The following is a 54,695-nucleotide window of genomic DNA, read 5'->3' as shown; positions in this document are numbered from 1 at the left end:
TATGGCACGGCCCGCGGCGGACGGATCAGCTACGCCGCCGGGTTCACCGGTCTAGGCGTGGCCGCGACGCACTTCGCGGCGAAGGTCATGCTCGACCAACTGGCGGAGCGCAGGACCGAGCGCACGCAGCTGGAGATGGTGCGCGGGCGGCCACTCCCGTTCCCACCGGAGCCCCTCGCTTCGATGGGCATCCAGACCACGCGCTGGTCACTCGACCGCGCCGACCACAACCGAGGCCGCCGCAACATCATCCTGAAGACGCTCGACGCGCTGGGCCTCGGCTTCGACTCGTAGGGCTCGATAGCGCTCGGGGCGCTCAGCGCGCTCGGAACCCTGGCAGCGTCCGCGGCCCGAACGAATTCGACGGAGATTTGGCTCAAAACGGTTTAAACCACGTTGGGAGAGCGCTCCATCCTCAAAATCTCCGTCGAATTGGTTCGACGGGCGGGGTGGGTGAGCCACGGCATCCGTGGGTCCGAGGCAACGGATGCCGCGGCGCGGCTCAGGCCTCCCCGGTTCAGGTCGGGACGGCGCTGATCAGGAGATAGCGGTCGCCGATGACCTCAAAGGCCGTGCTGGTGGCCTCCTGCACGATGTCCATCTGATTCGACAGGTCGTTCAGGAGGTCCATGATCGGCCGGTATTCCAGCTGGCTGCGGATCTGACCCAGCACCCGTTGCGACCCTCGGTCACACCGACGCGGTCGGTGTGCGGTTCCATCTCGCGCAGGCATTGTTCCGCCCGCGAGATGAACAAGGCCACCGACCGCGGAAACAGCCGGCCTCGTAGGCCCCCGACGGAGCGCCGGATGGTCGTCCCCGAAGGCCCGCTGGCCTCGGTCAACGACCGGGTTGGCCAGCAACCGTGCGGTCATGTCTCCCTGCTCCAGGCTGCAGAAGTGCCGCGCCTCGCCGCGGCTGACGCCGGACTCGACCGTGGGCCGCTCCTCCTGCTCGATCACGCGGGGCACCGCGGCCAGCGGGACGGGCCGTGAGCGAGGTGAGCTCGGGGAACATCTCATCCCCGGCCCGGGGCGCGCCCCGTCCAGCGCGTCCAGCCACTCAGCCCGCAAGACGACGTGCGCGGTCTGCAGATTACCGAGAGCACCCAGACGGGTGCCCCGGTGCTGGCCACGGGCATCTCCCTCTCGGTGGCGCGGGGTGAGGTCATCGGCCTGGTCGGTGTCACCGGTTCCGGGGCACGCGAGATCGCTCTGGCCATCCTGGGCCGGCTGCCCGAACCGGCGGTGATCGCGGCCGGCTCCATCCTGATCGACGGTATCGAGCTCGTCGGGGCATCGCGGCGCGCCCTCAACCGGCTGCGCGACACGAGAATCTCTCTCATTTCCCCTGCCGCGCCCACGGGCCTGGCCCCGGACCAGGTCATCGGCCGCCAGCTCGCCCGAACCCTGCGCCGGACAGGGGGTCTGTCCCGAACGGATGCCGCCCGGCATGCGTTGGAACTCCTCGAGAAGGTCGGGCTGCCGGATCCGCAGGCGACGTCGCTGGTGGTTCCGACCCAGCTCGAACCGACCGCGCTGCTCCAGGTGACGATCGCGGCCGCGCTCTCACAGCCCCCGGACATCCTGATCCTGGACGAGCCGACGCGCGCCGTCGAGGCTGCGGGCGAGCCCTCCGCACTGGAGCTCTGCCGCGGGTTCGTCCAGGAGTTCGGACTGTCGATCATCGTGGTCTCCCGGAACCTCGGCCTGGCGGACGCCACCTGCGACCGAGTGGCGGTCGTGGAGGCGGGACGGGTCGTCGAGCAGGCTTCGGCGGCTGAGATCCTCGCTTCCCCGCGGCATCCGCACACCCACAGCCTGCTCGAGGCGGCCCGCTCCGCGCGCGGCTGACCGGTTCCGGTTAGGCCGGTTCCGTTCGCGATCCGGACCGACCCGACGACACCGCGTTGCGCGCTGCGAGAATGTGCGAGCGCATGGCGACCTCGGCCCAGAGTGCGTCTCCCGACCATAGCGCCGTGAGGATGTCGCGGTGGTGGTGGTTGCTGCCGGCCCGGAAGACGGCGGCGTCGCGGCGGAAGAGCGAGGCCATCATCGGGGCGCGGCCGACGGACGCGGCCAGGGCCATCAGCTGGGTGACGCCCGACGCGGCCACGATGATGCGGTGGAATTCGGCGTTGAGCACGCCCAGCCGGCCGATGCCCTCGGCGTCGGTTGCGCGCACGAACTCCTCCATGGCGTCAATCAGGATGGCCAGCCGGTCGAGGTCGGCCGGCTCGATCCGCGCCGCCGCGAGGCCCGCCGCCCTGCTCTCGAGAGCCGCGCGAAGAAAATACGTCTCGCAGATCTGCTCGGTGGTCCATTCCACGACCGTGGCACCCCGGTTCGGCACGAACTCCACCAGGCCGGCCTCGTCGAGCCGGCGCAGCGCCTCGCGCACGGGGGTGCGGCTGACGCCGAGTTCCTGGGCCAGCACCGTCTCCCGCAGCGTGGCCCTGGCGGGCAATTCCCCCGAGAGGATGCGCGCACGCAGGTTCGCGAACACGGTCTGTCCCCCCGTCACCCCCACTGCGCTCCTCCCCCGTCGATCGGCCCGACAGCCAATCTGCTTGCCACTATGTCACATCGCGGCCTCAGGAGAACGCGTTCAGGCCGGTCAGGGCCCGCCCGAGCACGAGCTGGTGGATTTCGTCGGTGCCCTCATAGGTGCGCACCGATTCCAGGTTCGCCAGGTGGCGCATCACCGGGAATTCGCTGGTAATGCCGTCGCCGCCGAGGATGACGCGGGCCTCGCGGGCGATCTGGATCGCCTCGCGCACGCTGTTGAGCTTGCCGATGCTGATCTGGGTGGGGGTCAGCGTGCCGCGCTCCTTGAGCCGACCGAGGTGCAGGGCCAGCAGCACCCCCTTCTCGTATTCCACGAGCATGTCGGCGAGCTTGGCCTGGATCAACTGGGTAGCCCCAATCGGTTTGCCGAACACCTCACGGGTCTTCGCGCGCAGGATGGCGGCGTCGAGGCAGCTGCGGGCGGCGCCCATGGCCCCCCAGACGATGCCGAAGCGCGCCTCGTTGAGGCAGCCGAACGGCCCGGACAGCCCAGCGGCACCGGGCAGGATCGCATCGAATGGCACCTGCACGGCGTCCAGGTGCACATCGCACTGGATCGACGCACGCATCGAAAGCTTCTTGCCGATGGGGATGGCGGTGAAACCGATACTGTCGGTCGGAACCAGGAAGCCGCGCACACCGGCATCCGTTTGGGCCCAGACGATCGCGACGTCGGCGATGCTGGCCAGGCCGATCCAGCGTTTGGCACCCTCGATCACCCAGCCGTCGGCGCCCCGGGTGGCGGTGGTCGCCATCGCGGCCGGGTCGCTGCCGCCGGTCGGTTCGGTCAACGCGAAGCAGCCCACGAGCTGGCCGGCGGCCATGCCCGGCAGCCAGTGCTGCTTCTGCTCCGCAGACCCGTACTTGTGGATGGCCGACATCGCCAGCGAGCCCTGCACCGAGACGAAAGTGCGCCAGCCGCTGTCAGCGGCCTCCAGCTCGAGGCAGACCAGCCCGTAGCTCACCGCCCCCGCGCCGGCGCAGCCGTACCCGGTGAGGTGCATGCCGAGGAACCCGGCCGCCCCGAGTTCAGGGATCAGCTCGGCCCGGAAGTGCTTCTCCTCGAAGTCGTCCTCGATGGTCGGCAGGATGCGGTTGGTCGCGAAAGCGCGCGCCGCGCGCGCCCAGACGATCTCCTCCGGCTCGAGCAGGGCATCGAGGTCGAAGACGGTGTCGACCAGCGGGCTGGGCACAAGCGGGGTGGGGCGGCCTGCGGCGGTCACGAGAGTCCTTTGGGGGTCGGCGGAACACGAGCGAGATCTGTGGCTGGTACGGGGGCTGGTACGGGGGCTCGCCCTGGGGCAGCGGTCGGGGACGGGGCGAGCCAGTCGGCGCCCTCGTGCTCGCCCAGCCGCGGCGGGCACAGGCGGTAGGCGGCCGGGCGGCCGGCGAGGTGGATGGGGTTGGCAACCTGGCGGCTGGTGCGGCCGGCCGCACCCAGTTCCACCACCGGGTCGAGCCCCAGCGCGGCGGCGAAGGCGAACGCCTCGTCGAGGGTGTTGACCTGGCCGGCCGGCACACCGGCATCGGTCAGAACGCCCACCCAGTGCGCCGCGGGCTCGGGCCGGAGCCGGTCCTCAATCAACTTTTTCAGCACCGTGCGGTGCCGCACCCGGTCGGCGTTACCGCGGAACCGGTCGTCGTCGGCCAGGGCGGGAGCCCCGAGCAGTCGCACCAGGGTGCGGAACTGGCGATCGTTGCCCACCGCGATCACCAGCGGCCGGTCGGCGGCGTCGAACAGCTCGTACGGCGCGATGCTCGGGTGCGCATTGCCCATCCGGGTCGGTGACTGCCCGGTCGCGAGGGTGCCCGCGGCCTGGTTGGTCAGTGCGGAGAGCAGGGTGGTCAGCAGGTCCACCTCCACCCGGTGGCCGGCGGTCCCGCCCGCGTCGGTCGCATCACGCGCACGCAGGGCGAGTAGGACGCCGCTGACCGCGTTGAGCCCGGAGAGCACGTCCACGAGGGCCACCCCCACTTTGCTCGGCTCTTCGTCTGGGCGACCGGTGACGCTCATCAGCCCGCCGACAGCCTGTACGAGCAGGTCGTAGCCGGGCAGGCGGGCGCCGGCCCCCGCGCCGAAGCCCGTGATCGAGCAGTAGACCAAGCTCGGATTGACGGCCCGCAGCTGCTCGAAGCCCAGAGCAAACCGGTCCATCACGCCGGGCCGGAAGTTCTCCACCACGACGTCGGCGGTCTCGGCGAGTCGCCGGGCCACGGCCAGTCCCGCATCGGTGCCGAGGTCGCAGACGACGCTGCGCTTGTTGCGGTTCACCGACCCGAAGTAGGTGGAGTCCCCCTGCGCGTCGACCGGCGGCAGCCACTGCCGGGTGTCGTCGCCGACCGGGCTCTCGATCTTGATCACATCAGCGCCGAAGTCGGCCAGCATCATGGTGGCGTAGGGGCCGGCCAGTACCCGGGAGAAATCCGCGACCCGAAGGCCCGCCAACGGCTGCCCGGTTGCGTCCTGCGGCACGACCCACCTCTGTCCCCGTCGACTCGGACCACAGGACTCCGCCAGTGGCCGCTCTGACTCCGATCCTACCGGGCGGGTCGTGACCCGGAGACAGGAACTGCGAACGGGAACTCTCGGTGAAAGTTGGATCCATCGGTTCCGTGCGTTTGCTCGCGCACAGCACTATGGTGAGCACATTCTCGCTCTCCGGCTCGATCGGAAAGGTTCCCATGTCATCACACGCGTCATCCCAGAGGAAAGGGCTCGGCGACGCCGAGCACCTCGAGGCCCTCGGCTACGAAGACACCTTCCATCGTTCGATGTCGCTCTGGGGCAATTTCGCCCTTGGCTTCACCTACCTCTCGCCGCTCGTCGGCGTCTACTCGCTGTTCGCCCTGGCCCTGAGCACGGGCGGGCCACCCTCGATCTTCTGGCTGGTGATCGTGGGCACCGGCCAGCTGCTGGTGGCACTGGTCTTCGGCGAGGTGGTGTCCCAATACCCGATCGCGGGCGGTATCTACCCGTGGACACGTCGTCTCTGGGGCAAGAGGTACGCATGGATGACCGCCTGGGTCTACGTCTGGGCGATGCTCGTCACAATCACCGCCGTCGCGGAATTCGGCAGCGGGTTCCTCGCCAGCCTGATCAACGCGCCCGTCACCAAAGAGGTCACGCTCGGGCTCTCGGTGCTCTTTCTCGTCGTGGCCTTCGCGTTCAACTTCTCCGGCACGAAGATGCTGGCCCGCGCGGCCCGGATCGGGCTCGCTGCCGAATTGATCGGCGTGATCGGTCTCGGCCTCTACCTACTCCTTTTCCAGCGCAAGCAGGAGTTCAGCGTCTTCTTCGACACCCTGGGCGTCGAGGGTGACGGCAGTTACGCCACCGCGTTCCTCGGGGCCGCGCTTGCCGGACTGTTCCTGTTCTACGGCTTCGAAGCCTGCGGCGACGTGGCCGAGGAGGTGCCCGACCCGGCCAGAGGTATCCCCCGGGCCATGATCCTCACCATCCTGGTCGGCGGCGTCTCCGCCCTGTTCTCGTTCGGCGGGTACGTCCTGGCCGCGCCGGACCTGCAGGCCGTGGTCGACGGGACAGACATCGACCCGATCCCCGCGATCCTGGACGCGACCCTCGGCACGGTCGGTGCCACGCTGTTCCTCATAGTGGCGATCACGGCCTTCCTGTCCTGCGTGCTCAGCCTGCAGGCCGCGGCCAGCCGCCTGATCTTCTCTTTCGCACGAGACGGGATGGTCCCCGGCAAGACCTGGCTGGGCCAGGTGTCCCCGCGCACGGCAGTGCCGGTCAACGCACTGATCGTCGCGTCCACGATCCCGCTGTTGCTCTGCGTTGTGATCTACCTGGGCGGCAGCACGATCCTGACCCAGATCACGGCCTTCGCGGTGCTCGGCATCTATGTCGCGTTCCAGGCCGTGGTTCTGGCCGCGCTCCGCCAGCGGTTCAAGGGGTGGCGTCCGGCCGGGCCGTTCAGCCTGGGACCTCTCGGGTTCATCGTGAACATCATCGCCCTGGCCTACGGGATCTCCGCCATGATCCTGCTGGCGCGCCCGGGCACGACCGGGGTGTTCCTCGACGACTGGATCGTGCTGATCGGTTTGGCTGTAGTGATGGGCAGCGGCCTGCTGTACCTCTTCATCGCGAAGCCGCACACCACCTCGCACCAGCCGGAGGGCGACGCGATCGCGGTCGCCGCGATGCTTCGCGCGCACCCGCAGAACACCGATCGGGACGACCCCGCACGCAGAGACGCACGCCCCACGATGGCCAGCGAGTGAGCATCCGTTAACGAGGGAAGGGCCCAGTCTTTTGACGGGCCCTTCCTGGTGCAGCCGGGCTGCGGTGGAACTGACTAGATGCTGTTCACATCGAGAGCGATGCCGGGGCCGAACGTGGTCGAAACGGCACCCTTCATGATGTAACGGCCCTTGGAGGAGCTGGGCTTGAGGCGAACGATCTCCTCGAGAGCGGCGCTGATGTTCTCATTCAGCTGCTCGGCGGTGAAGGACACCTTGCCGACGACGAACTGCACGTTGGCGTGCTTGTCGACGCGGAACGCGATCTTTCCGCCCTTGATGTCGGACACGGCGCGCGCGACGTCAGGCGTCACGGTTCCGGTCTTCGGGTTCGGCATGAGTCCGCGCGGGCCGAGAACCTTACCGAGACGACCGACCTTGCCCATGAGCTCCGGGGTCGAGACGGCGGAGTCGAACGACGTGTAGCCGGCGGCCACCTTCTCGATGAGCTCGTCGCCACCGACCTCGTCGGCACCAGCAGCGATTGCCGCTTCGGCCGCGGGGCCCGTTGCGAAGACGATGACGCGGGCGGTGCGACCGGTGCCGTGAGGAAGAATCACGGTACCGCGAACCATCTGGTCAGCCTTGCGAGGGTCGACGCCGAGCTTGAGCGCGACCTCGACGGTCGAGTTGAAGTTCGCGGAGCCGGTCTCCCGGGCCAGGGTGACGGCCTCGGTCGGGGTGTAGAGCTTGTCTGCGTCGATCTTCTCGGCCGCGGCCCGGTAGGCCTTTGACTTCTGTGCCATGTTGAATCTCCTGTAAAACGAAATTGAGAGTGTGGTGCGAGCCTGGCTGGCTCTTCCACGTACTGCTGGTGGCGGAATGCCTGGGGGAGGTGGTTAGGCCTCGACCGTGATGCCCATGGAGCGGGCGGTGCCGGCGATGATCTTCGACGCTGCGTCGAGGTCGTTCGCGTTGAGGTCGACCATCTTGGCCTCGGCGATCTCGCGGACCTGGGCCTGGGTGAGCTTCGCAACCTTGACGGTGTGCGGGGTTCCACTGCCCTTGGCGACGCCGGCCGCCTTCTTGATGAGCTCCGCCGCCGGCGGAGTCTTCAGGATGAAAGTGAATGAACGGTCGTCGTAGACGGTGATTTCTACCGGGATGACGTTGCCGCGCTGGGATTCCGTCTGAGCGTTGTACGCCTTGCAGAATTCCATGATGTTGACGCCGTGCTGACCCAGCGCCGGCCCGATGGGCGGTGCGGGGTTGGCGGCGCCGGCCTTGATCTGAAGCTTGATCAGACCGGTTACCTTCTTCTTCGGTGCCATTGTTCTTCCTTACTTTGTAATGACGAGCAGCCAGGGGCCGCTCTCCCGGTGGCCCGGACGGGCCCCGGTGAACTTGAATCCGTGGGGAGGGTGTTCAGTCCCTTTAGAGCTTGGTGACCTGGTCGAAGCTGAGCTCGACCGGGGTTTCGCGCTCGAAGAGGGAAACCAGCACGATGAGCTTGCCGCTTTCCGCCTTGATCTCGCTGATCGATCCGGGCAGGCCCGCGAACGAGCCTTCCTTGATCGTGATCGTCTCGCCGATCTCGTAGTCGATCTCGGCCGGGAGGGCGCGGGTAGGGACCTTGCCGCCGTGTCCGCCGGTCTTGGCGGTGGGGACGTCTTGGATCTCGACGAGGCTCTTCAGCATGCCGAAGGCTTCCTCGAAGCGAAGCGGCGTGGGGTTGTGCGCGTTGCCGACGAATCCGGTGACGCCGGGCGTGTGACGCACCACGGACCAGCTGTCTTCGTTGAGGTCCATGCGAACGAGCACGTAGCCGGGGATGCGCACCCGGGTGACCATCTTGCGCTGGCCGTTCTTGATCTCGACGACGTCTTCCATCGGAACCTCGACCTGGTAGATGAAATCTTCCATGGCCATCGACTGCTTGCGGTTCTCGATGTTCGACTTCACGCGGCGTTCGAAGCCGGCATAGGAATGAATGACGAACCACTTGCCGGGCTGGAAGCGCAGTTCCTTGCGGAATTCTTCGTAGGGGTCTTCGGGGGTCTCGTCCTCGGCGGGCTCGGCACCGACATCCGTTGCCTCTTCAGCCTCGACTGCCACTTCGTCTTCGTCTTCCACGGCCTCGACGGCGGCCTCGGCCTCGTCGTCGGAATCGATGTCGAGGGCCTCGTCGACGAGAGCGTCGGCGTCGGGGTCAGCGGGCTCGGCCAACGCGTCGAGCGCGGCGTCGAGGTTGACTTCGACGCCCATGCTCGGGTCGAACACGTGCACGGCGACCTGCTCGGCAGCCTCTACGGAGTCTTCTTCAGCGGCGAGGGTGTTGCCCTCCTGCGCCTCGTCCTCGGTGGAGGACTGCTCGGCGGCGGTGGCCCAGTCGACATCGTCGTGATTCGTGTCAGTCACTAAATTTCAATCCTTTTCTATTGCGTGGGCACGAAACCGTGACCCAAACAGCGTTTGCCCTGAATTCTGCAGTGACTCTTCTTCATTGATGCGTGGCTGCGACCGCTGGGAGCGGATGCGGCACCGGAAGTTGCCTACCCGCCCGGCGTTCCGAACACGTACGTGACGGCGAGCGCGAACATCCAGTCGAAGGCGGAAACGATGGCCATCATGATGACAACGAATACCAGCACCACACCCGTGTAGCTGAGGAGTTCTTTGCGGGTGGGGGTGACGACCTTGCGGAGCTCCGCCATGACCTGCTTGATGAACAGGGACATCCGAGCGAAAGGACCGCGCTTGGAATCGAGCGCAAGTTTCGCGTTTGCGACGATTTCCTCACTGGGTTCGTCGACAACTTTTCGGGCCACCTGATTACACCTTTCATGTGCCGACGGAATGCCACCGACTTGCAGGGCGGACAGGACTCGAACCTGCAACCTGCGGTTTTGGAGACCGCTGCTCTACCAATTGAGCCACCACCCTATGGAACGAAATTCAAACTACCTCGAGACACTCGGACCCCGGAACGAACCGACAAGCGGGCGCAAAAAAGCTTGGCAGAATTGAATTACCTCGTCGAGTCTAGGTCACCCGGGGGCCACTGTAAAGCCGAGACAGCCCCAGCAGAACGAGGCAGCCCCGTATGCTCGAAGCGTGGCCCACGAATCCAAGCGCATCTCTACCCGAATCGGCTCCATTGCGGAGTCCGCGACCCTCAAGGTGGACGGCAAGGCGAAGGCCCTGCAGGCCGCCGGCCGGCCGGTCATCAGTTTCGCCGCGGGCGAGCCTGATTTCCCCACCCCGGAGCACATCGTCGAAGCCGCCCTACTGGCGGTCCGCGACCCGAAGAACCACCGGTACACTCCGGCGGCCGGGCTGCCCGACCTGCGCGAGGCCATTGCGGCCAAAACGCTCCGTGACAGCGGCCTGGCGATCTCGCCCAGCCAGGTGGTCGTCACCAACGGCGGCAAGCAGGCCGTCTACCAGGCTTTCGCCACGCTGCTCGACCCGGGCGATGAGGTGCTCGTGCCCACGCCGTACTGGACCACCTACCCGGAGTCGATCCGGCTGGCCGGCGGCGTGCAGGTCGACGTCTTCGCCGGCAGTGACCAGAGCTACCTCGTCACCGTCGAGCAGCTCGAGGCGGCGCGCACGCCGCGCACCAAGGTGCTGCTGTTCGTGTCGCCGTCCAACCCCACCGGAGCCGTCTACTCCCCCGAGCAGACGAAGGCCATCGGCGAGTGGGCCGAGGAACACGGCCTCTGGATCGTCAGCGACGAGATCTACCAGAACCTCACGTATGACGGCGTGCGTGCGATCTCGATCGTCGAGGCCGTCCCCGCGCTGGCCGACCGCACCATCCTGGTCAACGGCGTCGCCAAGACCTACGCGATGACCGGCTGGCGGCTCGGCTGGATGGTCGGCCCGCAGGACGCGATTAAGGCCGCCGCCAACCTGCAGTCGCACCTGTCGTCGAACGTGTCGAACATCTCCCAGCGCGCCGGGATCGCCGCACTCAACGGCCCTCAGGATGCCGCGATCGCCATGCGGGATGCCTTCGACCGTCGCCGACAGGTCATCGTCGCCGAGCTGAACACGATCCCCGGCATCGTCACGCCGACGCCGCAGGGGGCGTTCTACGTCTACCCCGACGTCACCGGCCTGCTCGGACGCACCTGGGGCGGCGTCACCCCGACCACCTCCCTGGAGCTGGCCGATCTTATCCTGGACCAGGCCGAGGTGGCCGTCGTGCCCGGCGAGGCGTTCGGCCCCAGCGGCTACCTGCGCTTCTCCTACGCGCTCGGCGACGCGGCCCTGCTCGAGGGCGTGCAGCGCCTCCAGCGACTGTTCGCCTAGCGCAGCGCGCCAAACGGCTCGCCGGTGAACCGACAGCTTGGGGGGTCAGGGGCCCTTCTGCTCCCCCCTTCCTGTCGCTCGGCCGGGGCTGTGGACAATCTCCGGCACCCTGTCCACGCTCGAGCGCCGCACCGCTATCCTGCGACGGATACCACCCGGCGCCTTCCTCAGTCATCACACCGCCGCCCTGATCGTCGGCATTCCGCTGCCGCTGGTCATCCCCATCGTGCCGATCCTGCAGTTCATCTCCGGCGTCTATCTGCAGTTCTACCTGCTGCCCGACTGGATGCAGAACGCGGCCAGCGTATTCCCACTGAAGTGGATGGCGAAGGGCATGCGCGGAGTGTTCCTGCCCGACAGCTTCGCGAACCTTGAGCAGAGCGGTTCCCGGGACTTTCCGCTGATCGCGCTGAGCCTGCTCATCCGGCTGGTGGTGGGGCTGGTGCTCAGCCGGGTCACGTTTCGCTGGATCCGCAAGGACACCTAGGAGCGTGACTCCTGAACGGCTTGTTGTGTCGCTCACGGAAGGTCAGAGCTGACCGCACCGCGTGGACACTGTTCATCACAGGATGAGCACCGGGCCCGGCCTCGAACCAACTCGACGGAGATTTTGGGCCAAACACCCATTTTTGAGCCCAAACGCGCTGTTCAGAGTGAAATCTCCGTCGAATTCGTTCGGGACGAGTTGCGGCAGGGCCCAGACTCGACCGACATGGCGTTTGCAGCGCACGTCCATCCCGCGTCGCGGTCCACTGCACGCCTGCGTCGGCCTCCAGAACAACGACCTCGGAACCCCGAGCCGCGAACCCCCATCGCCCGCAGCCATCAGGGCTCACTCACCGAACGACACCCGGCATTGTCGGCTCGGGCCACCGCGAGCACACTGGCAGCATGACCGACGCACCCGAGAGCCAGACGACGCCGTCGGCCGCGGGGCCCGGCACTCCCCCCACCCCCTCCGACGGGAGCAACGACTTCTTCGCCGCAATCCGTTCCACGGGGATCGTGCGCGGGAGCGACCGTTGGCTGGCCGGCGTCTGCGGCGGAGTCGCACTGCGAGCTGGGCTGAACCCCACGCTGGTGCGAGTTGTGACCATCGCGCTGGGCGTCCTCGGCGGTCCGGTTCTGTTCACGTGCGCGGTCGGCTGGGCTCTCCTGCCCGGCCCGACCGGTCGCATCCATGCCGAACAGGCCGTTCGCGGCGTCTTTCCGCCCGTCATGATCGGGATCATCGCGCTGGTGGGCATCAGCTCTGCCTCCTACACGCGCAGCCTGTGGTGGCAGAGCCCGGCGGCCGTGCTGCCCGACTGGCTGGCGACCACACTCGCGGTGGGCTGGAGCGTCGGGGTGACGATCGGGCTCATCTGGCTGGTGTTCTTCCTGGCCCGACGCACCACGGCGCCGGCCGGCGGGTACCCGCACAGCACCGCCGCGGAAGGCATCGGGGCCGGTGTCGCTTTCGGGGCCATGCAGCCCGCCGAAGCAGCGGGCAGCTCCGGGACAGCCGGCACAGCCGGCGGCGCCGTCACCGTCGGCGGCCCTGCCGCGCCACCACCCGGACGCGGCTCCTGGCGCGACCTTCGCCCCGGGGCCGGCTTCAGCGCGATCGTGCTCGGGTCGGCATTGCTCTGCGGCGCGGTCGCCGCCGGTGTGTGGTCGGGCGGCAACTGGTCGGATGCCGCACTGGTGCTGGGCCTGGCCGTCACGCTGGGGGTGCTGGCCGTTGGCATCATCGTGTCGGGCATTCGCGGAAAGCAGAGCGGCGCCCTGGGTGGGTTCGCCTTCCTTGCGGCGGTGGCCCTGGTGCTGCTGGGCCTATTCCCGAGCGGCACCGCGTTCTTCCTGGTCGGCATCCCGGTCTGGACGGTCAGCGCCGATGCCGACGCTGCTCCCCCGGGGTATGCCGTGCTCTCCGGCCGGGCCACCATCGATCTCACGGCCCTCAACGCGGCGAGCGTGGAGGACCGCACGATCGATATCTGGATGGGCGTGGGCGTCACCGAGCTGATCCTGCCCCGCGGCCGGGCCGTGCTGGTGGAGACGAATGCGCTGGCCGGCAGGATCGACTACGTCGGCGGCTCGGTCGCCGTGCAGCAGGGCGGCGCCTTCTACTCTGACTCGCGTACCTTCAACGACGACGGCACCGGCACCGTGGCCCGCGTCCGCGTCTGGACGGCGCTCGGCCAGGTCACTGTCGTCGGCCCCTCGCGTCTGGAACCCTGATGACCACGACCCCCGACCCGAACCAGCCGCCGAACGAGCCGCCGAACCCGCCGTTCGCCCGGCCGCTCGACGATCAGCCCACGGATGCCGTCACGTCCGTGACGGCAGCACCTGACCCCGCGCCCGCCGAGCCCGAGGGCCATGGGGAGAGCGGTCACGAGGTGGAGGTTGAGACCACCCGTGCAGCCCCGGCTCACACGGTCGCCTGTCCGAGCCCCATCCCTGACTACGCGATGGAGCCCTCCGTCGAGCCGCCAGCGACGGCACAGGCGTTTCTCGCCTCGGACCCGCCGTTTCCGGTCGCGCCGGTGCCGACGGCCCGCGCCGCGGCCCCGACCGCCGCCGCCGCCGCCGAACCGGCGTACCCCGAGGCATCGATGCGACTTCTCCGCCGCCCGCTGTTCAGCACGATCGTCTGGGGAGTGATCCTGCTCGCCCTGGCCGGCTACGTGCTGCTCGGGGTGCTGGTACCTGCTCCCGCCGATCCCACGCTCTGGCTGCTCGGCGGCGTGATTGTGATCGGACTCCTGCTAATCGTGGTCGGCATCATCGCCGCGCTCCGCCGCGCCGGCTGACGCCCCCGCCCGCGCTCACACCCCGGTTTGACGGCTTCAGGCCCGCGAGAGCGGCGCGGGCCGCGCTAGGCGTCGAGGCCGACGAGCACGGGCTCGGGCTGCAGGATCACGCCGAACTCGGACTGCACGCGAGCCTCCACCAGCCGGGCGAGCTGCGCGATCTCGTCGGCGGTGGCCCCGCCAGTGTTGGTCAGCGCAAGGGTGTGCTTGCTGGAGATCGCGGCGCGGGAGCCCGGCAGCCGGAAGCCGCGCGAGATCCCGGAGTGCTCGATCAGCCAGGCGGCGCTCAGCTTCACGAGCGGCACGGACCGCTCCCCGGGGATCGGTCCGACGCCAGCATACTCGTCGAGCGGGATCACCCGGTCGGGCAGTTCCTGCTCGCCGAGCGGCCAGCGGGGCACGGCGTCCGGCAATGTGCGCGAAAACGCCAGCGACACGATCGGATTGGTGAAGAAGGAGCCGGCGCTGCGGGTATCAGCGTCATTCGGGTCGAGCACCATGCCCTTCCCCGCGCGCAGGGCCAGGACGGCGCCCCGCAGCTGCGCGAGCGGCACCCGATCGCCCAGCTGCACGCCGAGTGCGGTCGCAAGCTGCGGGTAGGACACCGGCCGGCTGAGCGCGCCGCCGAGAACGGATGCCTCGCTCTGCGTGTCGTGCAGGTTCAATTCGACCGCGATCACCAGACCGCGGAGCCCCTGTTTCAGAGCCGAGGTGCGGTAGCCCAGTTCGAGCTCGCCAGCCTCCATCCGTCGCCGTTCGCCACTGTCGTAGTCGAGGAAGTCGATGGCAGCCAGGCTGTTGCCGAGTTCCTGGCCGTAGGCGCCGATGTTCTGCACCGGGGAGGCCCCGGTCGAACCGGGGATGCCGGAGAGTGCCTCGATACCGGACCAGCCCTGCGCCACGGTGTAGGCCACCAGCTCGTCCCAGGGCTCGCCAGCCTGCACTCGCAGCACCAGCCGGTCCGGGTGATCAGACGGCGAAGGGGACGCGGGAGAGGAAGCCGAGACAACGTCCACCCCGCGGGTCAGCACCCGGATCACCGTACCGTCGAAGCCCTCGTCGGCCACGATCGTGTTCGATCCGCCGCCGAGCAGCAGCCACTCATCGCCCGAGGCCCACACGATCAGGGTCTGGTCGACAAGGTCCTGCTCGGTGGCGGGCGACACCATCCGGGCGGCAGGGCCGCCGACGCCCATGGTGGTCAGGTCGGCAAAGGTCGGCGCGGAGGCAGCGGGGCTCGTCATCGGGAACGACCACTCAGACCAGGCGCACGCGTGCCTGCGCCTTGCCCAGCACAGTCACCTCGCCCGACGACACGATGAGGTCGATGCGGGCGACGCCGGCATCCGTGTCGATGGCGCCGACCTTGGCGACCACGGTCACGACCGCCGCGCCGTCGGCCGGCACGAGCACGGGGCGGGTGAACCGCACCTGATAGTCCACGATGCGGCCGGGGTCGCCGACCCAGGCGACGACCGGCTGAACGGCGAAGCCCATGGTGAGCATGCCGTGCGCGAGCACGCCGGGCAGTCCCACGGACACGGCCACGTCGTCGCGGTAGTGGATGGGGTTGAAGTCTCCGGATGCCCCGGCGTAGTGCACGAGGGAGTCGCGCGTGAGCGGGAACGTGCCCTCGGCGACGACGTCTCCGACGGTCAGGTCAGCGAGGCGGGGCGTAGCGATGATGGTCATTCGTCTCCCCTGACGACAAGGGTGGAGGTCGCGGTCACGACGTGCGCGCCGGCGGCGTCGACGATGGTTGACACGGCCGTCACCATGGAGTGGCCGCCGAGGCTCTTTACGCCGGCCACGTGGAGCGTGGCGGTGAGTTCGTCACCGGCCACGATCGGGCGGCTGAACGTGAACCGCTGGTCTCCGTGCACGACGCGGGTGAAGTCGATGCCGGCATCCGGGACGGCCAGAAGCTGCGCCAGGGTGGCCTCCTGAACGACCACGGCGAATGTGGGCGGGGCGACGACGTCGGCGTAGCCCGCGGCGCGCGCGGCCTCCGGGTCGAGGTTGATCGGACTCGTGGCAAAGACCGCGCGGGAGAACTCGCGCACCTTCTCCCGGCCGACGAGATAGGGGGCGACGGGCGGGAAGACCCGGCCCTGCAGTTCGGGGTTGACAGACACAGGCCGAGTTTACCGGCCTCGGCCGGGGACGGCGCCATCGGGCAGACTGGCTGGTGTGAAGATCAAGCGCGTGCGTCTGGGTGACCCTGAGGTGGTCCCGCTCCTGGCCGACCTGGCGCGGGAGTATGACGAGCGCTACGGCGACGGCGACTCGGTGCACGACGTGCCGGCGGATGCCTTCGCCCCGCCGAGCGGCACCTTCCTCGTGCTGCTCGATGGGGGCGTGACGGTGGCGGGTGGCGGCATCCGTCGCCTGAGCGAGACGACCGGCGAGGTGAAACGGATGTGGACCAACCCGGCCTACCGCCGGCAGGGCCACGCCGTGGCCCTGCTCGCCGCCCTCGAGGAGGTGGCGCAGCAATTCGGCTACCGGCACCTGCGCCTGGAGACGGGCCACGCGCAGCCGGAGGCGCTCGCGCTGTACCGGCGCCTCGGCTACCGGGAGATCGGCAATTACGGGATCTACGAGAACGCGACCGGGTTCGAGCGCACGTTTGCCTCCCCGGAACGCCCCGCCTGACAGTCCGGCATTGGCCTGCGACACGCCCGCTTGCTAGCGTAGACACGTCATGCCTAACAAATTAGAGCCACACCCCGACCTTCCCATCGACCTGCCCACGGCCGAACGCATCCATGCGGCCGTCGCGCATTATGGCGAACAGGCCGTCATCGACAATTCCGTCGCGCTACTCCGCGCCAAGAACGCCGGCAAGGACTTCCTGCTCTACGCCGGCGGACGCCACGCCCTGGGCATCCTCGAAGGTGCCCCCGCCCTCTACTGGCCCGAGCTGTGGGGTGCCCGTGCGCTGCTCTACGTCTGGGGCGATTCGGCGGCACCGTACATCGTCGTCGGCATGAACAACCAGGCTTGGCGGGTGCGCGAGATGTGCGCCAAGGTCGTCCTGCTGCGCGGCCTCGAGGTGGCGCCCAAGCTGATGCGCCTGACCACCGACGAGGTTCCGCGCGTGCGCGCCGCGGCCCTGCATGCGCTGGCCGCCCAGGGCACCGCCGACCACCTCGCCACCATCGTGCAGCGTCTGCGCGACCCCGACAAAGAGGTGCGCCGCGCGGCCCAGCAGGCCCGCGACGTGCTCAACGCACGGTGGAACCTTACGGTCGAGCAGGGCCAGGGCACCGAGCAGACCCACGGAACCCGGCACACCCACCCGAGCGCGTAGCCGAGCCCGGAACCGGGACACACACGCAGTACCGAGACGGGGGGTCCGGATGTTCCATCGCTTTGTGGCCATGGGCGACAGTTTCACCGAAGGCGTCGGTGACGACCTGCCGGGCGGCCAGGTGCGCGGCTGGGCCGACCTGGTCGCGCTCGGGCTCGCCGCGGCATCCGCCCACCCCGTCTCCTACGCCAACCTCGCCGTGCGCGGTCGGCTGCTCGGCCCGATCGTGGCGGAGCAGCTGGAGTCCGCGCTCGCGCTCGGCCCCGACCTGCTCAGCATCTGCGGCGGCGGCAACGACGTGATGCGGCCGCGGGTCGAGATCCCCTATGTGGTCGACCTGATGCGGAAGGTCGTCGACCGGGCCGAGGCGCAGGGCGTGCACGTGCTGGTGCTCAGTGGCGGCAATCCCTCGCACCACCTGCCGCTCGGTAACCTGATGCGCCGGCGTGGCGATCAGCTGGCGGATGCCGCGCGCGCCGCCTTCGACCGGCCGGGCGTCACGCTCGTCGACAATTGGGCCGACTCCGAGCTGGAGCACAAGCGGTTCTGGTCGGTCGACAAACTGCACCTCAACGCGCTCGGGCACACCCGGGTGGCCACAAACGTGCTGGCCGAGCTGGGGGTGCCGGTTCCGGTGGAGTGGCTGGATGCGCCCGCCGCGGCCGACGAGCAGGTGCAGAGCACGACCGCGTATTACCGCGAGTTCGTGCTGCCGTGGATCGGACGCCGGCTCACCGGACGCTCCTCCGGAGACGGCCGCCCGCCCAAGCGGCCCACCCTGGAGCCGGTCGATGTCGGCTGATCTTTCCGGAAGGGGCGCCCGCGCCGCGACCAGGCTGCCGCGTCGGGCCCGCATCCGGCCCGGGAGAGTCGATTTGCGTCCCCTCACGCGCGCGGATTGACGGCGATCGATTTTCGGCGGTAGATTGCATCGATAGTCATCAATGTATGTAGGTCTCAGTCGAGGGAGAACACCATGAGCGAGAATAGTAACCCGGTGCGCGAAGAGGTGCGGGCCCGCTACGCGAGCGTGGCCGTCTCGGTTACGAATGAGGGGCGTCGGTCGCTGCTCACCGAGGCGCCTGCCGCCGGCTGCTGCGAACCGGCCGCCATCGACGAGAGCCTGGTTTTCGGCTCCGCGCTCTACGACGACGCGTCGACCGCTGACCTCCCGGGCGCGGCCCTGCTGGCGAGCCTCGGCTGCGGCAACCCCACGGCGGTCGCAGACCTGCAGGCCGGCGAAACCGTGCTCGACCTCGGCTCGGGCGGAGGCATCGACGTGCTCCTCTCCGCCCGCCGGGTCGGCCCCACCGGGTTCGCCTACGGCCTCGACATGACCGACGAGATGCTCGACCTTGCCCGGCACAATGCGGCCGCAGCCCAGGCGCAGAACGTCCAGTTCCTGAAAGGCACGATCGAGGAGATCCCACTGGGCTCCGGCAGCGTCGACGTCGTCATCTCCAACTGCGTGATCAACCTGTCGACGGACAAACCCGCCGTGATCGGCGAGATGTTTCGCGTGCTACGGCCCGGCGGCCGCGTCGGAGTGTCCGACGTCGTGGCCGAGAACCACCTTGCGCCCGCCCAGCGGGCCGAGCGCGGCTCCCACGTGGGCTGCATCGCCGGCGCGCTCTCGATCACTGAGTACGAGTCCCTGCTCGCCGCCGCGGGCTTCGAGCAGGTGGGCGTCACCCTGACCCACGAGGTGACCGACGGGATACACGGCGCCATTGTGCGGGCGGTCAAGCCGGCCGGCGCCGCCTAGACCGGCCAGCGACGCCTAACCCGCGGTGGGTACGCGCAGCAGGGCACCCTCCCGGCGGCAGGTGGCGGCCGCGATCAGCATGGCGTCGGCCAGCAGGGCCTGCCAGCCCGCGGCATCCGTGGGCACCCCCCTTGTCAGCATGGTCTGCACGGCCCCGGCGAGGGTGGCGTCGCCCGCGCCCATGGTGTCGACGACGGCGCCGGGAAGCACGGCGATCGGCTCGCTGACCCGCAGATCGGCGCCGCAGGCAACGGATGCCCCCGCGCGCCCGGCCGTGGCCAGCACCGTCTGCGTGCCGGCAGCCAGCAGCCGCTCCCGCAACTCTTCGAGGGTGCTGCGGTAGAGCAGCTCGGCGTCCTCGTCCCCCACCTTCGTGAGGAGGCTCCGGGCAGCGATTCGTTCGAAGTTCGCCACGAACAGGTCGCCGTCGGCGAGCATGCCCGAACGCGGATTCGGGTCGATCACGAGGCGGCGTTCCGGCTCCGCGACCGCGGCGATGAAGGCATCCGTCTGGGCCGTGTCATCGAAAGGGAAGCAGCTCACGACCACGAGGCGGGCGTTGTCCAGGGCCGCGCGCTCGGCCGGGCCGAACTCGATGCGGCGCTTCCGCGCGGCCTCATTGAAGGCGTAGGTGGGCTCGCCGTCGGTGCGGTCGGAGGTGGCGCGGGAGCTGCCAAACGGCCCGGGTGTGGCGACCAACGTCACGTCGTGCGCGGCGAGGAACTCGCGCAGCCGGGCACCGTCGGCGTCATCGCCGACCATGGCGATCAGGGTGGTCGGCACACCGAGCACGGCCAGGCCGACGGCCACGTTGAGGGCGGCGCCGCCGGGGAACTCCAGGCGGGACCCCGGGCTCAGCATCTCGTCGATGAGTGCGTCGCCGACCACGACCACCCGGTTCTGCTCAGTCAGGTTCTGCTCAGTCAGGTTCTGCTCAGTCAGGCTCTGCTCAGTCAGGCTCTGCTCAGTCAGGTTCTGCTCAGTCAGGTTCTGCTCAGTCATTCGCACTCTCCCTTGCCCCTGCCAACAACCCTGTCGCACCAAGCCTAGGTGAGTGAGTCCTCATCGATATTGAACCAATTCGACGGAGATTCTCGTGCAGAACTGCTTTTTAGGCGCGTTGAGGAGCAACTCTGGCAAAATCTCCGTCGAATTCGTTCGGGGCGCTAGCCCGAGCCGGCCTGTGTCACCCCGCGTCACCCCGAGTCAGCCCGCGAAACCAAATGCGGCCGCGTTTGTCCAGACCCTTCCGCCGGGCGCGGCATCGTCGTACGCTTCAACACAGGCAGGGTGGCTCCCCGAACACCGGTCCTTAGTCCCTGATTGCAGGGTCCGTATGAGACCGGAGCGAAGCACCCCTCGTCGGGGGCAGGACATCATCGGGGTGACCTGCCCCCACACTCCGACACGTAAAGTCGGAGCATGGCTTCCGATGCACCCACCTCGTGGATCTCCGCCGACGAGATCTTCGCCCGCGTCGGCGTCGGCGCCGCGGCGCGCGCCCTGCAGGTCGCCGTGCGGGCTGGGCTCGACCCGGGGCTTGATTTCAGCCGCAGCATCCTGCCCCTCGACCGGGGCCAGCTGCTGCTCATGCCGTCGCAGTCCGCGGAGTTCGTGGGCGTCAAGATCGCCACCGTCGCGCCGGGCAACCCGCAGCTCGGCCGGTCACGCATCCAGGGCGTCTACCTACTGATGGATGCTGTCACGCTCAGCCCGGTCGCCCTGCTCGACGGCATCGCACTGACGACCCTGCGCACCCCGGCGGTGTCGGCGGCCGTCGCCGACCTGCTCGCGCCCGCCGAGGTGGAGCACCTCGTGGTGTTCGGCGCGGGACCCCAGGCGCGCGGGCATGTCGAGGCGATGCGCGCCATCCGCCGGGTCGGTCGGGTCACCGTGGTCGGCCGGCACCCGGGCCGCGCCGAGGCACTGGCCGAGCAGGTGCGGGCGGGCGGGCTGCCCGCGCAGACCGGCACCCCCGGCGCCGTGGCCGACGCTCAGCTCATCGTCTGCGCCACCACCGCCCGCACCCCGCTGTTCGACGGGTCCCTGGTGCCGCGGAACTCCTGCACGGTGGCGGTCGGGTCGCACGAGCCCGACGCCCGTGAGCTTTCCAGCGAGCTGATCGGACGCGCGCAGGTCGTCGTCGAAGACAGCCAGGTCGCGCTGCGGGAGGGCGGCGACGTGCTGATCCCGCTCCGGGAGGGCGTGATCCAGGCCGATTCCCTGGTGCCGATGCGGGACATCCTGACCGGCACGGTCGCCGTCGACCAGTCGCGTCCCCGCGTCTTCACGAGCTCCGGCATGTCCTGGCAGGACCTGGTGGTCGCCCAGGCCGTCTTCCGCCCGTAATCCCACCGCGCGTGTACGCCGTTCATCACGGAGCGCCGTGTGTAGCGTCGAACCAATTCGACGGAGATTTTCTCATCAAGGCGCTGTTTCAGAGGGTTTGAGACCGTCTCAGACAAAATCTCCGTCGAATTCGTTCGGGCTGGATTTAATGCAGGCGAGCGCGCGCGCTCGCTGAGCTGCAGCCGAACCCGGCTTCAGCCGATGGCCGCGGGCGACGGATGTGACCGGGCCGGCACCGCGAGCACGTCGGCCGCCGCCCGTAGTCGGTGCCCCTGCTCCACCCGCTGTCCCCACGAGGTGCCCGCGATGATCAGGCCTGCCCCGAGCACCGCCACCAGGCCGAGGTTCTCACTGCCGAGGCTCACCCCCACGACCACCGCCCAGACCGGTTCGGTGCCCATCAGCAGGCTGGCCCGCGCGGCCGAGGTGTGCCGGATCGCCCAGGTCTGGGCCAGGAACGCGAACACGCTGCAGGCCAGACCGAGGTAGAGCACCCCGAGCCAGGCGGCCGGACCGAAGGCGCCGATCGCCCGAAGTGTTCCCGGCGCATCCGCTGCGGTGAACGCCAGGGCACCCACGGCGGCCTGCACCAGCGTGATCGTGAGCGTCCCGGGCCGGCGGCCGGCGTCGTCGGCGCGGGTCACCCGGCCGACCATGGTGACGTGCAGGGCGCGCACGAGCGCTGCGGCGAGCATGAGCAGGTCGCCAGGGTTCGGGGCGCGAAAACCATTGCCGGAAACGAGCAGCGCTACCCCGACGACCGCGAGCACCGCAGCCACGAAGAACGAACGCGGTAGCCAGTTGCGCGCCGCGACCGACTCGAGGATCGGGGTGAGGATGATCGTCAAGCTGATGATCAGGCCCGCGTTGGTGGCCGAGGTCACGGCCACGCCGGCCGTCTCCAACCAGAGAATCGCCGCCTGGGTGAGCCCGAGCAGCGCGCCCCCGGCCAGCTCGGCGCGGGTCGGCCGCCGAGGCCGGCTCAACGCCCAGATCAGCAGCAGCGCCAGCGCAGCCACCAGAAAGCGCAGCGCGAGCACGGCGCCCACACTCGCCTGCTCGGTCAGCACCTTGGCGGCGAGGTAGCTGCCACCCCAGACCAGCGCGACAAGCAGCAGGACGGCGTCGATGCGGTAACGTCCGAGCCGCGGGAGGAAGGTCATGGGCCAATGCTGCCGGGCGGCATCCGTTAAGTCCAGATCACCAATTCTGAACTAACACTTTAGTGTTTGCTTATGGATCTGCATCAGCTCTTCATCCTGCGGGAACTCGGCGAGCGCGGCAGCGTCGCCGCGGTGGCCCGCGCGCTGTTCGTCTCGTCGTCGGCGGTGTCGCAGCAGCTGTCCGCGCTGCAGCGCAGCACGGGCGTGGCGCTGACCGAACGACGCGGGCGCAGGCTTGTGCTGACACCCGCCGGCACGGCTCTCGCTACCGCCGCCGCCAGCGTGTCCACCGCGATGGCCGCCGCCGAGCAGTCGGTGGCACATTTCCACGAAGAGCCGGCCGCGCCGGTGAGCCTGTCGGCGTTCCACAGCGCTGGGCTGGCCTGGTTCGGGCCTCTGATCTCGCGACTGGCCAGTCCGGCCGGACCCACCGGGACGCCAATCCGGTGCGGCGACGAGGATGTCGCACGGCAGGATTTCCCGGCACTGGTCGCCGACTATGACCTCGTCATCGCCCACCGGCTGCCGCACGATCCCCTCTGGCCGCAACGGGTCACGGTCACCCCGCTGCTCTACGAACCGCTGGATGTGGCGCTGCATGTCGGACATCCTCTGGCCGGTCGGTCGTCGGTGTCGGTCGCCGACATCGCCGACGAGCCCTGGATCGCCGGGCACCCGGGCTTCCCGCTCGCGGAGGCGGTGAATGTCGTCGCGGCGAGCGCCGGGCACCCCCTACGGATCGAGCACCGCATCAACGAGTTCTTCGTGGCGGCCTCCGTGGTCGCTTCGGGGTCCGCGATCGCACTGCTGCCCCGGTACACGATGGCCCCGGCGCCAGGGTCCGGCCTGGTGCTGCTGCCGATCGACGACCTGCGGGTCGGCCGCCAGATCGACGTTCTCAGCCGCCCCGAGACGCTGCTGCGGGCGTCGGTGCGCCGGGTGCTGGGCGAGTTGCGAGCGGTGGCCGGCTCCCGCACGGAATGACCGCTGCGTTGAGAGGATGTCCGACTCACCGGCATGGTCAATGACGCCGAGGTCTTCCAGCGGACACCCTACCCCGCGAGAGCGGGGACGGGCGACGGATGCGTCGCCTCACCAGTCGACGAGCTGCGCCCTGTCTCGCTGCACATCGAACGTGAACTGCTGATGCCTGACCATCGCGGGGATCTCCCACACCAACCAGATGGGGACCAGCAGGAACAGCCACAGCCCGGCAGGGGTCTGGAGCATACCGAAGACGGCGACGAACCCTGCGGGCGGAACTGTGATCACGGTATCGGCCCCCCTCAGTGCCTTTGGGCGGGAGGAAATGACTACCGTCCATTGATGCTCCGGGTGCGGATACGCAACGGCGCCGACCGTGGAAACAGCAGAGAGAGAACTTACCCGCGATCCCGGGCCGCGATCCGTTCGAGCTCGTCGCCGATGCCGATGTCGGCCACGACGATTCGTCCGGCCAGGCTCGCCGCGGGTTCCCGCAGCAGACCTGGTTTGCAGCCTCCGAACGTCACCGTCAGGTGCGCGGGCAGCACGGTGGGGTCCGGCACGGCGCCGTCGTCGACGCCGATCCCGCTGGGCGAGTCCACCGCCACCACGAGGGGCGCACCGGGGTCGTGCAGCGCGGGAAGGATGGCCGCCACCACCTCACGAGCCCGCCCGCGGAGCGCCGGGCTGGTGCTCGTGCCGGTGCCGAGGATGCCGTCGAGGATCACGGCGGATACCCGCGCCACTCGGGCGAGAGCGGCATCCGTTTCAGCCAGGGGCAGCAGCGCCGCCCCGGCCGCCAGGGCAGCGCTGAGGCCGCCGTCGTGGAGCTGTGCCGACGTGGGCACGATGGTCACCAAGGCACCCTGCGCGGCCAGCAGCGCGGCCGCGTGCAGGGCGTCGCCGCCGTTGTCCCCCGCACCGGCCAGCACCAGCACCCGCGCGTCCGGCACTCCCCCGCTTTCCGTGAGCAGCTCCTCGAGCAGGGCCGCCGTCTCCGCGGCGAGCGCGGCCGATGCCCGCTCCATCAGCGGCACGCCCTCGGCCAGGAAGGGAGTCTCGGCCTCGCGCATCTGGGCGGCGGTGTAGGTTTTCACGTCGCCAGAGTACTCCCGCGGCGGTGCGGCTCACGGCACCGAGGGCGACCGGCCGAGCCCTGCCGAGATCTGTCCGTGCCCCCTCGTGCCACCCGGTTCGCACCCGTCTCCCATCCTGACCGGGCATGCTGAAGTCCTGATCGCCCGCCACTCCGGCCGGCGCGCGACAAGAGAGCTGAAACAGTGGCCGGCGCACGCGGCATCACCCTTCCGAAACTGACTCTGGCCACCGAGCGGAGCCGCCCGGCTCCCCCGCGGCCCTTCCTGCAGCGCGGCCGCCGCTTCGCCGAACTCGTGCGTATCGCCCGGAAGAATGGACTGCTGCCGGTGCGGCGGCTCGACTTCACGACCAACCCGAGCGGGGCAGCCGTTCGCGCCGTGCAGGCCGAGGGTCTGCGGGCCGCGCTGGAGGAGGCCGGTGGAGCCTTCGTCAAGATGGGCCAGCTGCTCTCCACCCGATCCGACTTCCTGCCCCCGGAATTCGCCCGGGCCCTCGCGACGCTTCAGCAGAGCGTGAAGCCTGCCCCCTGGGGCGAGGTCGAACGGATGCTGGAGGAGGAGTTCGGCGGACCCCTCGCCGGCGTCTTCGCCAGCTTCGATCCCGACCCCATCGCCGCGGCCTCCATCGGCCAGGTGCACCGGGCGACCCTGATGAACGGCACTGTGGTGGCCGTCAAGGTGCAGCGGCCCGGGATCGTGCCGGAGCTGCGGCGCGACGTCGCCATCGCCGTGCGGGTGACGAACCTGATGAGCCTGACGTCTCCGCAGGCCAGAACTCTGGGCATCAAGGCGGTCGCCGAGGACTATGCGGCCGACCTCGTGCGCCAACTGGACTTCCGGCTGGAGGCGCTGAACCTCTCGGCCATGCGCGCCCTCCAGCTGCGCGGCCCGCGGGCCGGCGACCTGCGTTTCCCCGAGCTGTTCGAGTCTCTGTCCAGCGATCGCGTGCTGGTGATGGAGTACCTGGTCGGCGACACGTTCAGCGACCTGAACGAGACGTCCGACGCGCCTCGGGCCGAGCTCGGCGCCGCCATGCGCACCGTGCTCAGCGCCTTCGTGCGCCAGATCGTCTTCGACGGCGTCTTCCACGCCGACCTGCACCCCGGCAACATCATGCTGCTAGCCGACGGCACCCCCGCGCTAGTCGACTTCGGATCGGTGGGCCGGCTCGACCTGCAGCTGCGGGAGACGATCCAGGAGCTGCTGATCGCTTTCCTCCAGTCCGACACCCAGCTCATCGCCGACGGGCTCCTCAAAGTCGCCCCGCTGCGGGACGGTGCGGACGAGAAGGCGTTCCGCCGCGAGCTGAGCGCGTTCATCACGTTCGAGTTGGGGCCCGGCGCGCGGGTCAGCGTGCTGACCGTGGATGTCCTGGTGGCTATCCTCACCCGGTACGGCGTGGGAATCCCCGCCGAGTTCGTAGCGGCGGCGCGGGCGTTCGCGGTGCTCGAGGGCACCCTGCGCTCCAGCATGCCGGAGTTCGACCTGCTCGAGGAGTCCCGCAGGCTGGCGAGCGTACAGATCCGCGACCAGATGGCGCCGGCCAACGTGCGCGAACTCCTGACCACCGAGCTTCTGGCTCTGCTGCCCAGCGTGCGCCGGCTCCCCCGGCGTTTCGACCAGATCGGGCAGGCCCTCGAGATGGGCAACCTCAACGTCAATGTGCGGCTGCTCGCGGACCAGAACGACCGGCGGCTGCTCACCGGGCTGGTGCGGCAGAGCCTGCTGGCCCTGGTCGGCGGGGCCGCCGGGGTGATGTCCCTGGTCTACCTCACGACACCCGCACCGGCGGACCCGGGGGTCATCAGCACGGTGACGGCCGGGTTCAGCCTGGGTGCCGGCTCCGTGGTGCTGCTGGTTTCGGCGTTCGCGGATTCGCTCGTGACCCGCAGCCGCGCGTGACCCGTGCGACTGAATCGAGCGACTGCCACGTGCGACTGCTACGCGCGTCGGGAAACGACGAAGGCCCCGCCTGAGGCAGGGCCTTCGTCATACGTTCTGGGAGCGGGAGCGGGAATTGAACCCGCGACACAATCATCACAATCGTTCCGATTCAATCAATCGACCCCGCGCTACGAATCTGGTCGTAGCGTTCCGAAATGACGACCTGGATATTGCGTTTTCGCAGCATGGCCCGGTGCGCTTTGGCCGAGTAGGCCTTGTCTGCCAGCACCCGGTCGGGTCGAGTGCGGGCCCGTCCCGGGCCGATCCGGTCGACGCTGAGCGAAGCCATAATCTCCGTGAGCATTGGCGAATCCCTGCCCGGTGCCCAGAAGAACCACAAGCGGGCGCATTTTTCCGTCGCAAAGCTGATGAATCTTGGTGGCCAAACCGCCGCGAGAGCGGCCACTGGCATGATCAGGAGGCTCTTCCAACAGATTCGTGTACTTCGACAGGGCCCCCGTGATGCGCGGAAGGTTCGTCGCATGTTGATGCACCCGATATCTTCGGAACCAGGCGGCCCTGCAGCTCAACGTGCTGGGAACCCTGTTGGCTCGGGCGGAGCGGTATCGGATCGAGCGGGAGGTGTGGGCGTGGTGGCAAGCCGCACTGACCAACATGATGTCAACGCCCAGATCTCGGCCGCGGCGCCCGCATGTATCGAGCCGGCCGTTGTTTGAGGCGAGCACGCCGGGTGAGCGGTTGTGGCCGCGGTATCCGCGAGCCAGCACGAACCGGGCCGATCACCGTTCCGCGCTCGATCTGGTGGGCGCGGGACTGCTGAGCCCGGAGAACCGGTGGCAGCACCTGGGCGAGGTCGCGTAGGTGATTCCATTCGCGGAGACAGTCTTGGTCAGGTCTTCAGGAATGCGGCCTTGGAAGAATGCGAGAACTTCGCTGATGTCCGGTTCGTCCCAGAGGGAGATCTCGGGGACGCTGATCAGCTCGCTCATGGGCCCCACGATTAGTTTCACGAAGATCGTTTCCCGGTGATATTGACCGTGGGCAGGTTGAGTGATTCGGTTGTCTGACTAATGCCGAGGGCGGTGACGAGGTGGAAAAGTGCGCCGGAGAGGGCATCAGCGGTGAGGAAAGATGCCCCGCTGGAGGAGATTCGCCTCATGAGCTCACTTTTCCCCCACCCCGCTGGGTATTCAAGCCCCCGTTGGGATGAGGTCACCTAGGAATAGTCTCAGTCCAAGCTCCGGCGTGACAGTGGCCCCGCTTCCACGCTGAGCTTCCCTGTCCCCGGCCCCGGCACGGAGACAGCACCTTGCACAACCAAGCTCATGCCCTTTCGGAACGCGACGAAATAGCGGCGCAGCCGTCGGAGCCATTTCCCGGTGGAGCTGCTTCGCGGCACAGAGATTGTAAAGTGATATCGCTCTAAATGATGGCGGCTACGCCAGCACAACCGTAGGGACCCGCGTTCGCGGGCACCGCGTCTCGCGTCGTTATAGGCGGCTTAGGACTCCGAGTGCGTCACCGAGTGCACTCGAGATTGAGCGGCCTGCCGGGTTGCGGTGCCATTGTTCAAGTGCGGAGAAGTAGCCGAAGACTAAGGCAGACGACTTGATATGGGCTTCCGAGGTGGTGAGTCCACCGGATGCGGCGAGGATTGGAGCGATCCGATCGACTGCGTTGGCCAGCATCTCGTAGGAAGACCTGCGGACGGATGGTTCGTCGAAGAAGTAACGGATGCGTCGACGCGCAAGGCTCCCCTCCGGGATGTGCTGATCAGGTGATGGCTCAAACCGAGCCACGATGGCGCGCACCGTGCCGAGTAGGTCAGTGTTGTCGATGACAGCAGCAAGTTCGGCCTCGCTCAGGGTGTCGAAGTCATCGGCAAGGACGATCCCTTCCTTGGTGCCGAAGTATCGGTAGACCGTAGAAGGAGAAACCTCGGCAGCTTCTGCAATGTTCTCGACTATTACGTGCTGGAAGCCACGCTCGTCGAACAAGTCCAACGCTATCTGTTGAATGTGACGCATCGCCGCGCGTCGCTTGCGATCCCGCAATCCTAATGCCATCTCCCCATGATACTACTAGTGACTTGCATTTGACTTGCAGTGCCATAATTTTATATAGTCACAATCAACTGATAGTCACTGTCGAATGGGGTGTTATGAAGACGGAACGCACGGCATCGCGGCAGGTCGCGTTGTCGATCTGTGTTGGTATGGGATTGGCTGGGACGGTAGTGGCCCTCATCTTGATGGCTGTCGACCAAGTGAGTAGTGACAGTATTGCCGCCCACGTCCAGGAGCTCTACGAACCGTTTGGCAAGATCCCTGACCCGATTGTTCCCTGGATTTTCTTGTACAGCATCTTCGCGGTCGGGGTGGTCGGGTGGGCGATCGCGTCCGTTGGCGCATGGCGCAAAGCATGGTGGTCTCGGTGGTGGTGCGCGGCCACCTTCTGCGTGGGTAGTGCGCTGCTAATTTTTGCGGCGGTTGTCTCCGAACACGGCTCCCCCATCCTGCCGCTGCCGTGGCGCATAGTGAGCATCGCCGTGGCCGCGGTCGGCGCGATCACCACAATGATCGCCTGGCTTCCCACCACTGATCGGATAACGGAATGAGCATCCCCACTTCGTCCACGCGCCTGGGGTAAGTCTCCTCACCAGAATGAGGTCTTCGTTCAAGCCGGATAACCCTGTGTCCACTAACCACGGCCAAAGCTACGCCGCCGGGTCCACCAGTGGCGTGTTTGGGTGGTGCTAGGTCTGGTGGGGGCCTTGGGCTGTTTATAGCGCCCGCCCAGACTGGTGCTGTGAGGCTGTTGATCATCACGGGCTGTGCGGTCCCCGACGCACACGGCGCCGTGGCCTATTCCGCAGGGCAGATCCGCCGGCAGGTGCTCGAGGTGATGGGAGCGAGAGCTAACTGTGCACCCGACTCGCGGCACATCGCCGAGTGCGGATACCTGGTGAGCCTGGTCGCGACAAGTCAGACCGCCTATGAATCGCTCGGCCGCGGAATTCGCTTTCGCGCCTGCGACACCCGCAATCTCACTCGGTTCTCGTACCACCCTGGGAGATAGCGGTGGGCGGCAACACAACGCCTGCCCCTGAGAGTACGTCGGGGGCGGTGTTCGAAGTAGGCGAGAGCTGAGATTTCAGGAGCGGTGGTGGGAGCCGGCCAGGGTGGGGATCTGATCGGCGGGGTCGTCCGTCCCCTCTGGGACGTCGTCGGCGGGCACCAATCCTGCGTCGATAGTGTCGTCGGTGTTCAGGCGTACCAGCTGGTCGCGGGTGAACCCGAAGAACCAGGTGGCGAAGAATCCCACGGTGTAGGCGACGATCAGGCCGCAAGCGTAGCCGAGTGCGGCGGCGCCCCAGCCCTGGCTGCCCTGGAGCAGTGGGAACAGCGAGACGTCACTGGCGCCGATGGCGATCGCGCCGACGGTGTAGCCGAGCTGATCGAATAGGCCGATTACTGCGCCGCCGAATGCGCCGCCGATGCAAGCGGTGATGAAGGGGCGGCCCAGCGGCAGGGTGACGCCGTAGATGAGTGGCTCGCCAACGCCGAGGAATCCTGCGGGCAGTGCACTCTTGATGGTACGTCCGATGCTGGTGTTGCGGCGGAGCCTGAAGAACACGGCGATGGCGGCACCGATTTGGCCGGCGCCGCCCATGGCCAGGACCGGCAGCAGGGTGGTGTAACCGACCTGTTCGATCAGGGTGGTGTGGATTGGGGTGAGTGTTTGGTGCAACCCGGTCATCACCAACGGCAGGAACAGCCCGCCGAGGACGAAGCCAGCGAAGACACCCGCAGTGCTCAGCAGCCAGGTGGCGCCGATACCGATCTGGATAGACACCCAGCCGGCGGCCGGCATCAGTAGGAACAGGGCGGCGAGGCCGGCGATCAGCACGGTCGACGTGGGCACGATGAACAAGGCGAGCACGTCGGGCGCCCATCTGCGGGCCCACCGCTCGACGTAGGCGCCCAGGATGGCGGCGGCCATGGCGCCGAGAACCCCTCCCTGGCCGGGGGCCAGTTGCTGACCCCAGACGACGATGTTTGCGACTCCAGGAGCCACAATGATTCCCCCGATAACGCCGCCGATGATGGGTGTGCCGCCAAACTCTTTGGCAGCGTTCATCGCAACGAACACGGCGAGTAGGGCGAAGAACCCGCTGGACATGACGCTGAAGATCGGAGACAGGGTGGCCAACCACGGAACCTGGCCGCTTGTGGCCAGGTTGGTCAGGATTCCGTTGATGCCGGCGATGAGTCCGCAGGCGATCAGCGCGGGGATCAGTGGGACGAAGATGTTGGAGATGCGCCTCAGAGCGTTCTTGACCGGGGTGTTGTTGCGCTGCTTGTTCTGTTGCCGGATGGCCGCACCTTTGTCGGCCAGCTGAGCGGCCGAGGAGGCAGCCGACCCTTCCGCGCGGGCGGCGCTGAGGGCCGACTCCACGTCGATGGCCACCCGGTCGACCAGACCCGGGCCTAGCACGATCTGGCAGTTATCGCCGGGCAGCGCGGCGAGCACCCCGGCGATCGCACGCAGTGCGGCGACATCGACTCGATCCTGGTCACGGACGCCGACACGCAATCGGGTCATACATTTCTCGACGTCGATGATGTTCTCGGCGCCGCCCAGACCAATGAGCAACTGGTCTGCGATGACTCGTGAGTCGGCCATGACTGATGTCCTTTCGAGCAAAGTGCGGGGTTGCACGGGGCTCCTAGCGGGATGGAGAACCCGGGCTACAAAATTATGTCGTAATATGAAAATAGCTTTCACAGACTTAGGAGTCAAGAGGTAATTATTTTCACCACTCGTCTGCGTTGTTGACGGCAGGTTTCGACAATCCCCAGGCTGAAATCTCTGCTGCGCTGCTGCGCACTGGTCACCGGGGAGATCAGGTGTGGCTCTGATGCACTTAAACGAGTGGACCATTTTGCAGTTGATGTAGTTATTTTGAAACCGTAAGTTGTAGTCCCTCAGTAACGGAGTCAGGCAGGCCACGACCCTGTCGGAACCACACGGGTGCGCCGTATGTGGCGGGTAACGCCTGTGCGACCGTAACTATCGCGAGGACGGCGGTGGCCGAAGTGTTCGGAGCGACAATAGCCGGCCGGAGCCGACCCACGGAAGAGTCAGGAGCCTCAAAAAAAACCGCGTAATCCCGTGTCCGCTGAATCAATCTCGCTGACTTGGCTATCCGCACAATTGCCGCGATCCTCGTTAGAAGCAGGAATACGGCTGGGCTCTTTCGTAGACTTGCGTGTAGCGCGTGCGCCACAGGGTCCGAGTTTTCGCTCGACTCTTAGAAACTGCGGCTGCGCGTTATGGGCACTACGGAACCTGAAATGTAGGACGCTTCGGGTGAGGCTAGGAAAACGTAGGCGGCGGCGAGTTCGGCTGTTTGTCCTGCCTGGCCCAGTGGGGTTTCCCGACCGAGAGTGGACAGCTTGTCTGGCCATGAAGTTACGGGGATAAGCGGCGTCCAGACTGGCCCGGGCGCGACTGCGTTGACCCGAACCCCGGCTGGGCCTAATTCTTGGGCGAGCGCCCGTGTGAACGCTACGAGTGCGGCTTTGGTCATGGCATAGTCGATCAACACCTGTGCGGGGCTCGATGCCGGGATTGATGACGTGGAGATGATCGATGCTCCCGGCCAGAGGTGCGGGATGGCGGTGCGCGCGATCCACAGAGTCGCATAAAGATTGGTTTTGAAGACCCGGTCGAATTCTGCCGTTGACAGGTTTTCTGGACCGTTCCGGTTTTTTTGGTAGGCGGCGTTGAGCACCAGGATATCCAAGCCGCCGAGGGTTGCCACGGTATCCTTTACGAGGTTGACGCAGTGGGTTTCCTCGCGGATGTCGCCCGGGATGAGCAGGACGGTGCGGCCGGCGGCCCGGATCTGCTCTGCCGTGAATTCGGCATCCGTCTGTTCGTCAGGCAGGTAGGAGATCGCAATATCGGCACCATCTTTGGCGTAGGCGATGGCCACGGCCCGGCCGATGCCTGAGTCGCCGCCTGTGATGAGTGCCCGCCTCCCGACAAGTTTTCCGGCGCCATGGTAGGTGTCTTCGCCACGATCCGGGCGGGGCTTAGTCGCCTCGGTCAGGCCGGGTTGACTCTGTTCCTGCTTGGGGTTGCCGCCGGTGATGTATTTCGTCCTTGGGTTGTCGTTTTGGTTCGTCAAGGCGTGACTCCCTATCGAAAATCGGTGGATGTTGCCGGTTGAGGGAGCACGGCTGACCGCCGTCAGATGACTTCTGTGAGCCGGTGAGTCATCAGCGGATGCGGGCGGCATTGGTCGTTCGCGCGCGGAAGCCGCCGCTAATCTGCACGAGGGCGGGGAGCTGTAGGCCGAGGAGATTATCGAAGGAAAAGAGCACCTCGTTGACAATCCGGCTGGCTTCCCGAGGTGAGATTCCTCGGCGGCAGGTGATGGCCACCTTCAGTGCTGACTGGTTCTTGACGCGGTAGGTGGAGACGTGGGAGGCAACAAGTTCCGGTCGGTTTGTGAGAGCATCTTGGATGGCGTGCTCGGCCACTCTCGACTCGATGACAACCGCGCCACTGCTGGTTTTTCCGTTTAGTGAGACGATCCGGCCGGTGTGCCCTTGGCCTTGACGCAGGCAGAAGGTGACCAGCACCGCGATGAGCAGCACTCCAGCGGCGAGGACGATGAGCCATAACCAGCTGCCGCTGACCGGGATCAAGGATTCGGGAAAGGGGGTGGCCTGAAGCCACCGGGTTGCCCTATCGATGCCAACACGAGTTGCGTTCGTCCAGCTGTCGCGGACGAGCGGAACAAGTGCCACCAGGGCCAGGGTCGCGCCACCGGTCAAGACGAGGAGTCCGACCAGGAAAACAAAGATGCGGTTGAGGATGCGATTGGTGGAGTTCATCCGCCCACCCTCCCCGTGGAGACAACAACGACCTTCGCGTGCAGGGAACGCAGCAATCCAAAAGCCTCAATCTGTTCGCGCACGGCCGTGAGCACCGCCTGCTGATCGATCGCCGTTCCAGAGGTAGGAGTGAGGTGCACGGTGGCGCTACGGGGGGTCACGGTGACCCGCGCGTTGTCTGGGGCCAACCCAGCGACGCGGGCCGCTTCACGAGCCAACGCGGATGCGATCACCTCGTTGTCGACGATGGTCGCGGCCCGTTCGGTCTCGAGCAGATGGCGAGATCGCCGGCCAGGAGTGACAGCCACGACAAGGAGAAGCAGCCCGATGAGGGCGCCGGTGAGGCCGAGCCCGCCCACGAACACGGGCGGTGCAGAGGAAACGCCTGCGACCGCGCCCGCCATACCCGCGGGGGTCGCGAGGAGCCCCGGCCGGCCGAGCAGGTTCAACACGATCTCGATCATGAGCCAGAGGCAGGCGGCGATGGCCAGGATCGCGAGAGTGATCGCTGCAACCGAACGCGGCGAGTAAAGCTCGCGACGGCTGATCCGTTGGTAGGTGGAACGATACTTAGTCATCGCACGCGGCCCTCTGGTCGAATGTCGGCACCGGTGAGCCGCACGGTCACCCGGGACAGGGTAGAACCGGTCAACTCGCCCACCCGGTAATGAATGTGCTGCCTGGCGTGCTCGGCCCGCTCCAGAATCGTGCCCCCGATGCGAGTCACGACGGAGGGATCCCGGTGCACACGGGTGAGCGCAACGACCCGGATGGGGGCGCTGACTGTGAGGGCGAGGTTGCCCTGATCATCGGTGATCTCGGCACCGACCGCCGAGGGGTCAACGCCCAGAGCGTCCGCCGCGACCGCACACACTAACCGATTCAAAGCACGAGTCGAGACGGTGGTCCGGCCGTTTTTGAGCACCGTCGGCGATAGCGTATGACGGGCCGCTGTTTCGGAACTGAGGGTTGTCATGACGACGACCGCTTGCCCCGGAATGCGTCAACCAGGTTCGCAACGCTCAGCTTTCCGTCCATAATCCGCCCGACGATCGCGCCGACCGCCATGGCCGCGGCCACGAACACGCATGGCCAAAAGCCAAGGACCAGCCACGTCAGAGCAAGCACGGCTCCGAACACAGCCCCCGTTTTCGCCAAGGTGCTCACTGAACCCGAGCCTCGGACTTCTCGTCCTTGTCGTCGGTCGGCAGGTACACGTCGTTGATGTTCACGTTCACCTCGGTGACCTCCATTCCAACCAGATCTTCGATCACACGGATCACGGCAGACCGCACCCGCTCGGCCACATCCTGCAGGGCCATGGGGTACTCCGCGACAATGGTGACGTCGGCCGCGACCTGAGTTTCTCCGACCTCCACGTTGATGCCCTGGCTCACGTCCGAGGTGTTCAGGGCATCGCGGATGGCACCGAGCGCCCGGGCGGCTCCGCCGCCAAGAGCGTGCACACCACTGACCTCACGGGCTGCAATGCCGGCGATCTTTGCCACCACAGCGTCGTTGATCACGGTCTTGCCGCGGCCGGGGGTCGCCGAGGCGGAGTTCGGTGCGGTGGAAAGAGTAGGTCTGGTGAGATCTGCCATGGGAGGCTCCTTGTTCGTGTCCCCTGAACGGGACGTATTGCAATGCTTAATATGTAGACGCATGCCACGACGCGTTCGTCACACCCGTTGCTACAGTTCCCAGCGAATCGAGGGGCAAACATTTCAGATAGCAAGAGCAGGGCACTGCTGGCCCACGCCGACGACCGCACCTTGGTGGACCGCGCTGTTGACGGAGACGTTCGAGCATTCGAAGTGATTGTGCGACGGCACGGCCCGTAGGTACGCGCGCACGCGACCCGCAACCTGGGCTGCAGCCACGATGAAGGCGATGTCGTACAGGACACGTTCATCACGGCATGGGCGAAGCTATCGACCTTGAAAGATTCTGCGCTGGTAAGAAGTTGGCTGATGCGCATCGCCAGCCACAAGAGCATTGATCGAATCCGCGCGCGGCGGCAGAACTCCAACCTCGACGACGTCGGCGTGCCCGCATCGGAGGACCATTCACCGACGCAGATAGTGGAGGCGCGTTCGTGTAACGAGGCACTCTCCCAAGTCTTGTCCGCCCTTCCGGAGGATCAACGACAACGCTGGGACCTAGAGAGTTTGGGGACTACCGTTATTCGGAGATCGCTGAGGAACTCGACTTACCCCTTTCTACCGTTCGCGGGCTGCTTGCTAGCGCCCGCGAAACTTTGATTCGCGAGATGGAGGCCTGGCGGTGACGACTAGGAAACGCCCGCCTCACCCCCGGCCTGGTACGAGTCAAATGACGAACCTGACCTCCTTGATGGCCACACCATTGACGAACTCAGCGACTACCTCGACCGAGGCAAGATGCCCACCGACCCGTCGATCGACACATCGGCTGCGTGCCAGATGGCGATGGCCTCCCTTGAGCGCCTGCGCGGCGCAATGAGCACGCTGCTCCGGGATGAGGCAGAAGAGCAACCGGCCCGAGACGACAACTGGGTCACCGCCATCCCGGACAGGATCGTGCTCGACGTCCGGTCCGGGCGCGACATCCCCATCTCGCACCCGTCGCCGAACGCGCAACTCTTCGTCACCGAGGGAGCTGTCCGCGGACTCGTTCGCGCGGCAGGCGATACCGTCGACAACCTCATCGTGGGTCGATGCCGGCTCGACGGGGAGCTCACTGTGCTGGGAGCTCCGATCACGGTCACGGTCGATGCCAGGGCCTGCAAGGGTGAGAACATTCCCCCCCTTGCCGACAAGTTGCGAGACACGCTCGTCGGCGCGCTACGCACCCACACCGAGCTCGCCATCGCGGGCATCGACGTGATCATTCGCGACATCTACCTCACTAAGCCAGAGCACGGCGAAGAAGAAGCAACACCATGACGGATGCCGCCGAGCTCGCAGGGAATCTCGAAGTTATCGTAAGGTCTGTCGCGGGGGTGACAGCCTTGTACCCGACCACGCCGATCGTCGTCACGATTGTCGGGTCTGTTGTCGATGCCCTTACGCAGCGGGAAAAGGCACCGAAACTAGTTGCCGTGACGACGGGAAAGGCCAGCCTGAGCGTGACCGCGAGAATCGGCGTCGCCGACGCAGCGTCATCCACCGGAGTGTGCCGACGTGTGCATGACACGATCGCCGCGAATCCCGCCATTTTGGCGCTTGCCCCCATCAACACCATCTCTGTGACGGTTGCCAGCATCGGCTAGAAGTACGGCCATTTTCCGCCGAGCGTGACGAAACGGCCGGTAGCTGCGTCTTTGAGGTGTGGCACTCTTGCGCTCGGTTCGCATCGTAACGCGCCCCTTCACTTAGGACAGGCGCGACACACGAAGTGACCCTGCCGACCAATCGGCGCGACCCAACTCTGGAGGTTGACATGCAAAACGAATTCACCAGCGCCCTTGCAGTTGGGCTGGCTGCTCTCGACTTTTGTCCCGAAGCTTCTGTTGTTCCTGGTCATTGTGATCGTCGGCTTGATCGTGGCGAAGCTGATCTCCAAGACACTGGCGAAGCTGCCCGGAAAGGTGGACTTTGACCGCGTTATGGAGCGCGGCGGTGTGAAAAAGGCCTTGACCAGCTCGTCCATGGACGCGTCGGACATCATCGCAAAGATTCTGTAGTACATGCTGGTGTTGTTCGCTTTACAGTTTGCATTCGGAGTATTCGGACCCAACCCGGTCAGTGATCTGCTCGCCGGGATCATCGCTTTCTGCCGAAGATCATCGTCATCGCCGCGGCCGTTGCCGCGGGCATGAAGACCCTCATCCAGGGCGCCCTCGGCGGCCTGATCAAGCCCATACAGGCCCGCTGGGAGTCCTACCTCGTCAAGCCGAGGAAGAAGCCCCGAAGATGAAAGAACAGGCCAAGAACGCTCCCAGCGTGAAAGAACAGGCCGAGCAGGCGAAGAACAAGATGCAGAACAGCATGAATTCCGCCGGACCGGCAGCACCCGCCGCACGAACATCGTGCGCTAGCAGACCGGCCCCGCGTGAGTATTACTCGATGGGTGTCCGGTTTGGAATTGGCGGCGCTTAATTCTGAACTGGTCACCCGGGTTGCCGAGCACATCCTCAGCCATTGGAAAGATGGCCTATCCTCGCTCCATCCATCGCACTGGTGGATCCCTGCCCCACTGCGGCCACAGCGCTATAAGCAGAAGCAGGTCCAACGCCACACCGCCCGCGAACGGTGGACCCTTCGGTGGCCAACACCTCGAAGCCCTCGCCATTCATGTGAACCGTGTCGATGCCATGGTGGACCAGGATCCCGGTCCCCGACGTGGACTGGATGACGAAGGCGTGCGGCTGGACCCGGACGAGGGTGCCACTTACCGGCGCACGAGCCGTCACGGGGCCGATTTCCGGGGAGGGTTGAATGCCACTCCCCCGCCGACGATTTCCTGGGCGAACACGGGGTCGGGAACATCGCCGAGCGAAACCACGGTGCCGCGCAGGGGGCTGAGGATGTTTTCGGGCATGGCGGTGTCTCCTGGAGTATGACGTGCGGGGAACTGCAGACGAATCGAGAGTTGTTATGGTCGTCAGCGATGCACGCCCGTGACACACGATGCGACCCGCGGCAGTGGGTTACGGTTCGCTCAGGGTGACGTGATGGCGGTGCGGACGTCGCCGAGAGCCTGTTCGAGGCGAGCGGTGGCCGTGGGGAAATCACTGTCGGTGAGCAGCATGACCACGGCGGTCTTGGCATGTCCGCCGGCCTGATCGATTGCAGCGGCGGCGGTATCCGGATCCGCCCCGGTGGCGTCGCTGACGATGCGGCGGGCCCGGTCGACCAATTTGGCGTTCGTGGGTTGGACGTCGACCATCAGGTTGTGGAAGACTTTTCCGGTGCGGATCATGCTGGCGGTGGAGAGCATGTTGCACACCAGCTTTTGCGCCGAGCCTGCCTTCAGCCGGGTAGAGCCGGTCAGGACCTCGGGTCCGGTGTCGACCTCGATGGCGACATCGGCGTGTCTGCTGATCTCCGCGCCGAGATTGCAGGCGACGGAGACGGTGGCCGCCCCGACGCTTCGGGCATGGTCCAGACCGCCGATGACATAGGGGGTTCGGCCGCTGGCGGCGATGCCGACGACCACGTCAGCGACGGTGAGTCCGACTGCCCGCAGGTCGTTCACCGCGAGGTCGGGATCATCTTCGGCACCTTCGACGGCCTGGAGGAACGCACGCTCCCCGCCGGCGATAAGCCCGAGGACTTCCCCGGGGTCGGTACCGAACGTCGGTGGGCATTCGACGGCGTCCAGCACCCCGAGTCGGCCGCTGGTGCCGGCACCTAGGTAGATCAGCCGTCCGCCGCGGCGGCGGGCGCCCACAATCGCATTTACTGCGTTCTCGATCGCCGGTAGTGCCGCCGCCACCGCAACCGGGACTGTGCGGTCCTCTTGGTTCATCACGGTGAGCAGGTCCGCGACGGACATCGTGTCCAAGTCAGTGGTGTGGTCATTTGCGGTCTCGGTGCCCAATGTGGCGAGTGCCATGGTGTTGTCCCTGTTCCTGGTGTTGTTGAAGCTATTCATGGTTGTTTGTTTCGTCCCGGATGAGAGGTGACGGCGGCGTAGGTGCGTTCCAGCGCGGCTCGGGCACCGGGTAGCGTTTGTGCGACGCCGACAAAGATGGCGTCGACGAGCAGGAGCTGCCCGGTGCGGCTGGCCATCGCTGCGGAACGGAAGCCAAACTCTCGACCCGCGGTGACCAAGACGTGTTCGCCGTGGGCCGCCAATCGGGAGCGGGCGGCGCCAGTGATGGCCACCGTGCCGGCGCCGGTCGACCGGGCCGATTGCAGTGGCGCGACGGTGCCGGGGTTCTCTCCCGAGTGGGAAACGCCGATGGCCAGGTCGGCGGGGCCGAGCAGCGAAGCGCTGACCATCGCCGCGTCGTGTTCGGTGTACGCCCGGGCGACCAGTCCGACCCGGTTCAATTTCGCAGTTAGATCCTCCGCGACCAGGCCAGACGCGCCGATGCCATACACGTCGATCCGGCGAGCAGCCCGGATCAAATTGATCACTTTCTCCAGGGCGACGGGATCGACGAGTTCGGCGGTGGCGCGGAGCTGTTCAGACTCGAACGCGGCCAGCTTGGTCAACACCACGCCGATCCGGTCGCCGTCGGCGATGTCGGCGCCCACCGGGACACCACCGTCGTGGTTCGCACCACCCTGCGCAGCCAGCGCGAGCCGGAGCTGCGGGTATCCGTCAAAACCGAGACGCCGAGCGGTGCGGACCACGCTCGCGGTGCTCGTCGACGCGCATTCGGCGAGCTCGTTGACTGTCAGAGCCGACGCCGCCGTGGTGTCAGACAGCAGGACCCGCCCGATCCGGCCCTCCGCCGGGGTCAGGCCAGGCAACATCGCCCGGAGCCTCGCGACCACATCCGACGGAGCCGGAGTGGTTGGTCCGATAAGCTCACGCCTAGCATCGGTCGAGACGCCACGATCAGGAGCATGCCTGTAGTCCTTCTTGGGTGTCATGGGCGCCCTCCTCCCCTCGGGTTGCAGTCTCGGGGCCATCCCGAGCCTGTAACAAAGTTACACTTTTTTGAACCGATAATGTTAAGAGTTTCTATGGTTTCTCCCATGACGGATTGGCGGCAAAGCAGATCCGCGTACCGCCTCAGCAGCCTCTGAAAGCCAGTCCCAGCGCGCGATGAGAGAAGCACGCGCCAAGAATGCGCTCATCGCAGCGCTCGAGCCGCCGCGTCGCGATCATGCTCCGCGCAGCCCCTCCAGTTTTTCGTCGCAAGGCGGTGAAGGTGGAACGCACGCCCCAGTGCTCAGGGGCTACCCGCGAACCGAGCAGACAGCGGACCGCTGATGCGCACGCCGACTCACGACAAGCCCGCGGATCACCCGGTCAGCCAAGCGGAGTGACTTGATTTCTCTTTGCTTTGTCAAACGATTTATGCGGATACGGCGCAGGAACGCCTTGCAGGGTCCAATCGCGCAACAGGTGTGTGCGGCGCACCTCGTAGTGAGCGCAAATCACGAGGATCCGCCCGATCACAGGAGGTCAAGTCCCATGGCACTTCTCACCCAACACTCCCTGTCAGGTTTCATCGCCTGGGAGCCACAGCAATCCGTCACCGAGAGCGGCGACACCCGCTTCTACGTGCGAATCGGACAGCCGCACTTCCGCCGCGAAGAAAGCGGCGACTTCACCATGCTCGAGCCGAGCTTCCACGACCTCGTCGCCTACCGCGCCACCGCCGACCGGGCGGTCGCCCGGTTCGCGAAGGGCGCCAGCTTCGTGCCCTGAGACCTGCGATTCTTGGACGCAGTACATCGGACGAGAGGCCATCGCTCTTCTGACCGAGGACGGTCTTTGCTCGGACGGCACTTCCGGGTCACTGGTCGACGCCTCCACCGTGGAGAACCAGCCCGGGAGCGGTTTCGCGAGGAACGAGGCTGGCAACTATGCCGGCATGACTCATGCATGTGTGCGGACCGCTAGCCGGTAGCGGCAACTCGAACGACGATGCCTTCCTGAATCTTGGGCGCGACTACCCGGATAACGGGCGATTCCAAATCGTGCTCTGGGACATCGGCGGCGTGGAGCCCATCCCGCACGGAACGACTTCGTGCACGATGGGTAAAATCACGCTGTGCGAGGGCGTCGCTCAGGTCGAGCTGGAATTCGCCGGTCAGGTCGAAATCTACGAAGAGGCACCCTTCGGCGCTCCCCTACACCCTGCTCTCGACCGCCCTCTCACTGGCCCCTGGCGATGTAGATTTCAGGGGTCAATGTGTTGGGGTGCCGGCACCCCGGCGGGAGCGTCCTAGGGGAAACTCCGACGGAACCTCCTCCTCGGAACCGGACTGCGCGGCTTACTCTGGCAGGAGTCGCATTTGGCGCATCCGTAAGGAAATCCCGCTCACATGCGTTTCAGTGGTCGCTCGGCAAGTTCCTGGCCGTCCCTCACCGAAATGTTGCGAGACGCGGGACCGAATGGACGCGCAACGAAGCATTGCCCGAAACTCAGTCTAGAGCAGAGCTGGGTGGCATCGGATCAAAAAGAAAGGCCCAGTGACCGACAGAATTCCTGGTCAAAGGGCCTTTACATGTAGCGGGAGCGGGAATTGAACCCGCGACACCACGATTATGAGCCGTGTGCTCTAACCAACTGAGCTACCCCGCCACGACCTGTCGGCTGCAAGAGCTTCCAAGCCAGAGCCCCCTGTGGGAATCGGACCCACTACCTCTTCCTTACCAAGGAAGTGCTCTACCAATGAGCTAAGGGGGCGAAGCATCCGTGTGAACGAAAACCAAGCCAAATTTCGGCAACCGGTAAATATTATCACCAAGTCGGCCGGCTCGATGACCGTGGGGTGGAATCGGGCACCGAAACCCCCGGCAGCGCCCACGCGGTGAAGCTCGGCCCGTCCGTTTCCAGACGGATGCGCCCGCCCGCCACGCTGACGGCGGCGTCGCCCAGGAGCCGGGTCGGCTCCCCTGCCACGGACCCGAGCGGCAGTGTCACCGCGCACGCGGCGCGGGCCGCGACCAACAGCACCGACTCCTCCGCACACTCGCGCACGTAGACGAGCACATCCGCACCCACGTGCACCCAGCGCATCCCGCCGCCGTTCAGGGCCGGGTGGGCGGTGCGCAAGCGGATCAGCGCCGCGTACAGGTCGATTGTGGCCGCCACCTCGGAGTCACCCGCCGTATCCCACGGCATGGGCGTGCGCGAGCCCTCGCCGTCGTCGCCGGCCAGGCCGAATTCGTCGCCGGCGAAGACCACCGGGATGCCCGGCAGGGTCGCGCTCAGCCCGAAGGCGACGGCCACTCCCCCGTCGATCGCATGGGTGCGGAACCTTGGAGTGTCGTGCGTGTCGAGGGCGTTCATTGTAGCCAGGCGAGTGCGCCAGGGGTAGCCGGCCGTGAACCGGAGGTGGGCGTCCACGAACGCCCGCCCGTCGGTCAGCGGGATGGTGCCGTAGGGCAGCCCGAAGAATGTCGAGGGGCTGTGCGGCTTCGAGAGCCAGCTCCACACCGGTCGGGTGAAGGTCGTATAGGTCATCGCGCCGTGCCAGCCGTCGCCCTGGAAGTCGTCCGAGGCATCATTGGTCGATTCGCCGAGCAGGATGGTGTCGGGGTTCTCCGCGATCATGGTGCGGCGGATGGTCTGCCGCACCAGGGCGTTCAGGTCCTCCCCCTGCAGGCGGCCGGTCATGTTCGCCACATCGATGCGCCAGCCGTCGAGGTGGTAGGGGGCCCGCAGCCACTTCGCCACCACCGACTGCGGGCCCTCGATGAACCGGCGGCGCAGCTCGATCGAGGTCCAGTTGAACTTCGGCAGGCTGGGTACGCCGAGCCAGGACGCGTAGTCCTCGTGCCGGTCGTCGAGCCAGTAGTAGAAGGCGCTCTCGACGGCATCCGGGGCACGGTGCGCCGCCCGGAACCACTCGTGCCGGTTGCCGGAGTGGTTCGAGGTGAGGTCGCCGATCACCTTGAAGCCCCGCTCGTGGGCAGCCTCGACCAGCCGCACGAGGGCAGCGTCGCCGCCCAGTGCCGGGTCGACCACGTCGAAGCTCCGCGCGTCGTAGCGGTGGCTCGAGCCGGCCGGGAACACGGGTGTCAGGTAGAGCAGGGTGACGCCGAGCCGTTCGAGGTGGTCCAGGTGCAGGACGATGCCGTCGAGGTCCCCACCGTAGAACTGGTGCGAACGGGCCGGTTGCTCCGCCGCTACCGGGTCACCCCACGCCGCGGGCGCGGCCCAGGTCGGCTTCTCGCGCAGCGCGGCGGCCGTGGAACGCCCGAAACGATCCGGGAAGATCTGGTACATCACGGTCGACGCGACCCAGTCCGGCGGTGCCGGATGGCTGAGCAGCTTGAAGTCCTCCGCGTCGACGGTCTCGAAGGAATGCACCCCGGCGGCGTTCAGCCACCAGTGCCCGCCGTCGGCCCGGTTGATCAGGAACCGGTAGCCGTTGACCGGGTTCAGGATCTCGACCTCGGCCTCCCACCACCGCCAGCCCTCCGCCGCGCCGAGTAGGCGGGCGTCGTGGAAGCGCGGTTCCCGGTCGGGCGTCGAACGCACGTGCACGGATGCGACGGCGCCCCACGCCTCCGGCACCCGCACCCGCACGCCGACCGTGTCGCCCGGCCGCGGCGCCTGGTCCGAGACGTACAGGGCCGACCCGTCGTGGTGCGGGAGCATGCGCGCCCTACTTCACCGATCCGGCGGTCAGGCCACCGACGATGTACTTCTGCAGCCAGAGGAACAGGGCCATCACGGGCAAGGCCGCGAGCACGGCGCCGGCCGCGAAGACCGAGTAGTTGGTGGAGAATTTCTGAGACACGAACTGGTAGAGGCCCACCGCGAGGGTCTGATTCTCGGGGCTGATCAGCACGATGCTCGCGATGACGAACTCGTTCGTCGTGCCGATGAAAGAGAGGAGGCCGACGACCGCCAAAATGGGTGCGACCAGTCGCAGGATGATCGTGAAGAAGATGCGAGCGTGACCAGCACCGTCCAACTTGGCGGCCTCGTCGATCGAAGCGGGAATCGTGTTGAAAAATCCGTACATCAGGTAGGTGTTCACCCCAAGAGCCCCGCCGAGGTAGACCATGATCAGGCCGACCTGCGAGTCCAGTCCGATCGCCGGGAAGATATCAGAGATGCCGTTGAGCAGAAGGAATATCGCGACGACAGCCAACAGTTGGGGAAACATCTGCAACAGTACGAGCGTGAGCAGTCCCCCCCGGCGACCGAAAAAACGCATCCGGGAGAAGGAATATGCCGCAAGGGCCCCCAAAAAAACCGTGCCGATCGAGGTGATTACTCCGATGATCAGGGTATTGCCGTACCAGGCGGCGTATGGCTGTTGGGGCAGGTTGAAGAGCGTCACAAAGCTGCCGAGGCTCACCTCGCTGAATAGCCCATTTGCGGTGATCAGGGTGCCACCGGGTTGCAGCGCTGCCGAGAGCACGTAGACAAGGGGGAACGCCGAGAACACGGCCATGAACACGCCGATCAGGTGGCGCCATCCCGTTGCTTTGAACCAGCGCTTGAACTGGAATGACGAATTTCTCACGACGATGCGGTCGCTAGTCTCCCGATTGTTGACCTGCATGTCAGTTCAGCTCCTCTAGTGCCTTGGTCTGCCTAAAGCTGATGATCGACACGATCGCGACCAGCAGGAAAATGATGATGGAGAACGCACTCGCCAATCCGTAGTCGCGGTTCGCACCGACGAAGGCGACCTTGTAGACCATCGAGATGAGGATGTCGGTCGCACCGACATTCACTCCCGCGGTAACGTCTCTCGGCCCGCCATTGGTGAGCATGTAGATGAGGTTGAAGTTGTTGAAGTTGAACGCGAACGACGAGATGAGCAGCGGGGCCACCGACACGAGCAGCAGCGGAAGCTTGATCAGCCGGAACACCTGCCAGGGCCGCGCCCCGTCGACCGTTGCTGCCTCCTGCAACTCGCCGGGAATCGACTGAAGAGCACCCGTGCAGACCAGGAACATGTAGGGAAAGCCGAGCCACAGGTTCACGAAGATGATGCTGAATTTGGCCAGCCACTCGTTTGTGAGCCAGGGTATTTCCGCCCCGCCGAACAGCACCTGGTTGACGAAGCCGAACTGCGGGTTGAGCAGCCCAGCCCAGACCAGCGCGGACAGGAATGCCGGGAACGCGTAGGGAAGAATCAAGACGACGCGGTAGACGTTGCGTCCGCGCATCCGCAGGTCATTGAAGACCAGCGCCAGAAAGAGCCCGAGCGCGAACGTGGTGGCGACAGAAAGGAAAGCGAAGGCAAAGGTCCACAGGGTCACGTTGATCAGCGGCCCCCGAATGGATTCCGTGCCGAACGCACGGGCAAAGTTATCGAATCCGACCTCAACTTTCCAGCCGGGGCGCAGTTCGGTACCGTCCTCCGCGGCGAACGCTCCGACCGTGCCGTCCTCGGCGTAGACGACGTTCGTCGTGGTGTTCGTCATCGTTCTCGCGGCCTCGTCGTAGACCAGATCGGACAGGTAGAGATAGGCCTTTGAGCCGTCCGGGGTGCGGAGCACCCCCTCGTTCGGGTCGTCGGTGAGCGGCACCGAGAGGGCCGCGATGACCTCTTGATTGGCAGCGATGTCGCTGAACTTGAGCGAGGTGTAGCCGGGAAGTGCGGTGGCGACGCCGTCGGCATCCGTCTCGGCATCGGTGACTTCACGCAGGGGCGCGTCGGTGCCGCCGACGCTGATCCGGCCGTCAGGGTCGGTGACGAGGAGGCTGTAGGCACCCAGTTGCTCGATCACGGTGATGTCATACGCGACCGAGTCCGGCACTCGTTGCTGCGCGGAGGCGATGAGTGATGCGACCGCGTCCGCCCTGGTGCTGTTGTGCCCGGTGCCGTAGTTCGTGAACGCGATGTAGCCGGAATAGCCCACAACAAAGATCTGGAAGATCACGAGGAAGATCAGGCCGGGGGTGAGGTACTTGGCCGGCAGAGCGTTTTTGCTGAAGTAGATCCAGTTGACGATCAGGGTGACTGCCAGAACGAGTCCGAAGATGACCCAGTCCTGTTTCAGGAAGAGCACGAAGAGAGCGTAGACGCTGATTGCGTCGACGATACCGAGGAGCAGAATTTTCACCAGGAGAATCTTGATCCCGACGGACGCCGCCTCGGCAATTCGTCCCGCCCGCTTGGATTGCCTCCACTGGGTGACCAGCGAGTTGTCGCGCGCGGTGCGATCGCGACCTGTTCGTGGGGTGGGCATCTTCGTCCGTTCTCTGGCGCCTGCCGGCAACCTTGCCTGATGTGCGGTGAGGGAGCACGCTGTGCCCGGCCCCCTGATGGAGCCGGGCACACGGTGTTACTTCGCGATGGCGCCCTGGATTTCGCCGGTCATCTTCTGCCACAGCGCTGCCGGGTCACCCTCGCCCGCGATGATCGCGGCCTCGGTGACGCCCCAGAACTGCCAGACCTTGCCCATTTGCGGGATGTTCGGCATCGGAACGGCGGTTGCTCCGACCGTACCGAAACCGGCGGTGATCGGGTCGGCGGCAGCTGCCTCGAAGGCGCTGGTCAGCGCGGGCGGGCGCCCGCCGACCTCGTAGAGCGCGGTCTGCACCTCTTCGGAGCCGATGTAGTTCACCAGGAACTCATTGGCAGCGAGAGCGTTCTTGGTCTTCGCACTCACGAAGAAGCCCTGCACGCCGACAAACGGCTGGGCAGGGTTGCTGCTGGCGGTCGGGATCGGGTCGATCGCGACGTCGATGCCGGCCTTCTGGGCATCCGGGACATTCCACGGACCGGAGAGGAAGAACGGCGATGCGCCGGCGTTGAACTTCTCTTTGGCGATGTCGTTGGTGATGTTCACGCTGAGGTGCCCTGCGGCGCCTTCGGATGCGAGCCAGGCCGCGTAGGCCTCTCCACCGGCGTTGCCGATCGAGAGGTCTTCGGCGTTGTAGCTGCCGTCGGAGTTGGTGCCGAACACGGGGGCGCCGAACGAGGTCTGGAACGGGTACAGGTGATACGGGTCCGATTCCGGTCCAACGGGCACGAGGAACGGGAACTCAGTGCCGGCGGCGGTGCCGGCGGCGACCATGTCCGCGTACGTCGCCGGCGCGGTCGGCGCCAGGGCCGTGTTGCGGAGGAGGGCGATGTTCTCGATCGAGTAGGGGACACCGTAGGTCTTGCCCTCGAAGGTCATCGCGGTGACGGCGACCGGCTGGAAGTCAGCGGTCGTATCGCCGAGTTCGACGGGCTTGAGCACGCCGTTCGAGACGAGGTTCCCGATCCAGTCGTGGGCGCCGATCGTGATGTCGGGGCCCTTGCCGGTCGGAACCTGGGCGATGAACTCTTCCTGGATCTTGGGGAAGTCCTTCTGGATGAGTTTTACCTTGACGCCGGATTCCTTCGTGAATGCCGCCGCCGCGTCTTTGAGGACCGTGCCGCGGTCAGCATCGACCCAAACCGTCAAGGTGTTGGCGGCGGCTTTATCGCCCTCGCCACCCTGCGGAGAGGCCCCGCCGGAGCATCCGGACAATGCGAGGGACGCTGCGACCACTACTGCGCCGGCAGCGACGAAACCTTTCATGTTCACCATCATTGGTGTGCCTTTCTCAGGACATTGAAAATTTATGCAAGCGTTTACATTTATAGCAAGTATCGGAACCATTGACAACTGAAATAGCCGGATCTGAATCTTGAGCAGGTGATGCGCTTAGCCCGCAGGCCTGCAAGCGCTTCCATAGTCACGAGAATGCCGTAGGGTTTCTTTTCATGACAGGCTCAGAGTGGTGGCGAACCGCAGTTATCTATCAGATCTATCCTCGGTCCTTTGCGGACGCCAACGGTGACGGGATGGGCGATCTAATCGGCATCACCAATCGTCTCCCTGCTCTCCGGGCTCTCGGGATAGACGCCATCTGGCTCTCGCCGTTCTACACGTCACCGCAGAACGACGCTGGTTACGACGTGGCCGATTATTGCGATGTCGACCCTCTCTTCGGCACGCTCGATGACTTCGACACCCTGCAGCACACGGCACACGAGCTGGGCATCCGCGTGATCGTTGACCTTGTGCCAAACCACTCCTCAAGTGAGCATCCGTGGTTCAAAGCTGCCCTCGCCGCCGCCGAGGGCAGTGAGGAGCGCGCGCATTACATCTTCCGTGATGGCCAGGGCGAACACGGCGACCTTCCCCCGAACAACTGGGATTCCGTCTTCGGCGGCAATGCCTGGACCCGCGTCACGAACCCGGACGGCACTCCCGGCCAGTGGTACCTGCACCTCTTCGACACCACACAACCCGACTTCGACTGGGACAACGAATGGGTGAAGGCGCAATTCCGCGATGTGCTCCGGTTCTGGCTCGACCGCGGGGCGGACGGTTTTCGGGTGGACGTCGCGCACGGCATGATCAAAGCGACCGGTCTTCCCGACTACACGCCTCCGGTCGCGGGCGGCAGCATGGGCGGTGCCTCGACGGAGGGGTCAGGCATCATCACCGAGTGGCCCGAAACCGCGCCCTACTGGGCCCAGAACGGTGTACACGAGATCTACCGCGACTGGCGCCTCATCCTCGACGAGTACCCGGGCGACCGCATCCTCGCGGCCGAGGCCTGGGTCGATCCGCTCAGCCACGTCGCCGAGTGGGTGCGCCCCGACGAGATGCACCAGGCCTTCAACTTCGCCTACCTCGAGACGGCTTGGGCCGGCCCGGCCCTCCGCCGCGTCATCGACGATTCCCTCGCTGCGTTCGGCGCAGTTGGTGCCCCGAGCACCTGGGTGCTCTCCAACCACGACGTCGTGCGCCACGCCTCCCGGCTCGCGCTCAACCACGAGAACCTGCAGGGCCACGGTATCGGGCCGACGACGCCCGACCTGCCCGACAGCGTGATCGGCCTGCACCGGGCCCGGGCCGCCTCGGCGCTCATGCTCGCACTGCCCGGCTCCAGCTACCTCTACCAGGGCGAGGAACTGGGTCTACCCGAGGTCATCCACCTGCCCGACTCCGCACGCGAAGACCCCACCTGGTTTCGCACCAACGGAGAGCGCTACGGCCGTGACGGATGCCGCGTGCCGCTCCCCTGGGAAGCCGCCGCTCCCTCCTACGGCTTCGGCCCCTCGGCCGAGAGCTGGCTGCCGCAGCCGGACGAGTGGGCGGGCCTCGCCCGCGACGCGCAGGTCGGCGTCGCCGGCTCCACCCTCGAGTTGTACACGCTGGCCCTGGGCCTGCGCCGGGAGCACGCCCTCGGGCTGGGCTCGGTGGAGTGGCTGGACGGCCACGCTGACGAGATCGTGGCGCTGCGCAACGGCGCGGTGACGGTCGTCGCGAACACGGGCGCGGCATCCGTGCCTCTGCCTGCCGGCGAACTCCTCCTCGCCAGCGGCCCGCTGCCCGGCAACACGCTCCCCGGCGACACCACCGTCTGGCTGCGCGTCTAGCCCCCCACCCCAGGGTCGTTTGCCCAAACGAATTCGACGGAGATTCTGCCCGAAACGGCCAGTTTAGAGCTCAAAACCCAGTTCTAGAGCAACATCTCCGTCGAATTCGTTCGGGGCACGGGGCAGAACGGCGCTCGAAGGCGACGGATGCCGCGTGCTCCGGCGACGCGATCAGTGACCCCGCAGCGCCGCCATGGGACAATCGAAGGGCGTCGCCTGAACGGGGAGCGCATAGAAGGAGTAGCAGTGACCGGCACGGGGATCGACAGCGGAACGGAACACGGAACCGAACCGGGACCCGGCGCCGACCCCGACACCGACACCGACACCGAAGCCGACCAGGCGGCCCCGACGCGCGGGGATCTCGCCGAACTTCGCGAGCTCACGACAGAACTGACCCGGTTCATGCTGGCATACAAGTTCGCGACCGACGAGATGATGACGAAGATCAACATCTTGAAGGAGGAGTTCGCCTCCATCCACGACTACAGCCCGATCGAGCACGTCAACTCTCGGCTAAAGACACCCGACGGGATCCTGAAGAAGGCCGTCCGCAAGGGCTGCCCGCTCGTCCTCGACGACATTCGCGCCCAGATCCAAGACATCGCCGGCATCCGCATCACCTGCAGCTTCATCTCGGACACGTACCGCATTCTCGACATGCTCACCAGCCAACTCGACGTCACGGTGCTCGAGGTCAAGGACTACATCGCCGCCCCGAAGCCGAACGGTTACAAGAGCCTGCACCTGATCGTCGACATCCCCGTCTTCCTGTCCGACCGGGTCGACGAGGTCACGGTCGAGATCCAGATCCGAACGGTCGCGATGGACTTCTGGGCGAGTCTCGAGCACAAGATCTATTACAAGTACCACGGGGCGGTTCCGGTGGATCTGGTGGGCGACCTCAAGCAGGCGGCGGATGCCGCCAATCGCCTCGACCTGAAAATGGAGGGCCTGCACGACCAGGTCCTGGCCATGGAGCCCGACGGCAGCGGAGAGACCCACCTGCTCGAGATCGCCGGGCTGTCGCAGCTGGCGCTGCCAGAGGGCCTCCTCGCGGCCATCGGCCGCGCCCGGACCGCCGAGTCCCCGCCCGAGTCCGCGCCAGTGACCGAGCCTGAGGACGAGACCAAGGCCGAGGCGGCCGGCTAGTCCCAGCTGGCCCGTGTCGGGGTCGAACTAGTTCGTGTTGGCGTACAGCCAGACGAGCGGGTTGACCTTGGTGCCGTCCTTGCCGCCGACGCGGATCTCGAAGTGCAGGTGTGGGCCGGTGGACATTCCGGTGTCGCCGACCTGGCCGATGACCTGGCCGACCGTGATGACGTCGCCGGTCTTGAAGAGCATCGAGCCGTGGATCATGTGCGCGTAGACACTGGAGACGAGCTCGCCGTCGATCATGTGGTCGATGATCATGTGCACGCCGAGGCTGCCTTCGCCGTCTTGGGCGTAGCGCACGACGCCGTCGGCGATCGACTGGATCGGCGCGCCCAGGCCCGGGTTGAAGTCCTGACCGCCGTGGTTGGAGGAGCAGCCCGCACAGTCGCGGAAGCCGAACTCGTCACCGATGTGCACGCCCACCGAGAAGGGCCATTGCACGGTGCCGTTCGGGTTGTTCGTGAAGGTCGCTTCCATCCGGATGCCGCTGGCCGCTGCGACCTCGGCGATGGTCTTCGACTCGTAGCCGTCACGCTCGACCGAGATGGTGTCCGCTCCGCCGGTCATGGAGAGCGTCTGGGCGGGTTCGCCCTGGGCGCTCAGCTTCGCGTTGTAGGCGGCGGCCTGCACATCGGCAGAGGACAGCAGCGCCTCGGCCGGCAGGGAGGTGGCCACGGCCATCAGGGCGACGAAGGCCATGGCGACCATCGTGGCGAACTTGCGCACCCGATTGGCGGGGGCCGTCGCGGTGGTGCGGGGCTGGGGTGCCGGCGCGGTGGCGGCGGCCGGGTGAACGGCGGGCGCCAGGCGCTCCCGGGCCGATGCGCGGCGGGGGCGGGAGGCGGGCTGTTCCGCGCGCCGCTGCGCCCGGGTGGGGAAGGGGATCTCCGTGGACGTCGTGACGGCGGCGATGGCCGTCTGCAGCCGGTCCACGTCGGAGACCGGAGCGTCGGCGGCGGCCGGCGCGGCGATCAGGCGGTCCGAGTCAGCGATCGTCACGGACTCGAATTCGGGTTCAGCGAGGCTCGCGGCTACCAGAAGGTCGGGGTCCGGCGTCGACGGCCCGGCACCAGCGGGATCGGCGGCGGTCGGTGCGTCGGTGACCGCGGAGCCTGGAATGTCCAGCACCGGGACGGACATCCGCTCGCGCTCGCGCAGTTCGCGACGCGTGAGGGGCTTCGTTTCAGGGTCACTCACACCCGGCACCGAGGCAGCCGAGCTAGAGGAGTGAGGGAGCAAAGGATCGGTTCTTTCGGCGCATTGGACAGATGAAGATAGTCGTCTTGGCCTCAACCAAAGTAACGAATCAGTACAGGCTACCGCCCGGAGGCCGGTTATCCCTACTCTTCGAAGCAGAATGACACCCGAAAAAGGGGCACTGCCTCCGTTTCCGGCGATCTCCCCGGGCCGCCACGAGCACGTCGGTCACCGGTGTTTCCGCGGCATCCGTCTCGTTCGAAGCGGTTCAGTCGCCTACGCTTCCGCGTCGGCCATGAAGTCATCGAAAAGTTTGGCCAGAAGGGGTTGGCAGACCCGATAAAGGTCGGGAGCCCCGGCAATGAGCAGGCCCATACCCTCACGGTCGGCTCCGAAGCCACCGACTCGAGCGCCGGCCTCGCGCGCCACCAGCGCGCCGGCCGCGTGGTCCCAGGGGCTCAGCCCGCGCTCGTAATAGAGGTTCAACCGCCCGGCGGCAACCGAACACAAGTCGAGTGCGGCCGACCCGATGCGACGGATGTCCCGTACCTCGCCGATCAGGCCCCGCACGACGTCCGCCTGCCGCTCTCTTTCGGCCGCGCGATAGGAGAAACCGGTGCCCAGCAACGCCAGCGACAGCGGCACGTCCGTCGGCACCTGCAGCCGGCGGACGCCCAGCCATGCCCCGTCACCTGCTGCCGCGGTGAACAGCTCGTCACCGGTCGGGTTGTAGACGGCGCCGGCCAGCGTGGTCCAGGTGGCCGGATCGGGGTCACCCTCGACGACGGCGATACTGACCGCCCAGGCCGGAAAACCGTAGAGGTAATTGACGGTGCCGTCGATCGGGTCCACGACCCAGGTCAGGCCGGATGTGCCGCGGGTGGCCGCCGACTCCTCTCCTAAGAAACCGTCATCGGGCCGGGCGTCGGCCAGGAGAACCCGAATCAGCGACTCGGTTTCCCGGTCGGCCAGGGTCACGACGTCCTCCGGGGAGGACTTCGACGCGGCGACCTGCACCCCGACAGTTCTCCGCCGGGCAGCCATTTGCCCCGCGGCGAGCGCGGTGTCCTGGGCGAGGCGAAGCAATCCGGCTGAGGCACGTGTGGTCATGGTGCAACGCTAAATGATGCGGAAGAGAGAGTGGCAAGTGAGGGATTCGAACCCCCGAAGTCTAAGACGGCTGATTTACAGTCAGATCCCTTTGGCCACTTGGGTAACTTGCCAGTACGCACCCGACCATATGCAAAACACGTGACCGGAGACGCTCAGTCAGAATACAAGGTTTTGGTCCCCAGTGAGAAATCGGCACGTCCGGTACCTATCGGACGGTGGATATGATCGGAGATGACTCAACTTCATTCCCGATAGGAACCTCATGGTAGGCATCGATGACGTCGCCCGCCACGCGGGCGTCTCTACCGCCACTGTTTCGCGCGCACTCAGCGGCAACGGCCATGTATCCCCTGCCACCCGTTTAAAGGTCGAAGCATCCGCCGGGGAACTCGGCTACGTCGTCTCGTCCACGGCATCGAGTCTCGCCTCCGGCCGGATGAAGAACATCGGTGTCGTCGTTCCGTTCCTTGACCGCTGGTTCTTCTCCAGCGTTGTCGAGGGTGCGCAGAAATCCCTCTTGAAGAACGGCTTTGACCTCACCCTGTTCAGCCTGACCGGCGGCGGAGGCGAGCGCCGCATCGTGTTCAACCATTTCCTGCTGCGTCAGAGAGTGGATGCTGTCATCGCGATTTCGCTCGAACTGACCACGACCGAAGTCGCCACCCTGCACGCACTCGACAAGCCACTGGTCGGCGTCGGCGGCCCGATCGAGGGTGTTCGCACGCTCACGATCGACGATGTTGCCGTGGCCAGGCTCGCCACGGAACATCTCCTCTCCCTGGGCCACACACGGATCGCACACATCGGCGGAAATGAGGACGTCGACCGGGACTTCCATCTTCCCACCAACCGCCGGGTCGGCTATGAGTTAGCCCTGACGGCAGCCGGAATCACTCCGGCTGCCGAATTGTTCAGGCCTGCGGACTTCACGATGAAAAGCGGCTACCAAGCGGCCATTCAACTTCTTGGCAACCCGCGCGGTCGGCCGAGCGCCGTATTCGCCGGCTCAGACGAGATGGCGATCGGAGTCATCCTTGCGGCACGGGACCTCGGCCTCGTCGTGCCACGGGACGTGTCCGTGATCGGAATCGATGACCACGAACTCGCGGACTTCTTCGGCCTCACCACGATCGCCCAGTTTCCGCAGGGGCAGGGCGAGAAGGCCGTCGAGATCCTGCTGGACCGGCTGCGTCCGGGCCAGAACCAGCTCTCGTCCCTGAACACCCCCATGCCATTCGAGCTCCTCGTGCGCTCCAGCACTGCCCGGCCGGGCGAATAGGCACCCACTGGGTACTATTGCAGGCATGGCAGACTCAACGTTCGACATCGTCAGCAAGGTAGACCCGATGGAGGTCGACAACGCCCTCAACCAGGCGCACAAAGAAGTCGCACAGCGCTACGATTTCAAGAATGTCGGCGCCTCGATCGAGATGAGCGGCGAAAAGGTGCTCCTGAAGGCCAACTCCGAGGAGCGCGTCAAGGCCATCCTCGAGGTCTTCGAATCCAAGCTGATCAAGCGCGGCATCTCCCTGCGCAGCCTGGACGCTGGTAATCCCTTCGCCTCGGGCAAGGAGTTTCGGATCGAGGCCTCGATGAAGGCAGGGATCGACCAGGAAAATGCGAAGAAGATCAATAAGATCATCCGCGACGAGGGCCCCAAGGGCGTCAAGAGCCAGATCCAGGGCGACGAGCTGCGGGTCAGCTCGAAGAGCCGCGACGACCTGCAGGCCACCATGGCCCTGCTCAAGGGCAAAGACCTCGACGTGGCCCTGCAGTTCGTCAATTTCCGCTAGGCCCACGCCTGCATTCACCAATTCGACGGAGATTTTGGCTCTCCTGCTGCTTCTGTGGGTTAAACCCGGCCGGGGAGCACTGGTTTGTGGCCGCCGAGGCTGAGCATGGCCAGGGCGATGAGGGC

The 54,695-nt window shown here is 66.4% G+C and carries 60 protein-coding genes, 5 tRNA genes and 1 pseudogene (1 of these 66 running past the window's edge); 25 read left to right on the top strand and 41 right to left on the bottom strand.

Annotation, left to right across the window (positions count from 1 at the left end):
* Positions 1-294, top strand: the final stretch of a protein-coding gene (locus E3O47_RS03005; protein ID WP_134419473.1) for an FAD-dependent oxidoreductase. The gene continues 1,137 nt to the left of window position 1, outside the view; only the last 294 of its 1,431 coding nucleotides appear in the window; the start codon falls outside the window, past its left edge; the stop codon is at positions 292-294.
* 223 nt (positions 295-517) lie between these two features.
* Here the strand turns inward: E3O47_RS03005 and E3O47_RS15840 are convergent, their stop codons facing one another.
* Positions 518-673: a hypothetical protein gene (locus tag E3O47_RS15840; protein WP_166784755.1), complete on the bottom strand. Its 156-nt coding sequence runs from the start codon at positions 671-673 to the stop codon at positions 518-520.
* A 135-nt stretch (positions 674-808) separates the two neighbouring features.
* Between E3O47_RS15840 and E3O47_RS03000 the strand changes: the two genes are divergently transcribed.
* Positions 809-994 (top strand): hypothetical protein, encoded by a 186-nt coding sequence (locus E3O47_RS03000; protein ID WP_134401025.1) that lies wholly within the window; start codon positions 809-811, stop codon positions 992-994.
* Positions 995-1,078: 84 nt separating this feature from the next.
* Entirely contained in the window at positions 1,079-1,852 is a 774-nt protein-coding gene (locus tag E3O47_RS02995; RefSeq protein WP_134419472.1) for an ATP-binding cassette domain-containing protein, read from the top strand.
* Between the two features lie 10 nt (positions 1,853-1,862).
* On the opposite strand, the gene E3O47_RS02990 is transcribed toward E3O47_RS02995, so the two are convergent.
* The 3 genes from E3O47_RS02990 to E3O47_RS02980 form a co-directional block, all read right to left on the bottom strand.
* A complete protein-coding gene (locus E3O47_RS02990; RefSeq protein WP_134419471.1) occupies positions 1,863-2,522 on the bottom strand; it encodes a GntR family transcriptional regulator in 660 nt (219 codons plus the stop codon).
* A 70-nt stretch (positions 2,523-2,592) separates the two neighbouring features.
* Positions 2,593-3,789 (bottom strand): acyl-CoA dehydrogenase family protein, encoded by a 1,197-nt coding sequence (locus E3O47_RS02985; protein WP_241976742.1) that lies wholly within the window; start codon positions 3,787-3,789, stop codon positions 2,593-2,595.
* Positions 3,786-5,039, bottom strand: coding sequence for a CoA transferase (locus E3O47_RS02980; protein WP_174720185.1), 1,254 nt, complete (start codon positions 5,037-5,039; stop codon positions 3,786-3,788). Before E3O47_RS02980 ends, E3O47_RS02985 begins: the two co-directional genes overlap by 4 nt.
* A gap of 209 nt (positions 5,040-5,248) precedes the next feature.
* Here E3O47_RS02980 and E3O47_RS02975 point away from each other — a divergent pair, with 209 nt between their 5' ends.
* Entirely contained in the window at positions 5,249-6,808 is a 1,560-nt protein-coding gene (locus E3O47_RS02975; protein WP_104100760.1) for an amino acid permease, read from the top strand.
* 74 nt (positions 6,809-6,882) lie between these two features.
* Here E3O47_RS02975 and rplA read toward each other — a convergent pair whose 3' ends face one another.
* From rplA to E3O47_RS02950, 5 genes are all read right to left on the bottom strand, one after another.
* Positions 6,883-7,572, bottom strand: coding sequence for a 50S ribosomal protein L1 (gene rplA / locus E3O47_RS02970; RefSeq protein WP_104100759.1), 690 nt, complete (start codon positions 7,570-7,572; stop codon positions 6,883-6,885).
* Between the two features lie 93 nt (positions 7,573-7,665).
* Positions 7,666-8,097 (bottom strand): 50S ribosomal protein L11, encoded by a 432-nt coding sequence (gene rplK / locus E3O47_RS02965; RefSeq protein WP_104100758.1) that lies wholly within the window; start codon positions 8,095-8,097, stop codon positions 7,666-7,668.
* A 103-nt stretch (positions 8,098-8,200) separates the two neighbouring features.
* A complete protein-coding gene (nusG, locus tag E3O47_RS02960) occupies positions 8,201-9,184 on the bottom strand; it encodes a transcription termination/antitermination protein NusG (protein WP_134419470.1) in 984 nt (327 codons plus the stop codon).
* A 134-nt stretch (positions 9,185-9,318) separates the two neighbouring features.
* The gene (gene secE, locus E3O47_RS02955) at positions 9,319-9,594 is read right to left on the bottom strand and encodes a preprotein translocase subunit SecE (protein ID WP_104100756.1); all 276 of its coding nucleotides are present in this window, start codon (positions 9,592-9,594) and stop codon (positions 9,319-9,321) included.
* A 42-nt stretch (positions 9,595-9,636) separates the two neighbouring features.
* Positions 9,637-9,709: transfer RNA gene (locus E3O47_RS02950), tRNA-Trp, on the bottom strand.
* Positions 9,710-9,880: 171 nt separating this feature from the next.
* Between E3O47_RS02950 and E3O47_RS02945 the strand changes: the two genes are divergently transcribed.
* From E3O47_RS02945 to E3O47_RS02930, 4 genes are all read left to right on the top strand, one after another.
* Positions 9,881-11,083 (top strand): pyridoxal phosphate-dependent aminotransferase, encoded by a 1,203-nt coding sequence (locus E3O47_RS02945; protein WP_134401021.1) that lies wholly within the window; start codon positions 9,881-9,883, stop codon positions 11,081-11,083.
* Between the two features lie 37 nt (positions 11,084-11,120).
* Positions 11,121-11,570, top strand: coding sequence for an ABC transporter permease (locus E3O47_RS02940; RefSeq protein WP_134419469.1), 450 nt, complete (start codon positions 11,121-11,123; stop codon positions 11,568-11,570).
* 404 nt (positions 11,571-11,974) lie between these two features.
* Positions 11,975-13,306, top strand: a complete 1,332-nt coding sequence (locus tag E3O47_RS02935) for a PspC domain-containing protein (protein ID WP_104100753.1) — start codon at positions 11,975-11,977, stop codon at positions 13,304-13,306.
* Entirely contained in the window at positions 13,306-13,881 is a 576-nt protein-coding gene (locus E3O47_RS02930) for a hypothetical protein (RefSeq protein WP_134419467.1), read from the top strand. Before E3O47_RS02935 ends, E3O47_RS02930 begins: the two co-directional genes overlap by 1 nt.
* Positions 13,882-13,946: 65 nt before the next feature.
* On the opposite strand, the gene E3O47_RS02925 is transcribed toward E3O47_RS02930, so the two are convergent.
* The 3 genes from E3O47_RS02925 to E3O47_RS02915 are packed head-to-tail and all read right to left on the bottom strand — an operon-like array spanning position 13,947 to position 16,016.
* Positions 13,947-15,125: a UDP-N-acetylmuramate dehydrogenase gene (locus tag E3O47_RS02925; protein ID WP_104100751.1), complete on the bottom strand. Its 1,179-nt coding sequence runs from the start codon at positions 15,123-15,125 to the stop codon at positions 13,947-13,949.
* A gap of 13 nt (positions 15,126-15,138) precedes the next feature.
* Positions 15,139-15,573, bottom strand: coding sequence for a MaoC/PaaZ C-terminal domain-containing protein (locus tag E3O47_RS02920; protein WP_104100750.1), 435 nt, complete (start codon positions 15,571-15,573; stop codon positions 15,139-15,141).
* Positions 15,570-16,016 carry a MaoC family dehydratase N-terminal domain-containing protein gene (locus E3O47_RS02915; protein ID WP_104100749.1) on the bottom strand — a complete coding sequence of 149 codons (447 nt, stop codon included), beginning with the start codon at positions 16,014-16,016 and terminating at the stop codon, positions 15,570-15,572. The genes E3O47_RS02920 and E3O47_RS02915 overlap by 4 nt, the downstream gene beginning before the upstream one ends.
* A 55-nt stretch (positions 16,017-16,071) precedes the next feature.
* Between E3O47_RS02915 and E3O47_RS02910 the strand changes: the two genes are divergently transcribed.
* The 4 genes from E3O47_RS02910 to arsM all read left to right on the top strand — a co-directional run bounded on the left by E3O47_RS02910 (position 16,072) and on the right by arsM (position 18,959).
* Positions 16,072-16,536 carry a GNAT family N-acetyltransferase gene (locus E3O47_RS02910; RefSeq protein WP_158250258.1) on the top strand — a complete coding sequence of 155 codons (465 nt, stop codon included), beginning with the start codon at positions 16,072-16,074 and terminating at the stop codon, positions 16,534-16,536.
* A gap of 49 nt (positions 16,537-16,585) precedes the next feature.
* Complete coding sequence (locus E3O47_RS02905; protein ID WP_134419466.1) at positions 16,586-17,194, top strand: HEAT repeat domain-containing protein; 609 nt, start codon at positions 16,586-16,588, stop codon at positions 17,192-17,194.
* A 49-nt stretch (positions 17,195-17,243) separates the two neighbouring features.
* The gene (locus E3O47_RS02900) at positions 17,244-17,996 is read left to right on the top strand and encodes an SGNH/GDSL hydrolase family protein (RefSeq protein ID WP_134342995.1); all 753 of its coding nucleotides are present in this window, start codon (positions 17,244-17,246) and stop codon (positions 17,994-17,996) included.
* 174 nt (positions 17,997-18,170) lie between these two features.
* Entirely contained in the window at positions 18,171-18,959 is a 789-nt protein-coding gene (arsM, locus tag E3O47_RS02895; RefSeq protein ID WP_134419465.1) for an arsenite methyltransferase, read from the top strand.
* Positions 18,960-18,974: 15 nt separating this feature from the next.
* Here arsM and E3O47_RS02890 read toward each other — a convergent pair whose 3' ends face one another.
* Positions 18,975-19,961 (bottom strand): PfkB family carbohydrate kinase, encoded by a 987-nt coding sequence (locus E3O47_RS02890; protein ID WP_134419464.1) that lies wholly within the window; start codon positions 19,959-19,961, stop codon positions 18,975-18,977.
* 420 nt (positions 19,962-20,381) lie between these two features.
* On the opposite strand from E3O47_RS02890, the gene E3O47_RS02885 reads away from it, so the two are divergent.
* On the top strand, positions 20,382-21,308 hold the full coding sequence (locus tag E3O47_RS02885; RefSeq protein ID WP_134401018.1) for an ornithine cyclodeaminase family protein: 927 nt from the start codon (positions 20,382-20,384) through the stop codon (positions 21,306-21,308).
* Between the two features lie 194 nt (positions 21,309-21,502).
* Here E3O47_RS02885 and E3O47_RS02880 read toward each other — a convergent pair whose 3' ends face one another.
* Positions 21,503-22,471 (bottom strand): DMT family transporter, encoded by a 969-nt coding sequence (locus tag E3O47_RS02880; RefSeq protein ID WP_104100743.1) that lies wholly within the window; start codon positions 22,469-22,471, stop codon positions 21,503-21,505.
* A 72-nt stretch (positions 22,472-22,543) separates the two neighbouring features.
* Between E3O47_RS02880 and E3O47_RS02875 the strand changes: the two genes are divergently transcribed.
* Positions 22,544-23,455, top strand: a complete 912-nt coding sequence (locus E3O47_RS02875; protein ID WP_134342497.1) for a LysR family transcriptional regulator — start codon at positions 22,544-22,546, stop codon at positions 23,453-23,455.
* A 108-nt stretch (positions 23,456-23,563) separates the two neighbouring features.
* Here E3O47_RS02875 and E3O47_RS02870 read toward each other — a convergent pair whose 3' ends face one another.
* Positions 23,564-23,743 carry a hypothetical protein gene (locus E3O47_RS02870; protein WP_104100741.1) on the bottom strand — a complete coding sequence of 60 codons (180 nt, stop codon included), beginning with the start codon at positions 23,741-23,743 and terminating at the stop codon, positions 23,564-23,566.
* Between the two features lie 110 nt (positions 23,744-23,853).
* A complete protein-coding gene (locus E3O47_RS02865; RefSeq protein WP_241986064.1) occupies positions 23,854-24,552 on the bottom strand; it encodes an NAD(P)H-hydrate epimerase in 699 nt (232 codons plus the stop codon).
* Positions 24,553-24,735: 183 nt separating this feature from the next.
* Between E3O47_RS02865 and E3O47_RS02860 the strand changes: the two genes are divergently transcribed.
* A complete protein-coding gene (locus E3O47_RS02860; protein ID WP_134342498.1) occupies positions 24,736-26,454 on the top strand; it encodes an AarF/UbiB family protein in 1,719 nt (572 codons plus the stop codon).
* Positions 26,455-26,551: 97 nt separating this feature from the next.
* Here the strand turns inward: E3O47_RS02860 and E3O47_RS02855 are convergent.
* From E3O47_RS02855 to E3O47_RS02840, 6 genes and pseudogenes are all read right to left on the bottom strand, one after another.
* Positions 26,552-26,624 (bottom strand) — tRNA-Thr (locus E3O47_RS02855).
* Positions 26,606-26,800, bottom strand: a complete 195-nt coding sequence (locus E3O47_RS15835; RefSeq protein WP_166784756.1) for a hypothetical protein — start codon at positions 26,798-26,800, stop codon at positions 26,606-26,608. The genes E3O47_RS02855 and E3O47_RS15835 overlap by 19 nt, the downstream gene beginning before the upstream one ends.
* Before the next feature lie 34 nt (positions 26,801-26,834).
* Positions 26,835-26,924 (bottom strand): annotated as a pseudogene (locus E3O47_RS16390) (IS5/IS1182 family transposase); the annotation flags it as partial.
* A gap of 312 nt (positions 26,925-27,236) precedes the next feature.
* Positions 27,237-27,446 carry a hypothetical protein gene (locus tag E3O47_RS02845; RefSeq protein WP_134401017.1) on the bottom strand — a complete coding sequence of 70 codons (210 nt, stop codon included), beginning with the start codon at positions 27,444-27,446 and terminating at the stop codon, positions 27,237-27,239.
* A 17-nt stretch (positions 27,447-27,463) separates the two neighbouring features.
* Positions 27,464-27,616, bottom strand: coding sequence for a hypothetical protein (locus tag E3O47_RS15830; protein ID WP_158250256.1), 153 nt, complete (start codon positions 27,614-27,616; stop codon positions 27,464-27,466).
* A 331-nt stretch (positions 27,617-27,947) separates the two neighbouring features.
* Positions 27,948-28,523: a TetR family transcriptional regulator gene (locus tag E3O47_RS02840; RefSeq protein ID WP_134342501.1), complete on the bottom strand. Its 576-nt coding sequence runs from the start codon at positions 28,521-28,523 to the stop codon at positions 27,948-27,950.
* Between the two features lie 95 nt (positions 28,524-28,618).
* On the opposite strand from E3O47_RS02840, the gene E3O47_RS02835 reads away from it, so the two are divergent.
* Complete coding sequence (locus tag E3O47_RS02835; RefSeq protein ID WP_104100736.1) at positions 28,619-29,074, top strand: hypothetical protein; 456 nt, start codon at positions 28,619-28,621, stop codon at positions 29,072-29,074.
* Positions 29,075-29,610: 536 nt separating this feature from the next.
* Here E3O47_RS02835 and E3O47_RS02830 read toward each other — a convergent pair.
* The 7 genes from E3O47_RS02830 to E3O47_RS02800 all read right to left on the bottom strand — a co-directional run bounded on the left by E3O47_RS02830 (position 29,611) and on the right by E3O47_RS02800 (position 34,966).
* Complete coding sequence (locus E3O47_RS02830; RefSeq protein WP_104100734.1) at positions 29,611-31,143, bottom strand: PTS transporter subunit EIIC; 1,533 nt, start codon at positions 31,141-31,143, stop codon at positions 29,611-29,613.
* 628 nt (positions 31,144-31,771) lie between these two features.
* Complete coding sequence (locus tag E3O47_RS02825) at positions 31,772-32,653, bottom strand: SDR family oxidoreductase (protein ID WP_241976741.1); 882 nt, start codon at positions 32,651-32,653, stop codon at positions 31,772-31,774.
* 91 nt (positions 32,654-32,744) lie between these two features.
* Entirely contained in the window at positions 32,745-33,365 is a 621-nt protein-coding gene (locus tag E3O47_RS02820) for a hypothetical protein (protein ID WP_104100732.1), read from the bottom strand.
* Positions 33,362-33,943, bottom strand: coding sequence for a DUF6286 domain-containing protein (locus E3O47_RS02815; protein WP_104100731.1), 582 nt, complete (start codon positions 33,941-33,943; stop codon positions 33,362-33,364). The genes E3O47_RS02820 and E3O47_RS02815 overlap by 4 nt, the downstream gene beginning before the upstream one ends.
* Positions 33,940-34,239 carry a hypothetical protein gene (locus E3O47_RS02810; RefSeq protein ID WP_241976740.1) on the bottom strand — a complete coding sequence of 100 codons (300 nt, stop codon included), beginning with the start codon at positions 34,237-34,239 and terminating at the stop codon, positions 33,940-33,942. The genes E3O47_RS02815 and E3O47_RS02810 overlap by 4 nt, the downstream gene beginning before the upstream one ends.
* 98 nt (positions 34,240-34,337) lie before the next feature.
* A complete protein-coding gene (locus E3O47_RS02805; protein WP_347232577.1) occupies positions 34,338-34,505 on the bottom strand; it encodes a DUF2273 domain-containing protein in 168 nt (55 codons plus the stop codon).
* A 23-nt stretch (positions 34,506-34,528) separates the two neighbouring features.
* A complete protein-coding gene (locus E3O47_RS02800) occupies positions 34,529-34,966 on the bottom strand; it encodes an Asp23/Gls24 family envelope stress response protein (RefSeq protein WP_104100729.1) in 438 nt (145 codons plus the stop codon).
* 264 nt (positions 34,967-35,230) lie between these two features.
* On the opposite strand from E3O47_RS02800, the gene E3O47_RS02795 reads away from it, so the two are divergent.
* The 4 genes from E3O47_RS02795 to E3O47_RS16240 all read left to right on the top strand — a co-directional run bounded on the left by E3O47_RS02795 (position 35,231) and on the right by E3O47_RS16240 (position 37,029).
* Positions 35,231-35,626, top strand: a complete 396-nt coding sequence (locus E3O47_RS02795; protein ID WP_233191380.1) for a sigma-70 family RNA polymerase sigma factor — start codon at positions 35,231-35,233, stop codon at positions 35,624-35,626.
* A gap of 138 nt (positions 35,627-35,764) precedes the next feature.
* Positions 35,765-36,289, top strand: coding sequence for a hypothetical protein (locus tag E3O47_RS02790; RefSeq protein ID WP_241976739.1), 525 nt, complete (start codon positions 35,765-35,767; stop codon positions 36,287-36,289).
* Positions 36,286-36,615, top strand: a complete 330-nt coding sequence (locus E3O47_RS02785) for a hypothetical protein (RefSeq protein ID WP_104100727.1) — start codon at positions 36,286-36,288, stop codon at positions 36,613-36,615. Before E3O47_RS02790 ends, E3O47_RS02785 begins: the two co-directional genes overlap by 4 nt.
* Before the next feature lie 195 nt (positions 36,616-36,810).
* Positions 36,811-37,029: a hypothetical protein gene (locus tag E3O47_RS16240; protein ID WP_198411430.1), complete on the top strand. Its 219-nt coding sequence runs from the start codon at positions 36,811-36,813 to the stop codon at positions 37,027-37,029.
* A 725-nt stretch (positions 37,030-37,754) separates the two neighbouring features.
* Here the strand turns inward: E3O47_RS16240 and E3O47_RS02770 are convergent.
* The 3 genes from E3O47_RS02770 to E3O47_RS02760 all read right to left on the bottom strand — a co-directional run bounded on the left by E3O47_RS02770 (position 37,755) and on the right by E3O47_RS02760 (position 39,892).
* Positions 37,755-37,886, bottom strand: coding sequence for a PTS glucose transporter subunit IIA (locus E3O47_RS02770; RefSeq protein WP_134401013.1), 132 nt, complete (start codon positions 37,884-37,886; stop codon positions 37,755-37,757).
* A gap of 120 nt (positions 37,887-38,006) precedes the next feature.
* Positions 38,007-38,942: an N-acetylmuramic acid 6-phosphate etherase gene (gene murQ, locus E3O47_RS02765; RefSeq protein ID WP_198411428.1), complete on the bottom strand. Its 936-nt coding sequence runs from the start codon at positions 38,940-38,942 to the stop codon at positions 38,007-38,009.
* Positions 38,939-39,892: a MurR/RpiR family transcriptional regulator gene (locus E3O47_RS02760; protein WP_134342506.1), complete on the bottom strand. Its 954-nt coding sequence runs from the start codon at positions 39,890-39,892 to the stop codon at positions 38,939-38,941. Before E3O47_RS02760 ends, murQ begins: the two co-directional genes overlap by 4 nt.
* A 547-nt stretch (positions 39,893-40,439) precedes the next feature.
* Between E3O47_RS02760 and E3O47_RS02755 the strand changes: the two genes are divergently transcribed.
* Positions 40,440-40,676 (top strand): hypothetical protein, encoded by a 237-nt coding sequence (locus E3O47_RS02755; protein WP_134419462.1) that lies wholly within the window; start codon positions 40,440-40,442, stop codon positions 40,674-40,676.
* Between the two features lie 806 nt (positions 40,677-41,482).
* On the opposite strand, the gene E3O47_RS02745 is transcribed toward E3O47_RS02755, so the two are convergent.
* The 6 genes from E3O47_RS02745 to E3O47_RS02720 form a co-directional block, all read right to left on the bottom strand.
* Positions 41,483-41,556: transfer RNA gene (locus tag E3O47_RS02745), tRNA-Met, on the bottom strand.
* Positions 41,557-41,589: 33 nt separating this feature from the next.
* Positions 41,590-41,661: transfer RNA gene (locus tag E3O47_RS02740), tRNA-Thr, on the bottom strand.
* A 54-nt stretch (positions 41,662-41,715) separates the two neighbouring features.
* Complete coding sequence (locus E3O47_RS02735) at positions 41,716-43,581, bottom strand: glycoside hydrolase family 13 protein (protein WP_134419459.1); 1,866 nt, start codon at positions 43,579-43,581, stop codon at positions 41,716-41,718.
* 7 nt (positions 43,582-43,588) lie between these two features.
* On the bottom strand, positions 43,589-44,497 hold the full coding sequence (locus E3O47_RS02730) for a sugar ABC transporter permease (RefSeq protein ID WP_104100721.1): 909 nt from the start codon (positions 44,495-44,497) through the stop codon (positions 43,589-43,591).
* Position 44,498: 1 nt separating this feature from the next.
* The gene (locus E3O47_RS02725) at positions 44,499-46,136 is read right to left on the bottom strand and encodes an ABC transporter permease subunit (RefSeq protein ID WP_134372042.1); all 1,638 of its coding nucleotides are present in this window, start codon (positions 46,134-46,136) and stop codon (positions 44,499-44,501) included.
* A 96-nt stretch (positions 46,137-46,232) separates the two neighbouring features.
* Entirely contained in the window at positions 46,233-47,471 is a 1,239-nt protein-coding gene (locus E3O47_RS02720) for a maltose ABC transporter substrate-binding protein (protein ID WP_134419458.1), read from the bottom strand.
* 173 nt (positions 47,472-47,644) lie between these two features.
* Between E3O47_RS02720 and E3O47_RS02715 the strand changes: the two genes are divergently transcribed.
* Complete coding sequence (locus tag E3O47_RS02715; protein WP_134419457.1) at positions 47,645-49,312, top strand: glycoside hydrolase family 13 protein; 1,668 nt, start codon at positions 47,645-47,647, stop codon at positions 49,310-49,312.
* Between the two features lie 246 nt (positions 49,313-49,558).
* Positions 49,559-50,464 carry a GTP pyrophosphokinase family protein gene (locus tag E3O47_RS02710; protein ID WP_347232576.1) on the top strand — a complete coding sequence of 302 codons (906 nt, stop codon included), beginning with the start codon at positions 49,559-49,561 and terminating at the stop codon, positions 50,462-50,464.
* A gap of 27 nt (positions 50,465-50,491) precedes the next feature.
* Here E3O47_RS02710 and E3O47_RS02705 read toward each other — a convergent pair whose 3' ends face one another.
* From E3O47_RS02705 to E3O47_RS02695, 3 genes are all read right to left on the bottom strand, one after another.
* Positions 50,492-51,664 (bottom strand): M23 family metallopeptidase, encoded by a 1,173-nt coding sequence (locus E3O47_RS02705; RefSeq protein WP_134419456.1) that lies wholly within the window; start codon positions 51,662-51,664, stop codon positions 50,492-50,494.
* 276 nt (positions 51,665-51,940) lie between these two features.
* Positions 51,941-52,774, bottom strand: coding sequence for an inositol monophosphatase family protein (locus E3O47_RS02700; protein WP_134419455.1), 834 nt, complete (start codon positions 52,772-52,774; stop codon positions 51,941-51,943).
* 31 nt (positions 52,775-52,805) lie between these two features.
* Positions 52,806-52,887, bottom strand: a tRNA-Tyr gene (locus tag E3O47_RS02695).
* Between the two features lie 152 nt (positions 52,888-53,039).
* Here E3O47_RS02695 and E3O47_RS02690 point away from each other — a divergent pair.
* Positions 53,040-54,056 carry a LacI family DNA-binding transcriptional regulator gene (locus tag E3O47_RS02690; RefSeq protein ID WP_104100715.1) on the top strand — a complete coding sequence of 339 codons (1,017 nt, stop codon included), beginning with the start codon at positions 53,040-53,042 and terminating at the stop codon, positions 54,054-54,056.
* Between the two features lie 25 nt (positions 54,057-54,081).
* Positions 54,082-54,570, top strand: coding sequence for a YajQ family cyclic di-GMP-binding protein (locus tag E3O47_RS02685; protein ID WP_104100714.1), 489 nt, complete (start codon positions 54,082-54,084; stop codon positions 54,568-54,570).
* Positions 54,571-54,695: the final 125 nt, after the last annotated feature.

Source organism: Cryobacterium sp. TMT2-17-1, from assembly GCF_004402765.1.
In the GTDB taxonomy this organism is placed as follows: domain Bacteria; phylum Actinomycetota; class Actinomycetes; order Actinomycetales; family Microbacteriaceae; genus Cryobacterium; species Cryobacterium sandaracinum.
Note: the sequence above shows the minus strand (reverse complement) of the source record. Positions and strands in the feature narration are given on the sequence as shown.

What these genes read in the sequence shown, in the direction of transcription:
- E3O47_RS15830 (WP_158250256.1), bottom strand. Translation starts at nt 27,616, where the DNA reads ATGAGGCGAATCTCCTCCAGCGGGGCATCTTTCCTCACCGCTGATGCC.
- rplA (WP_104100759.1), bottom strand. Translation starts at nt 7,572, where the DNA reads ATGGCACAGAAGTCAAAGGCCTACCGGGCCGCGGCCGAGAAGATCGAC.
- E3O47_RS02760 (WP_134342506.1), bottom strand. Translation starts at nt 39,892, where the DNA reads ATGACACCCAAGAAGGACTACAGGCATGCTCCTGATCGTGGCGTCTCG.
- E3O47_RS02905 (WP_134419466.1), top strand. Translation starts at nt 16,586, where the DNA reads ATGCCTAACAAATTAGAGCCACACCCCGACCTTCCCATCGACCTGCCC.
- E3O47_RS02885 (WP_134401018.1), top strand. Translation starts at nt 20,382, where the DNA reads ATGGCTTCCGATGCACCCACCTCGTGGATCTCCGCCGACGAGATCTTC.
- E3O47_RS02830 (WP_104100734.1), bottom strand. Translation starts at nt 31,143, where the DNA reads ATGGCCGACTCACGAGTCATCGCAGACCAGTTGCTCATTGGTCTGGGC.
- E3O47_RS02920 (WP_104100750.1), bottom strand. Translation starts at nt 15,573, where the DNA reads ATGACCATCATCGCTACGCCCCGCCTCGCTGACCTGACCGTCGGAGAC.
- E3O47_RS02875 (WP_134342497.1), top strand. Translation starts at nt 22,544, where the DNA reads ATGGATCTGCATCAGCTCTTCATCCTGCGGGAACTCGGCGAGCGCGGC.
- murQ (WP_198411428.1), bottom strand. Translation starts at nt 38,942, where the DNA reads ATGAATAGCTTCAACAACACCAGGAACAGGGACAACACCATGGCACTC.
- E3O47_RS02700 (WP_134419455.1), bottom strand. Translation starts at nt 52,774, where the DNA reads ATGACCACACGTGCCTCAGCCGGATTGCTTCGCCTCGCCCAGGACACC.
- E3O47_RS02890 (WP_134419464.1), bottom strand. Translation starts at nt 19,961, where the DNA reads ATGACTGAGCAGAACCTGACTGAGCAGAACCTGACTGAGCAGAGCCTG.
- E3O47_RS02730 (WP_104100721.1), bottom strand. Translation starts at nt 44,497, where the DNA reads ATGCAGGTCAACAATCGGGAGACTAGCGACCGCATCGTCGTGAGAAAT.
- E3O47_RS02725 (WP_134372042.1), bottom strand. Translation starts at nt 46,136, where the DNA reads ATGCCCACCCCACGAACAGGTCGCGATCGCACCGCGCGCGACAACTCG.
- E3O47_RS02715 (WP_134419457.1), top strand. Translation starts at nt 47,645, where the DNA reads ATGACAGGCTCAGAGTGGTGGCGAACCGCAGTTATCTATCAGATCTAT.
- arsM (WP_134419465.1), top strand. Translation starts at nt 18,171, where the DNA reads ATGAGCGAGAATAGTAACCCGGTGCGCGAAGAGGTGCGGGCCCGCTAC.
- E3O47_RS02720 (WP_134419458.1), bottom strand. Translation starts at nt 47,471, where the DNA reads ATGATGGTGAACATGAAAGGTTTCGTCGCTGCCGGCGCAGTAGTGGTC.
- E3O47_RS02815 (WP_104100731.1), bottom strand. Translation starts at nt 33,943, where the DNA reads ATGACTAAGTATCGTTCCACCTACCAACGGATCAGCCGTCGCGAGCTT.
- E3O47_RS02840 (WP_134342501.1), bottom strand. Translation starts at nt 28,523, where the DNA reads ATGGCATTAGGATTGCGGGATCGCAAGCGACGCGCGGCGATGCGTCAC.
- E3O47_RS02935 (WP_104100753.1), top strand. Translation starts at nt 11,975, where the DNA reads ATGACCGACGCACCCGAGAGCCAGACGACGCCGTCGGCCGCGGGGCCC.
- E3O47_RS02770 (WP_134401013.1), bottom strand. Translation starts at nt 37,886, where the DNA reads ATGCCCGAAAACATCCTCAGCCCCCTGCGCGGCACCGTGGTTTCGCTC.
- E3O47_RS02845 (WP_134401017.1), bottom strand. Translation starts at nt 27,446, where the DNA reads ATGAGCGAGCTGATCAGCGTCCCCGAGATCTCCCTCTGGGACGAACCG.
- E3O47_RS02755 (WP_134419462.1), top strand. Translation starts at nt 40,440, where the DNA reads ATGGCACTTCTCACCCAACACTCCCTGTCAGGTTTCATCGCCTGGGAG.
- E3O47_RS02685 (WP_104100714.1), top strand. Translation starts at nt 54,082, where the DNA reads ATGGCAGACTCAACGTTCGACATCGTCAGCAAGGTAGACCCGATGGAG.
- E3O47_RS02820 (WP_104100732.1), bottom strand. Translation starts at nt 33,365, where the DNA reads ATGAACTCCACCAATCGCATCCTCAACCGCATCTTTGTTTTCCTGGTC.
- E3O47_RS02785 (WP_104100727.1), top strand. Translation starts at nt 36,286, where the DNA reads ATGACGGATGCCGCCGAGCTCGCAGGGAATCTCGAAGTTATCGTAAGG.
- E3O47_RS02900 (WP_134342995.1), top strand. Translation starts at nt 17,244, where the DNA reads ATGTTCCATCGCTTTGTGGCCATGGGCGACAGTTTCACCGAAGGCGTC.
- E3O47_RS02735 (WP_134419459.1), bottom strand. Translation starts at nt 43,581, where the DNA reads ATGCTCCCGCACCACGACGGGTCGGCCCTGTACGTCTCGGACCAGGCG.
- rplK (WP_104100758.1), bottom strand. Translation starts at nt 8,097, where the DNA reads ATGGCACCGAAGAAGAAGGTAACCGGTCTGATCAAGCTTCAGATCAAG.
- E3O47_RS02800 (WP_104100729.1), bottom strand. Translation starts at nt 34,966, where the DNA reads ATGGCAGATCTCACCAGACCTACTCTTTCCACCGCACCGAACTCCGCC.
- E3O47_RS03000 (WP_134401025.1), top strand. Translation starts at nt 809, where the DNA reads ATGGTCGTCCCCGAAGGCCCGCTGGCCTCGGTCAACGACCGGGTTGGC.
- E3O47_RS02790 (WP_241976739.1), top strand. Translation starts at nt 35,765, where the DNA reads ATGCCCACCGACCCGTCGATCGACACATCGGCTGCGTGCCAGATGGCG.
- E3O47_RS02835 (WP_104100736.1), top strand. Translation starts at nt 28,619, where the DNA reads ATGAAGACGGAACGCACGGCATCGCGGCAGGTCGCGTTGTCGATCTGT.
- E3O47_RS02975 (WP_104100760.1), top strand. Translation starts at nt 5,249, where the DNA reads ATGTCATCACACGCGTCATCCCAGAGGAAAGGGCTCGGCGACGCCGAG.
- E3O47_RS02690 (WP_104100715.1), top strand. Translation starts at nt 53,040, where the DNA reads ATGGTAGGCATCGATGACGTCGCCCGCCACGCGGGCGTCTCTACCGCC.
- E3O47_RS02880 (WP_104100743.1), bottom strand. Translation starts at nt 22,471, where the DNA reads ATGACCTTCCTCCCGCGGCTCGGACGTTACCGCATCGACGCCGTCCTG.
- E3O47_RS02930 (WP_134419467.1), top strand. Translation starts at nt 13,306, where the DNA reads ATGACCACGACCCCCGACCCGAACCAGCCGCCGAACGAGCCGCCGAAC.
- E3O47_RS02925 (WP_104100751.1), bottom strand. Translation starts at nt 15,125, where the DNA reads ATGACGAGCCCCGCTGCCTCCGCGCCGACCTTTGCCGACCTGACCACC.
- E3O47_RS15835 (WP_166784756.1), bottom strand. Translation starts at nt 26,800, where the DNA reads ATGCTCACGGAGATTATGGCTTCGCTCAGCGTCGACCGGATCGGCCCG.